Here is a 57,671-nt window from a genome sequence, read left to right on the forward strand (position 1 = left end):
ATAAAGTATCGAAACATCCGTTGAGCGAAGATGAAGAGGAACATTTTCTACAAAGTCTGAATTCGTATTTGGGACTGATGAGACATCACAGTAGTTTGAACTTGCGGAAGAAGGTCAGGGAATGGCTTTCGCCGGCACTCGACAGATTATACTATGTCAGTCCCGAGAAAATAATCCGGAAAGAGAAGGTGCGTCTGTTGCGCCACCAGACCGTAAGGAATATTTGCTCGACTATAATAAGAGGTCAGAAAAAGGCCGGGCTGGTTCCCGGAAACTACGACGATTTGTATCAGGTAGTGTATGCATCCAGATACAATTGTTATGAAATATTGAATCATGGCTTTACATACTGAAACTCCGCTTTATCTGCGGACGGTTGAACTGATAAAAATGATCTATGCTGTCTCGCATCACGCTCCCCGCGAATATAAATACACCCTGATGCAGGATATCCGCAGGGACGCGATGAACCTGACCCGTTGTATCTACCGGGCGAATGTGTCGTTGGACAAGTCGCCCCACCTGATGCAACTGGTGGATGAGTTCGAATTCCTGAAACTGGAAATCCGCCTGTGTAACGATCTGCGTATCATCGACACGGGTAGTTATGCCAAGTTGGTCCTGTTGATGGAAGATATCGGACGGCAGATAACAGGGTGGCGGAAAAGTGTAATTAAATAAAAGGAATTATTTATGGACTTGAAACAGAAGCTGGCTTTGGAGACAGCCGAGAGTACTCATATATACTTATATCGCGAAGGTCTTTTCTGGAAGGCGTATGAGCGTTCGGCAATTAAATTTATACAGACCATAACTGCTTATCAGGTAAATACCCGTTTCTGTAAGGTGGTTAATATGGAAGTGATCTCGCTGGGTTTTCCGGATGCGGTTCTTCCGAAGATACTTGAAAACCGGGAGTATGATAAAATAGATGAAAAGCAATTGGCTATCCGGTCTGTATTACTTGGTGACGAGGAGTTTGCTACGGAGAAAGGTCGGTATATATCCAATATGATGCAGGCATTGAAAAAGGAAGTTTTGCCGGAAACCGCTCCTGTCCGGAAAGAACCGGATGCCGGCGCACAGGTACTGGAACGGCTGCGATTATATGATATAGCGGGGGTGACTCCAATAGAGTGTATGATCTTCCTGTCGTCGTTGAAGAAACAATTGGAGAATAACATAACATTAAAAAACAACTGATTATGAACAAAACAGATTTAGTGAACGCATTAGCGGATAAGATGGGTATCCCGCAGTGTAAATCCCGGCAGTTCCTCAATGCTTTTCAGGATGTGCTGACGGAAAGACTGGGACAAGATGAAATAGTACTTCAGGGATTCGGTTCCTTTAAGGCCTGGGAGCAGACGAAACGTTCGGGACGTAACCCGCGTACTGGTGTTCCTTGTGTGATAGAGGCCCGTACCAGTGTGAAATTTAAACCGGGAAAGTTTTTGCTGGAGGCGCTGAATCCTCAAAACAAATAGTGTATGAAGAAAATAATAACGGAAGGACTGGCCGGTTTATGTTTGCTGGCTGTCCTGCCTTCGTGTAAGACAAGCCGGCAGGATATGCAGCCGGCGGGACGTATGGAAAGAGCTCAGTCGACTGTGATCGGGAAGGATTCGTCTGCAACAGCATTCGTGCGTCGTGCCGAAATACCCTTGTTGCAGGTAGAAGCTCTGACTGTTTTCGGAGGAATGATCAGCTATCTGACCCCGGAACCGGAAGTTGGGCCGGTAGAGAAACTGGATACTGAAAAGCTGACGGCTTATATCGGTTTTCCGGCGGGCAGTGTCAGACTCGAACTGAAATATGGTAACAACCGGGCCGAACTGGAAAAGCTGAAAGAGCGGTTGTCGCAGTTGCAGGGAGCGGAAAACAGGGTACGGGCCGTACGGCTGACCGGCTTCGCTTCGCCCGACGGCAGTACGGGAGAGAATGAACGTTTGGCCGGGAACCGTGCTGTCGGTTTTAAGAACTACCTGCAGAAATTGCCGGAACTGTCCGGTGGCGTGCCGGTCACGATCGACTGGGTAGGCGAGGACTGGGAAGGTCTGCGGGAGCTGGTTGTGAAGTCGGGACGTAGCTATGGTGCGCAGGTGCTGGCCGTACTGGATAAATATGCGGATGCCGACAGTCGGAGGAAGCAGTTGAAGGCGCTCGACAAAGGGGCTGTATATAAGGATATGGAGAAGAGTTTCTTTTCGCGTTTGCGGCGGATGGAACTGGATGTTACGTATGAGACGACTGTAACGACAGATGTCCGGCTACCTGACTTGCAGGTGTTGGCGGAAAAAGTGGCCGCCGATCCGGATAAGCTGACGCTTGGCGAACTCCTGCGGGTAGCCGCATTGTATCGTCCGGGTACGGAGCAATACCGGGAAGTATATGAACTGGCAGCCTATCGTTATCCTGAGAGCCGGGAAGCGATGTTGAATGCGGGTGCTGCTTCGCTGGCTCTGGGTGACCGTGAGCAGGCTGCCTACTTTTTACGGCAGGCCGCCGACGATCCTCGTTCGTGGAACAATCTGGGAGTGCTGTCCCTGATGGAGAACGATCCGTCGGAAGCTATCTCGTGGTTTCGTAAAGCGATGCCGCAAAACCCGCGCCTGGCACGCCGTAATATCCGGATCGCTCAGGGGTATTAATGGTTTTCCGGGCTTTTGTGCCGGACAACGAGGGCTAATCATTCCCCGTTGTTCGGCACTTTTTATGTATAAAATAATAAAAGAACTGCTGGGTGAGAAACCTTCTGGCAGAAAGTTCCGGAAAAAAACGGAACAGATGTCTCCCGAAGAGAGAGCCTTTTATGTAAAAGCGGTCTATGATGCCGCTTTTTGTGATTGGATGGAAATGACTGACGAGTACAGGGATTTTGTCCTGATCTTTGTGTGTAGCGATTGGGGCGGATCTGTCAGGTATCTTCAAACCCATACCGTATTGGGGAAATTGGCTTTCCCCTTGCGCGAACCTCTTATGCTACGCAGGCTTCTCACGCTGACGGAGACGTATGAAGAGGACTTCAGTTTTAACTCCATGCATCTGGCCTTTATCTGGTTTCTGGCTTTTGGCGCGGAAGGGAATTTGCAGTATTTCTCCTGTAAGCTTCGGAAAGACAGGGCCGACAAGGATGATATCGAGGATCTGGAAAACATGCGTAAGTGGGCGGAAAGGCGTAAGTGATGATTAATTGATGTTAAATGGGAGAGGAACCGGTCTATCGCTCTTCTGATATCGCCGGATGGTTTGTGGGGCTAGCAGGACTGTTTTCTCCTCTTTCCGATCGTTTGTTCCCCCGTATTTGGATAGAAGCGGGTTTCCCGGATTTATATCTTTGACATGTGTTCGATATCGTACCTGTTATTATTCATTAAACACATTAGTTTTATGGCAATCAAGTTCAAAATGGTTCCGCGCAAGAATCTGGGAGACGACCAGAAGGAACATCCGGAAAAACAGTATGCGCAAATGGTTTGTGGCGATCTGGTGACTTTTGAGGAATTGATCGAAGAGGTAACCGACAGTTCGGGTGTGAGTAGCGCCAGTGTGAAAGCGGTGCTGGATCGTGTGAATGTGGTATCGATACGCCACTTGCGCAACGGGCGGCGTGTCAATCTGGGCGAATTGGGTAATCTTCGTTTTTCTTTCGGCTCGGAGGGAGTGACCGATGCGAAGGATTTCGATGTAAGTATGATCCGCGAACCGCGTGTTTGTTTCTTCCCCGGTAAGGCGTTGCGTATCGCCAAGAGTCGTACCAACTTCGAGAAGGTGACAGCTTCCGAAGATAAGAATGAAGGTGAAGGCGGTGGTGAGGATGACAGACCGGTGATCGAGTAATCCGATGAAACGGTTGACTATCCAATTGATTATGGCAATCCTGCTCACATTGAGCGGGATTGTCCTTCTCTTCAGTGGATTCTGGATCGATCCGCAGGGACTGATCGATAACAGCGTACTAGTGGCTTTTGGCGAGATCAGCACGTTTGCAGGAGCTCTTTTCGGAGTGGATTATACGTATAAACTAAAAATCAATGAGAATGGAAAGTAGAAGTAAAAAGACCTGGTTGAGTGAGCATTTCAGTCTGGAAGAACTTACGTATAGCCTTACTGCGGTAGAGCATGCGATCGACAATGAACCGTCTCCCGAAGCAAAGAGTTCGTTGCAGCATTTGACAAATTGTTTACTGGAACCCTTGCGGCAGTTGTATGAGAAGCCGATCGCCATCCTGAGCGGTTATCGGAATAAAGAGGTGAACCGTCTGGTGGGTGGCGTGGCTACGAGTCAGCATGTGAAGGGGGAGGCGGCCGATTGTTATACTCCTGAAGGCCCGGCGAAGCTACTGGAGCTTTTGCTACGGTCGGGACTGCCTTTCGATCAGGCGATTCTATATAAGCGCAGGAAGTTCCTGCATATTTCGTTGAAGGCTTCGGGGAAGAATCGTATGCAGGTTATTCTTTGTATGTTATGTGTTATCTTTTTGCTGACAGGATGCGGGGCGCGCCGCACGGTGGCAGGTACGTGTCTGGAAGAACGCAGGGATTCGGTACGGGTAAGCCGCCGGGATAGCTTGATCTGTGTCGCGAATCTGGAAATCACCGACAGTCTTTCGTGGGAGTTGGAGCAGGTCGTATATTTGCCGCCGGACAGTTCCGGCGTGCAATACCTGCAAAGCGTCACTACCGCCAAAGCTGTCCGTATCTGCTCCTGGACGGATTCGTTGCTTTCCTCCACGGGTAGCCATACGGAATATGAGCGTCTTGCCACAGAAAACCTTACCACTCAGCATACCGCCCGGTCCTCCCCCCGGAGCCCTTGCCTGCCGCTTGCCGGATTAGTCTTGTTATTGCTGTTTTGCCTGTGGATTGTGTGTAAACTAAGGAGGGATAAATGAAGGTTGTTTTAAAGAAATTAGTATCTTTGTCTATTACTGTATAAACTGGAATAGAATGAACACAGGACTTCAAAAACTGCCGATCGGAATACAGAGCTTCGAAGATTTACGGAGTAAGGGGTATGCTTATGTCGACAAGACGGATTTGATCTATCGTATGGTGACAACCGGTAAACCTTATTTTCTGAGCCGTCCCCGCCGTTTCGGAAAGAGTTTGCTGATATCGACACTGGAAGCTTATTTCCAGGGGAAAAAAGAGTTGTTTAAAGGATTGGCTATCGAACAGCTGGAGAAGGATTGGATCGAGTATCCGGTGCTTCACCTGGATTTGAATGCGGAGAAGTATGTAACTCCTGAAGCTTTATCTTTTATATTGATCAGACATCTGAATACTTGGGAGGATAAATGGGGGAAAGACGAGAGAGAAAATACGTTGGCGGACCGGTTTCAAGGTTTGATCCGTCGGGCCTATGAAAAGACCGGAAAGCAAGTCGTTGTTCTTATCGACGAATACGATAAACCTTTGTTACAGGCTTTGGGAGACGAAGTGCTGTTAGAGTCTTTCCAGAGTACATTAAAAGGATTTTACGGCGTATTGAAGAGTGCCGATCCTTACCTGCAATTCGTTCTGCTTACCGGGGTGACCAAATTTGCTCATGTGAGTGTGTTCAGCGATTTGAATCAGTTGAACGATATCAGTATGACGCGTTGGTATGCAACTCTTTGCGGCATGACAAAAGATGAGTTGACGGACAATTTCATGAATGAGATAACAGAGCTGGGGGATGCAAATGATCTTACTGTAGAAGAAACAGTAGCTATATTGACTAAGAAATATGACGGATATCATTTTCATCCGGTGGCAGAAGGGGTGTTTAATCTGTTCAGTGTACTGAATGTATTGGATAAACAGGATTTCAGTAATTATTGGTTTCAGACAGGAACTCCCACTTTCCTTATTCAACTATTGAAGAAAAGTAATTATGATCTGCGCAGTATTATCGAAGGGGTGGAGTTGCGTGCTTCAGCCTTTTCGGAGTATAGGGTGGAGGCTAATAACCCGATACCGGTAATTTATCAGAGCGGCTATCTGACGATAAAAGGATATGACAAAGAGTTTCAGAATTATACGCTGGGCTTCCCGAATGAAGAAGTGGAATATGGCTTTTTGAATTTTATAGTGCCTTTCTATACGCCGGTGTCGGATGACAAAAGTGGCTTTTATATCGAACAGTTTATACGTGAGCTTCGTGCCGGAGAAACGGATGCGTTTCTGACCCGGCTTAAGGCTTTCTTTGCAGATTTCCCCTATGAGCTGAATGATCGTACGGAACGACATTATCAGGTTGTTTTCTATCTGGTATTTAAGCTGATGGGACAATTCTGTGAAGCGGAAGTTCGTAGTGCCAGAGGCCGGGCCGATGCGGTGGTAAAGACGAAGGATTATATTTACGTATTTGAATTTAAACTGGATGGAAACGCAGAGGCTGCCATCCGGCAGATCGATGAAAAAGGATATCTGATCCCTTATATCGCAGATGGTCGTACCCTTGTAAAAGTAGGTGCTTCTTTCAGTGCGGAGGAGCGGAATATTTCGGAATGGATAACGAAAGATTAATCATATAAATTAAATATAGTATGGAAACTCCTAAATACAAAGTAATTATAAGTGTGTTGAACTCTTCCAGTGAAGGTTTTGATGAATATTTGAAAATGAGCGAGCGGATCAGCTTGTTTGTGGCAACGGACGGGGCTAGTGAACCGGAAGGGATGATGGAAGAGTATTATATTGCACAGTTTGCAGTGTTGCAGGATAGGCTTTATAAGGAAGCGCTGGAAAAGAAGAAGAACCTTTCGTGCTGACACGGAGGGTGACAGTATCAATTTAGTGGCAATTGTATTATTATGAAAAACAAATGGTTGTGTGTCTCTTTTAGTTTAGTCCTGTTTGTTCAGGGGGCATTGTCCCAGAGCGAACCTTTGAAGATGTGGTATGATGAACCTGCTGATGAGTGGATGAAATCCCTGCCGATCGGAAACGGGCGTCTGAGTGGTATGGTGTTCGGTGGTGTTTCGAAAGAAACCGTTGCCCTGAATGAAATAACGCTCTGGTCCGGTCAGAAGAATGAAGCACAGGAAAAGCCTTTCGGAAAGGAGGAACTCAGGAAACTTCAGCAAATGTTCCTCGACGGAAAGTTGGAAGAGGGGAACGCGATCGCTTCGGAGAAGCTGGTCGGATCTCCTGCATCGTTCGGTACGCATGTGCCTTTCGGTGATATAGAGTTGCTTTTCGGGCAGGGAAATACTGAAGTAAATAATTATAGTCGATCTCTCGATCTGAACAGTGGGATCTCTTCTGTTTCTTATGAACAGGGCGGGGTAACCTATACCCGGGAATATTTCTGTTCGAATCCGGCTGATGTGATGGTAATAAGGCTGACGGCTTCGCAGAAGGGTTCTCAGAATTTCGAGATATGTCTCAATCCGTTGCGTGAGTCTGCTATAACAACAGAAAAGGATGCGATCTGTTTTACCGGACAAGTATCTTTCCCGACTTTCGGTCCCGGAGGTGTTAATTTTTACGGGCAGGTGAAGGTCTTGGCTAACGGGGGAAGTATCCGGCAGAATAAAGAAAGTTTGTCTGTCGAAAATGCTGATGAAGTGCTTCTAATAGCTGATTTGCGGACTGATTATGTTCCCGGAAATATGCAGGAGACGGTATTGTCGGCATTGAATAATGCGGAACGGAAAGGGTTCGATCGACTCAGGCAGGAGCATCGGGCTGACTTTAGCCGGTTGTTCGACCGTGTCAGTCTCACCCTGGGAGGAGAAAAGAAAGAATCGTTGCCTACCGACGAACGGCTGAAATTATTGAAAGAAGGAGGAAACGACCCGGAACTGGCTGCTTTGTTTTTCCAGTACGGACGATATCTGCTGATCTCCGCTTCACGAGCGAATTCTCCGTTACCGGCCAATTTGCAGGGAATATGGAATGATAACCTGGCATGTAATATGCAATGGTCGTGTGATTACCATCTGGATATCAATACGCAGCAGAATTACTGGGCGGCGAATGTAGGTAATCTGCAAGAATGTAATGTCCCGCTGTTCAATTATATAGAGTCGTTGGTTGAGGCCGGTGCTAAAACAGCGGCAACCGTCTATGGTTGTGAAGGTTGGGTGGCCCATACGATGGCGAATGTATGGGGCTTTACGGCTCCCGGTTGGGGAACAGGTTGGGGGCTTCATCCGACGGGAGGGGCGTGGCTGGCCTCTCATATGTGGGATTATTATCGTTTTACGAAAGATGAGGTCTTTTTACTACGGGCTTATCCGGTGTTGAAGCAAACGGCTTTATTCTTCCTCGATTATATGATAGAAGATCCGGATAGCGGGCGGCTGCTGACAGGGCCGTCCACCTCTCCGGAAAACTCTTTTAAGCGGAATGGAAAAGAAATGTCGCTTTCGATGATGCCGACCTGCGACAGGGTGATCGTCTACGAGATACTGAACGCCTGCCAGCATGCGGCGGAGTTGCTTCAGGTGGATGATGAGTTCAGGGGACGGATAATCGATGCCATCGACAGACTGCCTGCTTTTGAAACCGGTAAGTACGGACAGATACAGGAATGGTCGGAGGATTTTGAAGAAGCAGTGCCTAACCACCGGCATACCAGTCATTTGCTGGCTTTATATCCTTACAGTCAGATATCGGTGGAGCAGACTCCGGAGTTGGCAAAAGCGGCTGCTGTGTCGATAGACAGGCGTTTGAATGCACCTGGCTGGGAAGATGTAGAGTGGAGCCGGGCCAATATGATCAACTTCTATGCCCGGTTGAAAGAGGGACAGAAAGCATACGAAAGTGTGCTGGGGCTGATTAATGAGCTGAGTCGTGAGAATATGTTGACAATTTCTCCGAAAGGGATAGCCGGTGCGCCGACGGATATCTTTGTATTCGATGGTAATGAAGCTGGTGCTGCCGGTATTGCCGAGATGTTACTCCAGAGCCATGAAGAGTATGTAGAGCTATTGCCCGCTCTTCCGGATGCGTGGGGTTCGGGCAGCTATGTGGGACTTTGTGCACGCGGCGGTTTTGTGGTGGACCTGTCGTGGAACAACCGGGCCGTGAAACATGTGCAGGTAACAGCTACAACCGATAACACATTGAAATTGAGACTTCCGGATCGGAATGGCCGGGAGAAATACTATAAGAATAAAAAAGAGATCGATCCGGTAACCTTGCCTTTCGGTATTGTACGGATCGGTTTGCAGAAAGGTGATCTTTTTGAAGTAGTTTACGATTGACAAGATGCCTGGTGCCGGATTAATCCAGCATCAGGCTCATATAAGCTTCCCGGTGAGGGTATCCCATCACTATTCGTGTGAAAGTCCGGATATCCTGCTCTTTCAATAATTTTTCCGATACCGGTGCATCCTTATGGGTGGACAGCCAGTGATGCATCAGCCGTTCCGTATCGATCACGCGGGCCATTCCCATCGGGTGTGTTCCGGGAATTATGGGTGGTGTCTTATAGACAGCTTTCTTTACGTTGTTTTGTAGTGTCGCTTCCTGAAGCAGGAGGTTGGCAACCCGGTCGTCGTCGTAAAGAAACTCCTTTATATACAGTTGACGATCGGCTTCCGGTATGCCGTCGGTGTGATCGGGAGGCAGCACAAAGGCTATTCCGACAGGTTGTTCCTGCTCATCCAATGCTGTGAGCATTTGTCCGCCGTCCAGTTGCAGGTCGCGCAGGATAGTGATGAAATCATCCTGCGTATGCAGTACACAGCAAGGGCGTCGGCGCATGTGCTTGTCGAAGAATTTGTACAGGAGGTCTATCGAAGGCACTTCGGGCGGAACAACCGTCAGCTTCGGTGCCCATACCGGTTCTGCAGGGCGGACATATATCTCTTCAGAGTAGTCGAATGCCTCCGTATAACCTTGTTCCCGGTAATAATCGAATAACCAGGGATCGGCCGGGATCAGTGCTGTAACCGCTACCGACCGGTATTTCATTTCCTCGAATGCGTTTTGGATGAGTTGTTTCATCAAGCCTTTTCCGCGCATAGAGGGGAGGGTGCAGGCTCCCGAAATATAAGCTACGGATATTTCCGTTCCGTAGTATGTCATGGTGTAGGGCAGCATCTGCAGGGCAGACACCACCTGACCGTCCTTTTCTATCACCAGGGTGTTTTCTTCTTTATATACCCGGTCGAAATAAAGGCGTATAAATTCTTCCGTATCATTAAACGAGAGACGCCACAGATCGATTACTTGTTGCTTGTTCATCTTGTTTATTGTTTTGCGTTTTCTTTATTGCGGCGTTTTTCTCCAATAGTATGACCGGGTTATAGGAAAGTTTTGCTTTGCGTAGTCCGGGGATACCCAGGTCTTCCTCCCGGTTGACGTAGGTGAACTGTTCCGGCAGGCGGGATGCGAATTCCTGGTTGATAACCGTATAGGCCCCTTCGTAGTCGACATCGGCCTTTTCCACATGTACCCCGAAAGTATCGTGGTTGATCGGTGCTCCGAATGTAAAGGCTATTACTTTTCCATCGACGAGCAGGGCGCCGCCTAACAGTCCGAGTTCGTCGAAATGATTGAGGGCGTAGGTCATGGAAATACGTTCGTAATTCAGATCTTCCGCGTCGTCTTCCGTACGGTTGGCTTTATACCAGGTACATTCCAGCTTCAGGCACTGGGGGATCAGTTCCGGAGTGATAGGGGAATATTTGTACTCATATCTCTTCTTGAAATTGTTGATATGGTTGCGTTTGGACTGATACTTCTTACCTTTCAGCAGTGCCAGGTCTTCACGCAGGTAGATATAGTCGAAATAATCCCGTTCGGGGATGTAAAAGAATCCTCCGGGTAATGCTTTTTCAAGCATTTCTTTGGCGTCGGGAGTCACCCCCAGCATACATAGCGGATGGCCGTGTTCCTGTGAATCGGCCTCCAGCAATTCCAGCGCATACCGCAGGTCGCCTTCTCCTGCCGGGGTCATATAAACAACCCTGCTTTTGTTTTCTATCCGGAAACGGATCAGTAAGAATCCGTCGACCACGGCGAACTCCGTGTCGTACAGAAAACACCAACTGCAAATGTTGGCAAAAGAGTAATCGCAATTGCGATAATTATGAGGATAGGTAAAGGAGGTAATTGTCTCCTTATCCTCTATAGTAATTGGTTTAAAAGGAATCTTCATCGTTTTTCTTTTTGTCGTGCAAATATAAAACTAAAAAGGATGCACGAATGTTCAGAGTGAAAATAATAGTTGTTATCATAAAATGTTCTTAAGATGGTTTTAACTAAAGATAAAATCCTACTGTATAATAAACTAATAATGACGTTTGTATGTTTACCCGATACTTAATTTATACGCTAAAAATAGTAATTAAAAAATGAAAACAGAAAGAATATTACCCGTTGATCTTTACAATACGGTGTCGACACCCGAGCTAACGCTTGAAAGTTCGCTGAAGATTCTATATGTAAAAGATGGTGAAAACTGTAAGTTGCTTCCGTTGGACTCGGGTACATTGGCCGTGATCTGTACCGGGGGAACTTTCAGTTGCCAGGCTATGCATCAGGTTTATGATGTAACTGCAGGACAGCTTCTATTGGTTGGCAGTGATGATGTAACAGAGATAAAATCTTTCCAGTCTACCGGGTTTACCGGTATAATCGTTTATGTATCCGAAGAGTTACTTATTAACCGGCAACGTCTTGTTTACCGAGATATCCCTTCCGACGAAATCGAAGAGACGAGGACTTATCTGAGACTGATCGAATCACAAATCGAGCAGATGAAAGAGATGCGTGCGAAAGTAGTGGAGTCGTTGCTGCGCGCTTTGATCATAAATCTGCAACAGGGAAAATCGGTCTCGGAAGTGCCCAAAACAGAAAATTCACTCTTTTTTCAACAATTTGCGACCTTAATTAGCCGATATCACCATTCTCCTGCGTACTTTTACGCAGAAAAGTTAGGGATCACTTCGCAGGAACTGAATATCCGGTGTAAGCAAGGTGCGGGAATATCGGCTGCCGAATGGATCAGTGAGTTCGTATTGCTGGAAGCAAAAGACTTGTTGTCGAAAACCCGCCTGCGTCCTTCGCAGATTGCTACGATGCTGGGTTTTGCCAACCACGATACTTTTTCCCGTTGGTTCCGCAGGAATACGGGGGAGATCCCTACCGAATGGAGGTAATAATATATAATGTACAGGAATACCATGAATTTATTATTTGAAAACAGCAAGATCAAAGGAAAAGTAATTTTATCGGATTCGCTGGATACTAACCCGGCTTTATTGAAAGACAAAACATTGTATAAGTTTATTTGGGTTGTTTCCGGTCGGCTTGAACTGGATGTCGACCATCAGACTGTCGTGCTGAATGGCGGACAGTTGCTTACTTTGTCTCACCTGCATCATCTGGAATTTATCCGGGTGGACGGAACCTATCTGGCATTGATGTTCAATAGTAATTTCTATTGTATCTATGGTAATGATCACGAAGTTTCGTGCAACGGCCTGTTGTTTCACGGATCTTCGCATGTTGTGGTATTCGACCTGTCTGACGAAGAACGGCGTAGGATCGATACGCTGACAGGTATTATGCGCGAGGAATTCGAGAGTCGCGACCATCTGCAGGAAGAAATGCTTCGTGTTTTGCTGAAACGCTTTATTATATTATGTACGCGTGTGGCAGAAAACCGGCAGGGGGTGAGAAAGGAGAACGGGATGCAGTTTGAGACGATCCGCAAGTTCTATGTATTGGTCGACACCTGGTTCAAGGAAAAGAAGCAAGTTCAGGAATATGCCGATATGCTGAATAAATCTCCCAAAACATTGGCGAACCTGCTGGCGACTTACCAGCAACCTTCGGCTATCCGTATTATCCACAACCGGATACAGGCCGAAGCGGAACGTTTGTTGCTCTACACTACCAAAAGTTCCAAAGAGATTGCTTTGTCGTTAGGATTTGAAGACCAGGCGACCTTCAGCCGGTTTTTCAAAAATACGACGGGAATGAGTACAACTGAATACCGGAAGAAGAATAAGATCATCAAAGAATAGCCAAATCGCCAACTATTCAGGAAAAATAACCATTCCCTTAACCGCCTGCATTCTCTATTTTTGCATTGTCACCTTTGCTATCAAGGCGGGTGATAGATAATAAATATCAGAATATAGATAAAATATTACGAACAATTAGGTTAAAACAGCTGTTTTGTTTATAGCTTAGTCTAAAAAAAGAGGAGGATTGTAGGATGAAAAAGTACGATGCAATTATCATAGGGTTTGGTAAAGCCGGTAAAACACTTGCCGCAGAGTTGGGAAACAGAGGATGGAATGTTGCTATTATCGAGCGTTCGTCCGGAATGTACGGAGGAACCTGTATCAATATCGGTTGTATCCCGACGAAAAGGTTGGTGCATATGTCGAAAGTCATATCCTATCGTAAACCTTCTTCCTTCGAACAGTATGCCGAAGAGTTCCGCCAGGCAATTGCTGGGAAAAGGGAACTTACCGCAGCTCTGCGTAAAAAGAATTTCGACAATCTCGACTCGAAAGACACCGTGACTGTCTATACAGGCGTCGCCTCTTTCCATTCCCCTCATGAAATAGAAGTAAAAGCAGGTAATGAAACCCTCCTTCTGGAAGGCAAAAAGATATTTATCAATACGGGAGCATCTACTATCATCCCGCCCATCAAAGGTATAGAAGGAAATCCGTTTGTCTATACCAGTACCTCGATCATGGAATTAGATAAACTACCCCGTCGGTTGGTGATTGTCGGAGGCGGTTATATCGGTCTGGAATTTGCATCTATGTTTGCCGGTTTCGGTTCGGAAGTGATCGTATTGGAGGGGGGAGACAAGTTTATTGCCCGTGAGGACCGCGACATTGCCGATGCGGTAAAAACGGTACTCGAAAAGAAAGGAATCACTATCCATTTGAATGCTTTGGTACAGTCGATTGAACACAATGACACCGGAGCTGTTATAACATATAAAGAGAAAGAAGGAAACGAAGTACAACTTCCCGCCGACGCTGTGCTGCTGGCAACCGGACGCCGTCCGAACACCACAGACCTGCATCCGGAAGCTGCGGGGATAGAGATCTCCGACCGGGGAGCCGTTATTGTGGACGATCATCTGCGCACCAATGTTCCGAATATATGGGCAATGGGCGATGTAACCGGCGGTCTTCAATTTACCTATATTTCTCTGGACGATTATCGCGTGATAAAAGACCAGTTGTTCGGCAACGGACAGCGTACGAAGGATGACCGTGTGGCGGTTGCCTACTCGGTATTTATCGATCCCCCGCTGTCGCGCATCGGGATGGGCGAGGAAGAGGCGTTACGTTCCGGAAGGAAAATAAGCATTGCGCGGATTCCGGCTGCTGCATTCCCGCGGACACGTACCTTCGAACAGACGGATGGCCTATTGAAAGCTATCGTCGATACGGAAACAGGCGAGATACTGGGATGTACACTTTTCTGCGCCGAGTCGACTGAGGTGATTAATACTGTATCGCTGGCGATACGTGCCGGAAAAGATTATACATTTCTGCGGGACAGTATTTATACACACCCGTCGATGAGCGAATCGCTGAACGATTTGTTCGCATTGATAAAATAGTAGAAACAAAATATAAAATAGAAAAGAACATGAAAAAAGCAGATATCGGACTGATCGGTCTTGCCGTAATGGGTGAGAACCTGGCTCTGAATATGGAAAGCAAAGGTTTTACCGTTGCTGTATATAATCGTAACTTTCCCGGTGAGGAAGGAGTAGTTGACCGTTTTGTGAATGGCCGTGGTAAAGGCAAGAATTTTATCGCTACCCATTCGATCGAAGAACTGACGGAAGCCGTAAAGCGTCCGCGTATCATCATGATGATGATCAAGGCCGGTGCGCCGGTCGACGAAATGATTGAACAATTATTGCCTCATATGTCGCCGGGCGATGTAATCATCGACGGAGGTAACTCAGACTTTCACGATACGGAACGCCGCGTGAAGGAAGTGGAAGCAAAAGGTCTGTACTTTATTGGTTCGGGTATCTCGGGCGGTGAGGAAGGAGCTTTGCACGGTCCTTCCGTTATGCCGGGCGGTTCTCCCGAAGCATGGCCGATCGTAAAGGATATCCTGCAGGGTATCGCTGCCAAGCTGGATGACGGTACGCCTTGTTGCCAGTGGATCGGGCGGGGAGGAGCCGGACATTTCGTGAAAATGGTCCATAACGGTATCGAATATGGGGATATGCAATTGATCTCTGAAGCGTACTCATTGCTGAAAAACCGCAAAGGACTCGACAATGATGAAATGTCGGTCGTATTCGAGGAATGGAATAAAGGGGAACTGGACAGCTTCCTGATCGAGATTACAAAGAATATCCTCCGTTTCCGTGATGAAGACGGCAAGCCGTTGCTGGATAGAATACTGGATGTGGCCGGACAAAAGGGAACAGGAAAGTGGAGTGCTATTGCTGCTATGGATGAGAGCGATCCGCTGACTTTGATCACTGAAGCCGTATATGCCCGTCTGCTGTCGGCTCTTTATACTGAACGCGAAAAAGCTTCCGGTTTGTATCCCGAACCTGTCGAGTTGGGAGAGAACCTGTTCGTCGAAGAAATACGTCAGGCCTTGTATGCCTCCAAACTGATCTCGTATGCCCAGGGATTTTCCCTGATACGCCGTGCCTCCGAGCATTATGGTTGGGATCTGGATTACGGAACTATTGCACAGATATGGCGTAAGGGATGTATCATCCGTTCTGTATTCCTGCAGAAGATAACGGAAGCATACCGTAAGAATCCTAAGTTGGAGAACTTGTTGTTTGACGACTTTTTCCGTACGAAGATACAGAAAGCGTTACCTTCCTGGCGTAAAGTCGTTGCCGAAGGTGCCTTAAGTGGAGTGCCCCTGCCGGCTATGAGTTCTGCCCTGAGCTATTTCGACGGATTGCGTACCATGCATTCGGCTGCTAACCTGATCCAGGCACAGCGTGATTACTTCGGAGCCCATACCTATGAAAGAACCGACCGCGAACGTGGCCTCTTCTTCCATACCAACTGGACGGGTGAAGGTGGAAATACCGTTTCAGGGACTTATAATGCTTAACAAGTGGAGGATGTGAAGATGAACAGACCAAATGATCAGTTACTTGTTATTTTCGGAGCATCGGGCGACCTGACAGGCCGCAAGTTGCTTCCGGCACTTTTTGAATTGCACGTCAGCAATATGTTACCTGAACATTTTGCGATACTGGGTGCTGCGCGCACCGCTTTTACGGATGAAGAGTTCCGTGCCGAACAACGTAAACATATCCTGGAAGCACGGGGAAATAAGGAAACAAACAGCGAAGATCTGGATAAATTTCTTCAGATACTTTTCTACCTGGCATTCGATTCAACCAATACCGCCGAATATGTGAAACTGAAAGACCGTATCCATCTTTTGCAGCAGGAGGAACACCTTCCCGACAAGGTGATCTATTACCTTGCCACGCCGCCGCTGATGTACGAACTGGTTCCGAAGTATCTTCAGGAGAACGGTATGAATGTTGCCGCTTCGGAAGACGGCTGGCGCCGCGTAATTGTGGAGAAGCCTTTCGGTACGAGTCTGGATACAGCACAGCAACTGAATCAGCATCTGTGTCGTATTTTCGATGAGAAGGAGATTTACCGGATCGACCATTATCTGGGAAAAGAGACGGTGCAGAACATACTGGTACTTCGTTTCTCGAACGGTATATTCGAGCCTCTGTGGAACAGGAACTATGTAGACTCGATCGAGATCAGTGCCTCTGAAACGCTGGGTGTGGAGAACCGCGGCAAATATTATGACGGTGCCGGTGCCATGCGCGACATGATACAAAATCACCTGATGCAGCTGATGGCCTTTGCGGCAATGGAGTCGCCTTCGGTATTCGATCCGGAGTCGATTCGCGACGAGATCGTGAAGGTCTTCCGTTCGATCCGTCCTTATACGATCCGTGAGATAAACGAATGGGTGGTACGAGGACAGTACGAAGGATATCGGGAAGAAAAGAATGTTGCTCCCGATTCGAATACGGAGACGTATGTCGGTATGAAGTTCTTTATCGATAACTGGCGGTGGAGCGGTGTGCCGTTCTATTTCTTTACCGGGAAGAAGTTACCGGAGAAGTCGTCGGAGATCGTTATCCATTTCAAATCGACTCCGCACCAATTGTTTGCCGGACAATGTTCGGGTAGTTCCTGTAATAAGCTGGTGATCCGTATCCAACCCGACGAAAGTATCACGTTACGTTTCGGACTGAAGATGCCTGGTGCCGGATTTACGGTAAAACAAGTCGGAATGGAGTTCCGTTACGATTCATTGTCAAAGACTCATTTGCCGGATGCCTACGAGCGTTTGTTATTGGATGCTATGCTGGGAGATTCTACCTTGTATGCACGTAGCGATGCTTTGGAGGCTAGTTGGCGTTTTATCGATCCGATCTTGCATCATTGGAAAGAAGAAGGGTCGAAGCGATTGTTTTTCTATGAACCGGGACAGAACGGACCGATAGAAAGAATGATGTTAGGCGCAGATTCCATGGGGGCTCCCTGCGATTCCTGCGGCTGATTAACAAAAAGGAATATTGCATATGAAAGTTGAAAATTATAAAGATAGTAAAGACGCTTTGAGGGCATTGACCAGTCAATTGATGGATTATATGGCCCGTAAAGAAGATCAGAAACCGTTTAACCTCGCTCTTTCGGGCGGGGAAACGGCAAAGAAGATGTTTGCCCTCTGGGCTGATGAATACAAGGATAAGATAGATTGGGACAATCTGCGTTTTTTCTGGGTGGACGAACGTTGTGTCGCCCCGACTGATCCGGATAGTAACTTCGGACATGCGAACAGGCTACTGTTTGAACCTTTGCAGATCCCCAGGGATCATATCCATCGCATTCATGGTGAGGTTGAACCCGGTACGGAGGCTATGCGTTATTCGCGTATCGTAAAGGAATATTTACCCCGTCACGGGCAGTTTCCTTATTTCGATTGTATCATTCTGGGAATAGGAGGAGATTCACACACTGCTTCTATTTTTCCTGATAACCTTCCGTTGCTGACAGATAGCCGAAACTATGCCGTCTCCCAGCATCCGGAAACCGGACAGTTTCGTATTACTATGACCGGTCCGATCATATTGAATGGTTCCCCGTTACTTGTTCCTGTTTTGGGGGCAGGTAAGGAAGCTGCAATAGAAGAGTTGAAACAGGGTTATTCGGCAACGAATGCAACTCCGGCTGCGTATATCTTATCGCATGCGGTAGATTCGATTCTGTATACAACGTTGTAGTTTTTGATGATTTCGGAAACAATTCCTTTTCCTGTTTTGTTTATTTATCGTATTAACTAATTAAAATCAATGGTTATGACAAAGATAATGAAAACTTTGTGGGATGAGAGTGCCGAACTGACAGACGAAGCAATGGTTACCGATAATTCAATATTGGGAGATAATTATACTTCCGGAGATGTTAAAGATATAACAGAAACTATCGAAGGAGGTAATCAGGAGGCTGACGACTTTAATGAAAAAGACGAAGTCGTATAAGATTTAATTCCGGGAAAGATCACGCACGTGGACGCAAACCCTTTACCAAACGCATGTACCCCTTTACATACGCATGTATCCCTTTTCAAAAAGTTCATTGCTCTGACCTTTTCCGGAATTTATTTTTCTTTCCGTTTTAAATGCTGATAGGTATATTTCACCTCCCTTTCTGTCAGCTTCACTATTTTCTTATATCTATTCATTTGGCGGCTCATTAACTTTGTAATATTATTTTAAATTACAAAGTGATGTTTAAAGCTATTGTACATTTCTCTATCCACAAAAAGCTGTTTGTCGGACTTACTACCTTATTTCTGTTGATTGGTGGTATTTATGCCATGTTGACGCTCCCTATCGACGCTGTGCCCGACATAACCAATAATCAGGTACAGATTGTTACGGTTTCGCCCACCCTGGCTCCACAGGAAGTAGAACAGCTGATTACTTTTCCGATAGAAATTGCTATGAGCAATATTATGAATGTAGAAGAGATACGTTCTGTCTCCCGTTTCGGATTGTCGCTCGTAACAGTGGTGTTTAAAGAGAGTGTTCCCACATTGGATGCCCGGCAATTGATCAATGAACAAATACAAACTGTATCCGGTGAGATCCCTTCTGAACTGGGAACGCCGGAACTGATGCCGATTACTACCGGGTTGGGTGAAATTTACCAGTATGTATTGAAAGTGGCTCCCGGCTATGAAGATAAATATGATGCCATGGAACTGCGTACCATCCAGGACTGGATCGTTAAACGGCAGCTTTCCGGAATTCCGGGAATTGTAGAGATCAATAGTTTCGGCGGTTATCTGAAACAGTATGAAGTGGCTGTCGATCCGGATGCTTTATACTCATTGAATATAACGATTGGCGATGTTTATTCCGCCCTCAGCAGTAACAACCAAAATACAGGCGGCAGTTATATTGAAAAGGTGAACCGGGCTTATTATATTCGTTCCGAGGGTATGATAAGTAGTACGAAAGATATCGAACGTATTGTTATAACCAATCGGGGAGGGATACCTATTCATATCAGCGATGTCGGTACAGTTCGCTTTGGGGCCCCGAAACGTTTTGGTGCTATGACAAAGGACGGGGAAGGTGAATGTGTCGGCGGTATTGCCATGATGCTTAAGGGTGCCAATGCGAATGTGGTTACGAAAGAACTGGAAGAGCGTGTCGATAAAGTACAGAAAATGCTTCCCGAAGGTATTAGTGTAGAACCTTACCTGAACCGTTCGGAATTGGTTAACCGGAATATATCGACGGTTGTGCGTAATCTGATTGAAGGCGCTTTGATCGTATTCTTTGTCTTGATCGTCTTTCTGGGGAATATCCGTGCCGGTTTAATTGTCGCTTCTGTTATTCCGTTAGCCATGTTGTTTGGTTTTATTATGATGCGGATATTCGGTGTGTCTGCCAACCTGATGAGTCTGGGGGCCATAGATTTCGGTATAGTTGTGGATGGTTCGATTGTCATTGTGGAAGGTATTCTGGCCCATATTTATACCAGGAGGCTTGCCGGCTGCACACTTTCCGGAGTCGAGATGGATAAGGAGGTTGAAGCCGGGGCAAGCGGTGTAGTACGAAGTGCGACTTTTGCCGTTTTGATTATCCTGATCGTCTTTTTCCCGATTCTTACACTGACGGGTATTGAAGGTAAATATTTTACTCCGATGGCAAAGACGCTCGTTTTTTGTATTATCGGAGCATTGATTCTTTCGCTCACTTATGTGCCGATGATGGCTTCTTTATTCTTAAAACGGACTATTTCATCCAAACCGACATTTGCCGATCGTTTTTTTGAGAAGTTGAATCGGGTGTATCAGCATTGCTTACAATTTTGTTTGCATCATATCCGGGCTACTGTTTGTTCGGCTTTTGCTTTACTGGCTGCCTCTTTATTCTTGTTTACGCGGTTGGGGGCAGAGTTTATCCCGACATTGGATGAAGGTGATTTTGCCATGCAGATGACTCTTCCGGCTGGAAGTTCTCTGACGCGGAGTGTCGAACTCTCCGGGCAGGCACAGAAAATATTGATGGATCGGTTTCCGGAGATCAAACATGTCGTGGCCAAGATTGGAACGGCAGAGGTTCCGACCGACCCGATGGCAGTGGAAGATGCCGATATAATGATTATCATGAAACCGTTTAAAGAATGGACCTCTGCATCCAGTCGCGCAGAGATGGTTGAAAAGATGAAAACAGCCCTCGATTCGGTCAAAGGTGCTGAATTTAATTTTAGCCAGCCGATCCAGTTGCGTTTCAATGAACTGATGACGGGGGCTAAGGCTGATATTGCCATCAAGCTGTATGGTGAAGATATGGCGGAATTGTATAATAAAGCAAAAGAAGCGGCTAAACATGTAGAAAAAGTACCTGGGGCTGCCGACGTGATCGTAGAACAGGCCATGGGCTTGCCGCAATTGGTCATAAAGTACGACCGTGCTAAAATAGCCCGTTACGGAATGAATATAGAAGAACTGAATACAATTATCCGCACGGCTTATGCAGGTGAAGCGGCCGGTGTGATTTTCGAAAATGAACGTCGTTTCGATCTGGTTCTACGACTGGACAATGATAAAGTATCGGATCTGAATTTGGATAAACTGTTTATCCGTACGGCGGAGGGTATTCAGATCCCGGTCAGTGAAGTGGCGAATATCGAATTGGTAAACGGTCCGCTTCAGATAAACCGTGATGCCACCAAACGTCGTATTGTGATCGGTGTCAATGTGCGTGATGCGGATATTCAGCAGGTTGTTTCCGATATTCAGCGTGCTTTGGATAAGAATATAAAACTGAAGCCCGGATATTACTTCGAGTACGGTGGGCAGTTTGAAAATTTACAGAATGCGATCAATACATTGCTGATCGTTATTCCGGTCGCTTTGGCCTTGATTCTCTTATTGTTGTTTTTTGCCTTTAAGAGCGTGACGTATACATTGGTGGTATTCTCTACCGTTCCTTTATCCCTTATCGGGGGGATCGTGGCACTTTGGTTACGTGGTTTGCCGTTCAGCATTTCGGCCGGTGTGGGATTTATAGCCTTGTTCGGTGTGGCAGTACTGAATGGAATCCTGATGATCAATCATTTTAATGAATTGCGTAAACAAAAGAAATATTATATGTGTACGAACCGTATTATAGTGAAAGGGTGTCCTCACCTGCTGCGTCCTGTCTTTTTGACCGGACTGGTTGCTTCGCTCGGATTTGTTCCGATGGCAATAGCCCGGTCGGCTGGAGCAGAAGTGCAACGTCCGTTGGCAACCGTCGTGATTGGCGGGTTGATTGTCTCTACAATCCTTACCTTATTAATAATACCGGTGTTTTACCGGATGGTGAATTTATTCCCGTACGTATGGAAAAAGGGATGGAGAAGGAGAGGTGGTAAGGTGCTTTCAATCGTTTTACTGTTTGTTTGCCTGGCATCTCCGGCCTGGGGCGAAGGGAATATAACTAACCGGGAGGCTCCGGTAACAGTTATCTCACTGGAGGAGGCTTTATCCATTGCCATGCAAAACCATCCGCGTCTGAAAACGGCATCTGCGGCAATCGATCGCTCGCGTGCTTCCCGTGGCGAATCATGGGAGTTGGCTCCCATGTCGGTTAGCTATTCATGGGGACAGATCAATGGCGAAACACGCAAAGATAACCAGATAGAGGTTACCCAATCGTTGGGTTCCTTGTTGACACCATTCTATAAAAATACGCTTGTCAGTAAGCAGATCGTAACGGGCGAATATTATCGTGACCTGGTGAAAAAAGAAATTATAGCGGAAGTAAAACGGGCCTGGGCTTATTATCAGTATGCAGCCAATCTCCATTCTCTTTACAGCGAACAGAATGAACTGGCTGTCCGTTTACAGCAGGCCGGGCAACTTCGTTATGAGCAGGGGGATATCACTTTATTGGAACGTAATATGGCAACGACTTTGGCAGCAGATTTGCGCACGCGTCTGATGCAGTCGGAAGAAGAGTTGCAACTGGCTGCCCGTCGTTTTTCCTGGGCCTGTTATGCCGATGAACCGATTATTCCCACTGATAGTACATTGGCTTTGTTCCCGGTAGAAACCGGATCTGCTTCCTTGTCGGATGTTCATTTGGGGTATTTCCAAAGTCTGGCGGATGAAAAGAAAGCCGTACTCAAAGTTGAACGTAGCCGTTTCTTTCCCGAGCTGTCGGTAGGTTATATCCGTCAGAAGATAGCACCGCTTAATGGGTTGAACTCATGGATGGTCGGTATATCCTTTCCTGTTCTGTTCTTTCCACAGCAAAGTCGTACTAAGCAAGCCAGGATAGATGCCGGTATAGCCCGGACGGAAGCGGAAGCTAACAGGCGGCAACTGAGTAATAAGGTGGAGGAATTACAGGCAATGCTTCGCCAGCAAGGAGAAAGCATTCGTTATTATACTACCGGAGCTTTACCGGAAGCCGATGCATTGTTGAGTAGTGCACAGATACAGTTCCGCGAAAGTGAAACGGATATTATGCAGTTCGTTCAGAGTCTGAACAGTGTCAGGGAGATTCGGAAAGGATATATTGAAGCAGTATATAATTACAATATCTCCGTATTGGAACTGGAGCTGTATACACAGTGATCGGAGTCTTGTCCGGATGTCATTTTATCATTATAAAGAATAATACAATAAGATATAAATATGAAAACAATATTAATACCCGTCGCCACTTTACTACTGGTTGCATGTAATACTCCTGTTCAGGAAAAGAATGATGTAGAAAATATTCCTGTGTTGGAAACTGCGGATGCGGTTGAAGATACGACTACTGTTGCCGGGGAGTCTACGGTAGATGGGATTACTTCTGCAACGGCTATGCCGAATCATTCATCTTTTAACGGAAAGATGATCGTTCCTCCCCAGCGTCGCGCTACTGTAACGCTTACTATGGGAGGAACCGTACACACGACCTCTTTGCTTCCGGGCGATTATGTGACAAAAGGAACTGTGTTGGCCACTTTGGAGAATCCGGATTTCATAACCCTTCAACAGACTTACCTGGATGCCCATGCACAAACGGAGTACCTGGAGGCTGAATATCATCGTCAGGAACGTTTGAGTGAGCAGGAAGCGGCCTCTCAAAAGCGTTTTCAACAGAGTAAAGCAGATTATCTGTCTATGAAAAGCCGTCTCGAAGCGGCTGCGGCTCAATTAACCATCCTGGGAGTTTCTCCTGCTGATTTATTGAAAAGTGGTATCCGGCCTTTTCTGGAAGTAAAATCACCCTTGAATGGTTATGTGGCCGGAATGACGATCAATCTGGGTAAATATGTAGAAGCAGGTGAAACCATGTGCGAGGTGATCGATAAGGCAGAAAACCTGTTGTGCCTTACCGCTTACGAAAAGGACCTGGATGATCTGGCTCCCGGAAGCCGCATACTATTTCGTGTGAACGGAATGGGAAAGCAAACTTTCGAAGCAACGCTGCTCTCTATCGGGCAGGAGGTGGATGATGTAAACCGTTCTCTGGAAATCTATGCACGGGTAAAAGGAAATAACGAACGTTTCCGTCCCGGCATGTATGTTACTGCGCGTGTAGAAAAGAAATAAGTATCTTTGCACAATGAAGATAAATATAGACAAATATGTATTGGCGGTCGTTGTCATCTCTGTGGTGATAGCGTTCCTGACTCATTTTCCCGAACTGATCTCCCTCTTCGATCATTCCGGACAGGATAATCTCTTTCCGGGAATGCGGATAGCTGATGTTGCCAACGAAATTTTTTTTACATTTGTCTCATTGCTTATACTATTCGCTCTTAATACTTTGTTATTCGGTTTTAACCGGCCGACGGCACGTATTACATGGGGGAAAATGATACTTTCCTTTATCCTGACCTGGACGATGAGCAACCTGTTGGGGCAGGGCTTTGTTTTTCTCCATCACCATTTTGATATTCCGGCCATCGATGCCATGGTGCACCATTATCTACATCCTTTGCGTGATTTTATCATTACCTGCATAGTGACAGGGAGTTGTTATATGATCCACCTGATCCGTAAGAGCCAGCAGGTTTCGATAGAGAACCAGCAACTGCGGACGGAGAACCTGATTAATCAATATGAGGCATTAAAGAATCAATTGAATCCTCATATGCTTTTCAATTCGTTGAATACATTGCGGTCGTTGATCCGTGAGATGCCGGATAAAGCACAGGACTATCTGCAGGAGCTTTCTCGCGTGCTTCGTTATACGTTGCAGGAGAATGAGTGCCAGAGTGTTACTTTGCAAGAGGAGATGGAGTTTGTCCATGCTTATATATTCCTGTTGAAAATGCGTTATGAAGAAAATCTGTCTTTTAATATCCGGATAGCCGAAGATGCCGGTCTTTATCAACTTCCGCCTATGTCTGTTCAGTTACTGATAGAGAACGCGGTTAAACATAATGAGATCAGTAATCGTCATCCGCTGATTATTCAGATTTATACGGAGGGAAAGCGCCTTACGGTCAGTAATCCGGTTCAACCCAAACTTACGGCCAGTGGTGGCATGCGTATCGGTTTGTCGAATCTGGCAAAACGTTATCACTTATTATTTAAGGAAGAGATCGAAGTGCGTAAAGATAATGATATCTTTCTTGTAACTATTCCATTGATATGAAAGCATTGATTATTGAAGACGAAAAAGCGGCGGTTCGTAACCTGAAGGCTTTGCTTGCAGAGGAAGCGCCTGATATAGAGGTTATAGCTGTGCTCGATAGTATAGCTGAGAGCCTGGATTGGTTCAATGAAAACCGAATGCCGGAATTGATATTTCTGGATATTCATCTGGCCGACGGTTCTTCTTTCGAAATATTTGAGCATGTAGATATAACATGTCCGGTTATTTTCACAACAGCTTATGATGAATATGCCTTGCGTGCTTTCAAAGTAAACAGTATCGATTATTTGTTGAAACCTATCGGGCAAAGTGATATCCGGAAGTCGATAGAGAAACTGAAACAATTAAAATCCGATTCTGTTGTAAATGAGCTGGATTATAGTAATCTTATCAATATATTGAAACGGCAGGACAAATATAAAACTCATTTTCTCGTTCCGGTGAAGGGAGATAAACTTCTTCCTTTGTCCGTTGATATGATCCTGTTCTTTTATATCCATGAAGGTAATGTAAAAGCTGTTGTAACAGACGGTAAGGAATATACTTTTACGCAGACATTGGATGAATTATCGGATTGCCTGAATCCGGATTTGTTTTTTCGCATAAACCGCCAGTATCTTATATCCCGGAAAGCCGTCTTGGATATCGATCTTTGGTTCAACGGGCGTCTATCGGTCAATCTGAAGGTTCCAATAGAAGAGAAGATACTGGTCAGTAAAGTGCGTGTTTCTGAGTTTAAGGAATGGTTTACAACTTCTTTTTAAGCGTGAAGAAGAAAGTGACTCCCTTTCCCGGGCTACTTTTCGCTGAAATCTGGCCTTTGTGGAAATTAACGCCGTTCTTTACGATCGACAATCCCAGACCGGTTCCACCTACTTTGCGGCTTCGTCCTTTGTCTACGCGGTAGAAGCGCTCGAAGATACGGTTGATATGCTCTTCCGGAATGCCAATGCCGTTGTCGGCAAAGCTGAAATAATAGAATTTAGGATCTTCTTTATAACAGTTTATCGTGATCTTGCATCCTTCTCCTGCATACGCAATCGCATTATCGTATAAGTTCCGGAAGATGGAATATAACAATGAGTAATTTCCATAAATGGTCGGATTGCCGGGTAAGATGATTTCGGAAGTGATATGTTTCTCTTCCATTTCTTTCGAACATTCCTTTTGTATTTCATTGATCAGCTTCGGAATATTCGTATCTGCCAGGTCGAACAGCTCGGAAGCCTCATCCAATCGGTTCAATACGGATATATCGCGTAATAATCCGGTCAGGCGGGTACTTTGTGAGTAACAGCGCTCAAGGAAGAACTGGCGTTTGTCGTCTGCCAATTCCGGATTGCTGATGATGGTTTCGAGATATCCCTGTATACTGCTGACAGGAGTTTTAAGCTCATGGGCTACATTTTGTGTAAGCTGGCGTTTCATCCTGCTTTCTTCTTCCTGACGAGATATATCGTTGATTGAGATCTCATAACTGTTATCCAGGAACAGGATGCATTCGATAAGGAATATCTTACCATTTTTATCGATTGTGGCAGATTCGCGTAATACTTTCCGCTTACGGTTTGTATTGGGGATATTTTTGTTCAGGAATGCTTTGATAGGCTCTATCTCCTGAATGTCTATCACTTCTTCTGCCTGACGGATCTGGCTGTCGGAAAGCACGTTTGAGAACTGGATGAAAAGAATGTTTGAGAGGATCTCTTTTCCTTCTGCCGTGAACATGGCAAATCCTTCTTTTGCGTACTGAAAATGTTTGATCAGTTTTTCCCGTTCCATGGAAAGCTCATCTTTTGCTTTTTGCTGACGGTGGTATAGCGTGATGATATTTCTGGATATATCGCCCAGTTCATCATTCGGGAACATGTAATCGGTTTCCGGTATTCTGTCTTTTTCTATATTCAGGGCAAAGTCCCGAAGTTTGGATATCGTGCGGCCGATGCTGAAAGTGAAGCGGGAGAGTACAAAGAAGAAGATCAGGGTCATCAGTATCATGAAATAGATGAAGTCTTTATCGGTCGACAGTGCATTTTGCACATACGGATCGTAAGGCAATGCAGAGCGGTAAATATAGCCACCTATATTGCTGGCAGAATAAAAGTATCTTCTTCCGTTTGATCCGGATGTACGGATGGCAAACCCTTCATTATAAAGACGGGCTTTGCGTACTTCGCTACGGTCGTTATGGTTGTTGAATTCTTCAGTCCCGCTATTGTCAAATAAGACTTTTCCTTCTGGGTTGATAATCGTTACACGCAGATCTTTCTGCGGAATATCTTCAATGAACTGTTTTACGTTTTTGTCTATGTCGGTACTTTGCTGCTGTGTACGCCGGAATAGCTGGTAATTATAGTTGCTTAATACATTATTCAACTTTTCCTGCGAGAATTCACGTTCCCGTTGATATTGAAATAGCAGGAAACAAACCGTGAATCCTAGAAACATCACGAAAATAGACCAGAACAACCGTTGGCTGAACGGTATTCTGCTCTTCATATTATCTACTTTTACCATAATTCAAATAATGGGTATTAGCATTCAAAACAATAGCCGAAGCCCAGGCGGGTCACGATATTCTTTCCGTAAGGGCCGATCTTTTTCCGTAGCCGGGTGATGTTAACATCGATGGTACGGTCCAGCACGTATACTTCATCTTTCCAGATGCGGGACAAAATTTCTTCGCGTGAAAAGACATTCCCTCTGTTTTCCAGTAATAGCTTTAATATCTCGAACTCTTTCTTGGTCAAAGGAACTTCTTTCCCGTCGACGGATGCTTTGATACGTTTGGTGTCGAGAGCCAATGTTTCGTATTCAAGGAGTTCGTTAGCCGTAGTTTTATCTTTTTCTGCCGTTCTGCGTAACACCGCTTTAACACGTGCGACAACCTGGCGGATAGAAAACGGTTTTGAAATATAGTCGTCTGCTCCCAGGTTAAAACCAGTCAGCATATCGTTTTCCGTATCTTTCGCTGTCAGGAAGATTATCGGAATATTTGCCGTGCTTTCATCTTTCCGTAAGATGCTTGCCATTTTAAATCCGGAAATTTCTCCCATCATCACATCGAGCAAAAGCAACTGATATACAGTCAGGTCTTTCTTTAGTGCTTCTTCCGCACTGAATGCTTTATCTACTTCATATCCTTCTATTTCGAGATTGAATTTGAGGATCTCGCATAAGTCCTCTTCGTCGTCTACAACAAGAATTCTGGGCATGTCCATAGTCTTTTTTATTTAATTGAAATGAAAAGCTCATTTCATTGTTTACAAAATTAATTATTTTCTTGCAAAGGAACGCCATTGTTATTTCGGATGGATGAAATAGATGTTACATTTTTGTTACATACCTGCATTTGGGGTACTTTATTTCTTGCCGGAATGCTATGTTTTCCTGTATAGGCAACTTATACATCCATTTATGTGTTTGTAAAAAGTCAAAATACTGACATTTAGTGAGTAAAAACATATGATTATGGAAGTAAATGAAAAAAGTGATCTGGTATATAGTATGCTGCCAGTCATTAAGGAGTTGAAAGAAGAAAAAAAACATTCGGCCGTGCATACATATACGGCTACGTTGAACTCTTTTACTGCGTTTTTCGATGGTAAAGGGGATGTTATGCCGACAGAGCAGGTCTTTACGCCCGGCATACTGAAAGAATACCAGGACTGGATGCGGCAAAAGGGGGCGAGCTGGAACACGGTGTCTACCTATATGCGGGTGCTGCGTGCCGTGTATAACCGCCTGTTTACGCCCGGAAGCGCAGAACACAATCCGAATCTCTTCGGAGGAGTGTATACCAAAGTGGAATCGAAGGTTAAGCGGGCTTTGACAGAGGAGCAGATGCAAACGCTTTCGAAAGCCAATTTCGACCTGTTGCCCGAAGATATAAAATGTGTACTGGCCTGGTTCCTGTTGATGTTCATGTTTCGTGGGATGCCGTTTATCGATCTGGCCCATCTGCGTAAAAGCGATGTGAAAGGAAAAATGATTGTCTATTGCCGTCATAAGACGGGTAAGCAGATCGAGGTAGGGATCCCCCGTGAAGCGATGAGGTTGTTTGAAGAGTTTCGTAATAAGAATCCGGCTTCCCCCTACCTCTTTCCGATCCTCAGCCGAGAGTTAAGAAACGAATGGCAACTCTATCGCTGTTATCTGGAAGCCTTGCGTAATTTTAACCGCAAACTGGTGAAAATCGGTAAGTTGCTGCTGCCCGGCGTGAAGATCAGTTCGTATACGGCACGGCATACCTGGGCTACCTTGTCTTTTTACATGGGGACACCTTTGGGTATTATCAGTCAGGCATTGGGCCATTCCTCCGTTCGGGTAACGGAAACGTACCTTAAACCGTTCGGGAATAAGAAGATGGATGATGCTAACAATCAACTGCTTCAGAGAATTATATCCCCGGAAGCCGGATATGCAATGTATAATGCTATAGGGTAATACTGAAAAGGAATTACTTACCAAGTAACGGGATGTTTCAGGCGCAAAGTTGAAAATATTCCTTTACTTAACCAAATAAAAGTTCAAGTTTTTTACGTTAACCTGCAAATATCATACTAAATAGCACAAACAAAACAGGAGAAAATCATATAACCTCTGCTTCTATACAGAAAAAACACACGAAGCCCTTATCCCTCTTTGATACCTCAAAAACGGACAGCCATTTTATATGCTAAACCTTCTGATCAAGCATTTTTTTACCTCAAAATCGCTCGGAGAAAAACGCTTTTTCGCTCCGAAAGGATTGCTTACTTGCCGTTACTTGGTAAGTAACATCCCGAAAACACTAGTATAATATGTTAAAAACGCTGGAAAAACATATCAAACGCTTTCTCACTGCCAGCTTGCTGCTGACCGCTTCCTATCTTCCTTGCTTTTCACAGGAAGGGGGAGAGACGACCTCTATGCATCAACCGGTGAAAAAGCCTCTCCTGGTTCTGAAAACGAACCTGTTGTTCGATGCCGCGATGATGCCGAACGTAGAGATCGAACTGCCGCTGGGTAACCGCTGGTCGGTGAACGGCGAATATATGTTCCCCTGGTGGCTCTTCAAAGGCGACAAATACTGCCTGCAAATCCTTGCCGGTGGTCTCGAAGGCCGCTACTGGTTGGGGAACCGTACGAAACGCCCCGTTCTGACCGGCCATTTCCTGGGCTTCTACGCCGGCGGTGGTAAATACGACCTGCAATGGGAACGCGAAGGCTATCAGGGTGAGTTCTTTATCGCATCAGGTATCAGCTACGGGTATACCCATAACATCGCCCGCAACCTGCGGCTGGAATACACGCTCGGTGTCGGCGTACTGCGCACCGGCTACCGCCATTACCATGCCCGCGACAATTACCAGGTGCTGCATTGGCAGAACGATGGCAATTATACCTGGCTCGGCCCTACGAAGATCAAAATTTCTCTTGTCTGGCTACTCAACCGCAAAGTAAAGAAAGGAGGAGCGCGATGAGGTATGTTCTTTTGTTCTTATGTCTATGTCTTTCTTCCTGCGAACGTCGTGAACTGACCTATTTCGAGGAAGCGGAAATAAACGTGGAGGTCGATTGGAGCCGTTCGGGTCTCAGCGAAAGCGGTTATGGAGCTACCACCATGTTTTATCCTGTCGATGGCAATACTCCGATGAAAGTACTGATGGGAAACCGCGAACAGACAACCGTCCGCCTGCATGAAGGCAGCTACCGGGTGCTGGTCTTCAACCGTTCGCAAGACGATTTCGGCAGTATCAGCTTCTACGGCAACAACTTCTACAATTTCCGGGCAGAGGCAAAGCAGGTGGATACCCGCATGGATATGGAAACGAAAGTGGAAACACGTGTTATCATAGATGCTCCCGAAGAATTGGCATCCGATGCGCTGGAATACTTCGAGGTGACCGAGGATATGCTTGGAAATTACAAGAATAAGAATGAAACCCCTGGTTGTAAATCATCTGCCGATCCCTACGTGATTCGCCTGATGCCGGGCAAGTTGACAAAGAAAGTGCTTATAGAAATCTACGTGCCGGGCATGAATAATCTCCGCTCGGCAGTAGGATTGATCGGGAACGTCTGTGAAGGCGTTTATCCCGGAACCGGACAACTTTCGGAAGAAAAAGTGACACAACAGTTCACTTTCGACAAGATTGAATTCGCTCCGGGTTCGCCTTTCGACGGAACGATCTTCGGCAGTTGCAACGTATTCGGTTTCGACCGGAACCTGCCGCATCTGCTGACTCTCGAAACACTGCTTGCCGACGGAAAGACGCGGACGAAAGAGACCTTCGAGACCGAACCCGAATACATCTTGCAGGAAAACGGAGAGATACTGATCCGCATCCGTCTGACGGCGAAGAAGCTGCCCGACGTGAAGCCGGAAGGGGTGCCCGACTCCGGTTTCGACGTGATCGTCGACGAATGGGGCGACCCCGAAGAAAGCGAAATACCATTATAATAAACAATAACGAATTACTAATATTAAAATTTCACAGATATGAAAACTTATCATCTACTGGCAACCGCCGCCCTGATAGTGATGGCCGGCTGTTCACAAAACGAGATCACAGAAATCAGTCCCGACGCTAATCCGGCTGTCAGCTTCGACATTTATACCGGAGCACAGACGAAAGGGACAGTGACGAACAACGAGTCAACCGGAACGGGTATCAAAAACACGACCGGCTTCGGTATTCTGGCCTACTACACAGGTCAGACAGCATGGAGTGCTTCCGGTAGTTTCACGCCGAACTTTATGTGGAACCAGCAGGTGAAATATGAAAGCTCAGCCTGGAAATACACCCCTGTTAAATACTGGCCGAATAAAGAAAACGATAAAATCTCGTTCTTTGCTTATGCGCCATACAGTACGACACAAACAAATGGCAGTGAAAGCTATGGCATCAAGCTTCCTGCAAATTCAGCGACGGCGAAACCGACTATCACGTTTACGCTGAATACAAACCCGACAAACATGGTCGACCTGGTAGCCGGTTATCAGAAAGATAAGCAAAAGCAGACAACAACAGTTGACTTTACGTTGGCGCATCTGTTGTCGCGTGTGGAATTTAAAGCGAAACTGGATGCGAGTATCTCATCTACCGGCGAGACCCATGTTTTTATAACGGGAATGCGTATTCTGGGCACAGCTGATAACGGTTCCGACAAAAACGCTGCGGGTGCAAACAACGACTCTAAATTCTACAGTACGGCGGTTTACGACTGGAGTGCAGGCACATGGGATTACACCACAACTACTCCAACCAAACAAAATGAACCTTATTCCATAAACGGTGTAATGAAGCTTACAGCAGCAAGTGCAGGGGGATATACGAAGTCGAGTATTGAGGTGGCTCAGGCTGGAAGCCTGACCAAATTGTTTACAGACAACCAGTATTTATTCCTGATTCCCCCGAAAGACGATCTGAGCCTTACCGACACAGGCAGTGGCATTGCTTCTGAAAAAGATGTGCGTGTACAAGTAGACTACGATATCGTAACAGTGGATAGCAAACTAAGTGCAGGACATTCGGTAACATCTACCAGCGCAACAATTTCATTACCCAATAAAACATTGAAACGTTCAAAGGCTTACGAATATATCCTGACTATCGGCTTGGAAGAAGTAAAAGTAACAGCAATGGTAACTGACTGGGCTAACGCGGATCTGGTTTATATTCCGTCTGTCGATGTAGCGACTGCAGATGCATCCAATGTAGGAACAGCCATAACAACTCTGAATACCGCAAAGGCAAACAATCCAAATTGTAACTACTTTGTAGTGAATATAACAGGTAGCGGAAGCGGAACATGGAGTCTGACTGCGACAACCGGTAATTTTAAGTCCGGTGACCAGATCGACCTGAAATTTTCAACTTCCTCTCTTCCGTCGACTGTTACATTGAGCGGTTGGAAAGCCGGTTCTGCAATCAACAACAGCATCATCCTGACTAAAGACTAACGCCACCATGCCGAAATACCTTCTCATATTATCCCTCCTGCTTCCCCTCGCCACCGGTTGCGAGCGTGAAGCAGGCGACGATACGGCAGGGCAGCAACCCGTCGTCTTCACCGCCCATACGGGTGGTGAGGATGCAACGCGGGCGGGCGTGATTGATGATAACAACCTGTCCTCGATGGGCGTCTTTGCCTGCTATACAGGTCAAAGTGGCTGGTCGGAATCGACCTCGAAATCCAATTTCATGTACAACCAGCCAGTCAATAAAACGGGTGATACCTGGACGTACACCCCGGTGAAATACTGGCCCAATACAGAGGGCGACAAACTGAGTTTCTTTGCTTATGCGCCGCATGCGGAAAAGGTCGGATCGCAGTTGAGAACCTATGGCTACAACAGTAGCGATGCAACCGGCTATCCCTCATTCCGGTATGAGCCGCCTGTCGATGCAACCAAACAGACCGACCTGCTTTTCGCTACCCCTTTGATGAACCGGATGAAAGGAAGCGAACTCTCCTTTACGATGGGACACGTACTGACGCATGTTCTTTTCAAAGTCAAGAGCACGAGTGCAATTTCCGTCACTAAAGTACAAGTGAATTCCGGAACTCATTATGGAGATATAAAATTCAACACAAGCGGTTATTCCTGGACTTCATTAACCGGAAATCAGAGTTTTTACAAAACAGCAACGGTCGCTGTCCCGGCCAATACTTTGACCGATCTCGGTGAATTCTTCCTGTTACCTTCAAACGCTAAAAGCGTCAGCCTGACCTTCTCCGAAGGCGGCATAGAACAGCCGGTTACAACCGTCGCTTTACCCGCTTCCCCTGTCTGGGAAATGAACAAAACGATAGCCTACACGCTGAATATCGAGAATAAAACGAAGGTAACGCTGAGTGTGAAAAGTTGGGATACTGGGTCGGTAAGCGCGAATTTAGGGGAAGAAGTGTCGACGTCGGGGTATCCGTTTAGAATGAACGGATTTGTTTATAGAAGTGCTACCGAATTCTTCTATGTAGGAGCTGTACGTACTGATTTTAGCGGCGGTAATGATGGTTGGTATAACTGGTATGAAGCTGTGGATATATGTAAAAAGCAATACTCTGGAACCCTTTATCCATCTACTGAATGGAGACTGCCTACCGTTAGTGAATTAGAGAATATAATCCGATTAGGTTTTCCCAGTTCAACGTTTTGGGCTATTACAGAAACCAGTAGTACCAATGCATATAGATGCACAAACTATCAAGGTTTTACAGCGTATGATATACCGAAAGATAACATGGTTCCAGGCGGGCGTATCCTCTGTATTCGTGATATGGGTACTATTACACCACCAACTCTCCGGCGTAAGAATGGATATACTGTTGTCTATCAAGATAATTCCACCACCTATGCACTAGCTTCCGGTTATTCAGGCTGGGTAACCTATAACGATGCAGTTAGCTATTGCACTAGCGGTGAATGGGGTGGTTACAAAGATTGGAGATTACCAACATTGAATGAAGCTGTATATTGTATGCGTACTTGGGGACTTCTTTTTTCGCAAGCATGGACAAGTACATCTGCCGGATCAGGGCAACATTATACGGTGAACGAAAACGGAGGAAATCCGATTAGAAGTGATAGTGGTGACAATGGACATACCTGGTGTGTCCGTGATTATTAATATCAAGGCTGTCCGGGGTTGAATGTTCCCTTGGCAGCCGCAAATAAACAACTAAACCAACGCTCTTTGACATGCTGGAAACGGAAATAATTAGGGATACTTGATAAAAACAAATTGATTCGTATTGTATATCATTTGAAAATTATATCTTTGTCGTCATAGTTTAATAATCAAAACATTTTAATTATGAAAGACAAAGAAGAATTGCAGATAATACAAAGTCGGATATACGAGATAAGAGGACAAAAGGTAATGTTGGATCGTGATTTGGCTGAGCTGTATGGAGTACAGACAAAAGTTCTAAATCAAGCAGTTAAACGTAATCCCGATCGTTTTCCCGAAGACTTCATGTTTCAATTAACAAACGAGGAAACTCAAAATTGGAGGTCACAATTTGTGACTTCCAATTCCATCAAGATGGGTGTTAGACGAAATCCGTATGCTTTACAGAGGAACTCCAACGCGAAATGAAAGAGTTGAAAGAATACATCGAAGATGTTTTCACCGACTATAACGATATCAACGAAGATACCCGAATACAACTAGAACTAATAAACAAAACATTGGCCGAGCTGCAGGTACAAAAGCAACTGCCAGATAAACCCCGTAATCCGGTAGGTTTTATCAAACCCAAATGACGAGACACACATTATTCCGTTTCCAGCATGCCGAAGAGCTATAAAAGTAATAAACCAACGCTCTTTGACATGCTGGAAACGGAAACTATTATACATTCTAATATAATAGATGTCATTAATATGGAAATAATGATTATCTTTGTCCGCATACAACCAAAAGAAAGGAGAAAATTTATGGCAAGACCGATTAGAGAGACTCCGATATTATTCGGAGAAGATGCACGAATGTTCGAGGAACGGATGAAATGTCCCCGTAAAGTATCGAAAGAAGAACTCGACCGCGTGAAAAAAAACTATGAGTTTGTAATAAAAGCAGCAACAAACTTCAAGTAATATGGGGACAAATGAACAAATCGATATTTCTCAATTACATATTAGTAGATTGGAGGAAGGAGAGTCAATAGAATCGTTCGATTGCGGAGACGTAGACTTGAACGATTTTATTTTGCGAGAGGCTCCTCTTTATCAGGAAGCCTTACTTACTACTACTTATGTAGCAAGGGTAAACAATGATGTATTAGCCTACTTCAGTTTAGCTAACGATCGTGTTTCTTTAGGTGATTTTGAAAGTAAAACAGAATTTAACCGCTTTCGTAAACATCGTTTTGTGAACGAAAAACGATTGAAAAGTTATCCTGCTGTTAAAATTTGCCGATTTGCGGTAAATCATTGTTATGCCGGGAGTGGCATAGGTACTATATTAATGGATTTCATAAAAATGTATTTTCTGCAAAATAATAAAACCGGTTGTCGTTTTGTAACGGTAGATGCTTATTTGGCGGCTATTACTTTTTATGAAAAGAATCATTTCTATCCATTACAGCCTAATGATGATGACACCCATACACGTCTGCTCTATTTCGATTTAAAAGAATATAAAGCAGCTTTTCAAAAATAAGAAAATGATCATCACAGATTAACTGATAAATAGTTTCCGTCCTGCCACTTCCGAATCAAAGGAGCCGGCGGGACGTTTCGTTTCCGGCATGCCGAAGAAGTTGAAAGTAATAAACAAACGCTCTTTGACATGCTGGAAACGGAATAAATAACAATGCATCCGGAGTCTCCGGATGTTTCTTTTAATCATTAAAATCATAGTAACATGGCAGACATAAAAACAAATTATGTATGGTCGTTCGATCTCGTAGAGAATGTGATGACCAAAGATGTCAAAGAAGATTACGTTGCTTCGGTGCGCACGAAAAAGTCGATGACGATTGATGATATCGCCAATTCGATAGCCGCCGAACGAACGGAATACCGTATCGACACCATAAAAAATATCAGCAATCTGATTGACGAGAAGATCCGCCAACTGGTTTGCGACGGAAATACGGTGGTGACCGGTACGGCGCAATACGCCCCCTCTATCCCCGGTGTTTTCATTGGCGATAGCGGGCTGATCGACCCCAACGTAAATAAATGTGCGGTCAACATCACCCCGGCGCAGCTTATGCGTGCGGAGGTAGCGAAGGTTGAACCGAAGTTCTCCGGTACCGTCCGCCGTATGGGTGGTGCCCGAATCTCTCTGGTGCTCGACGTGGCCACCGGCAAAACCGACGGCACGATCACACCGGGCGGCATGCTCGACGTGACAGGCACAAAAATCCGCTCTATCGGTGCCGGCGGTACGGGACTGGGCACCGTGAAACTTTTGAAGACAGACGACCCGACAAAAGAATTTGTCTTCACCCAATTGGGTATCAACGACCCTAGCCGCCTGATGTTCACCCTGCCGGCCGACTTGGCCGATGGCGAATATCAGTTGATCGTCGAAACCTGGTTCAGCTCGGCCAGCACCGTGCTGAAAGAGAAACGCACACTGGTGTACCCGTTGCCTCTGGTAGTGGGTGAAAGCGGCGGTGAAGACGACCGTCCGGTCATCGAGTAACTTTTAGTAGCATTTGTGCAGGTATCCTGCGCCGTCTGCTGCATGGTATCTGCGCGCCTCGGCGCATGCGATCAGCTTCGAGGCGCACATGTCATATGCGTCGAAGCACGCAGGTCGTCTGCGCAAAAACAAGTCTTATTCCGTTTCCGGCATGCCGCGAGGGCATAAAATAAAAAAGGAACGAAATATGAAACGAAACTTTCAATATCTGGTTACTGCGTTACTGATTTACCTGATGACTTGCCTGACGGCAAGTTGTACGGATATGGATAATGTAGTAGTCGATTCCGATGAAGAAGCTGTCTGCAATTTTAAACTGTCACTTAATGCTCCTATATCGGTAGAGACACGGGCTGTAAATGAAGATAAAATAAATGAAATCTGGGTTGTACAATTGGTAAGTGATGGTACGGCAGCCCTGGTTCCACCGGTACATATTTCTCCGGGAACGGATAATAATATCGCAATAAATCTAAAGCTCCAGGAGTGTAAAATCTATTTCTTTATCAATACCGGCGATGATGCTTTGTTTGATACGTCTGCTGCATTGAGCTCTTTTACTCAAAGTTCAGTAGAAGCTACATCCCTCTCTTATTCTTCGAATTGGGAAACAAAATTGAATAGCAGCGGCATTCCCATGAGTGGTTATTGGGAAGGGACACCCAATCCGGCTACGGCTATTCCGGTGGAACTAACCCGTGCAATAGCGATAGTGACCGTCGACGTACCAACTAGCACTATTCCTTCGGGCGATGTTTTCAGCCTCAGCAGCATACAGCTGAAAAATATTCCCGGTACGGTGCAACTGTACAGGGCTAATCCTACAGGAAGTACATCGCCTGCTGCCAGCACCAGTTTTAGCGATTACGCAGTTACAACTGCAACCAGTAATACATGGTATATGCCTGAAAATTCCCGGGGTACAGGTTCCGGACGTTATGAGACAGAAAAAACGGCTGCGGCAGTTACCGATGGCAGCAAAGCTACCTTTGTCGAAATAAAAGGTACATATAACGGCTTTGCCGTAACTTATAGTATCTATCTGGGTGAGAACACGATAAATAATTATAATGTACTCCGCAACAAAAAATACAATGTAACGATTAATTTGAAAGGTAAAAATTCAGCAGATGCGCGTATCGATGTCGAAGAAAATCGTTTGGCCTGGGGCGATATACTTTGTATTGACGGTAGTCAGAATTTGTATACGGTGAAACCGGATAAATATAATAGTGCGGTAAATAAAAATGCGGTAGGCGTTGTTTTCTATGTGGGGCAAGGTCCGGATGACAGTCCCGGTTATTATCCAGGGAAAGGTATTTCGTCAATTCGTGGGTATGCAGTAGCTCTGAATAATGTATCTGAAGATGATACACAATGGGGGATATACGGTCAATTTGACGGTCTTACATCAGGCAGTGAAACAGATTTTCAAGGGTACAATAATACAATTAAGATGAAAAGTAAGAATTACGATGTTTTCAATAAGGCCATTAATTATAGTGTGTCTTTACCTTCGTCAGGTAACAGTGGATGGTATTTACCATCTTGTGGACAGTTAAGATATATGAATGATAGTCACTCTGAAGATAGTTCCAGTAGATCAATGCTAAACACTTACATAAATAAGGCTGGAGGAAACAACTTCTATGGTGAGTATTGGTCAAGTACAGAACAGCTAGCTCAAAATGCTTATGAAATAATAACTTATTATGGTAGTCATGGTGGGCTTAGTAAATCGTACAGATGTAGCGTGCGCTCAGTTCTAACCTTTTAATCGTCAATTATTACCTGACGAAATAATAAATAGAAAACAAACTATATGAACAAAAACGACCTAATCAACGAGTTGGCAGCCAAGCTGGACATCACCCGCACTGCCTCAAAGAAATATCTGGAAGCCTTTGAAGAAACCCTCGGCGAAGCATTAGAGGAAGGAGAACCTGTCATGTTGCAGGGCTTCGGCACTTTCACCCTCTGGAAACAGACAGGAAGGCCTGCCCGCAACCCGAAAACCGGAGCTCCTTGCATGATAGCCCCGCGTAACAGCGTTAAGTTCAAGCCGGGGAAAGGGTTACTGAAACGGTTGAACCGGGAGGAGGCCATTGTTGTGGATATTGGAAAATAGGATAATAAAATAGATATGAATAACAAATACAAAAAAAGTCTACTTTCACAAGTAGACTTTTCTAATTCTTATAATGACCAATACCTTAACCTTAAACGAGAGGCCTTAGCCTCAAATATTACTTTGTGACAAATATATATATACTTTTTGATAAATGCAAGCGCGATAGCTTTTTTTTCAAGACGTATGTAAAAAATGATAATGACTGGTTTCTACTGGAACAGGTGAATATGAAGTTGAAATGTAATTGAATAGTAAAAGAAATGTCATTTTGATCCTGCTCTGTTATAAATTAGAATGTTTTTGAAATAAATATTCGTTGCTTTTCAATGAAAAATGCTATATTTGTGGACAAGTGTAAAAGTCTAAGCTTCTTCATCTGTTGTTTGTGATTCGGGAATGAACTATCCTTGTGTAATGTAATCCGTCTGTCTGAATAAGCGATCTGAGACTTTATTTATTCCAATCTATTAAAAAGCAGTGATGTTTATGATTAAAAGAAAAGAACTAACGTACGACAATTCTTATTTACTAAAAGTATTTAACAGAGACTTTCCTCATTTGGTAGTAATGGCGGAAGAGAGCCGGAGCATAAAATTGTTCAGGGAGGCTTTACGATCGTTCGTGTCTTCCAAAATAAAAATAAATGAAGGAGGTGGTAATATGGGAAATGCCGTCGCGAAGCGTATTTTACTTTTAATAGAATATGATGGTTCTCCGATCGATGAATTATCGACAGGACAGGAACTGTCTATACAAACGATTACCTATTTGTGGCAATTACTGGGAGGTAAGCTTACGGATGAGGTGTCTCCCGATCTGTTTATCGATCTTTACCATCAGTTCAAACTTCTGGAGCATCCGGAAACAGTTGAAACAGACCGTTCACTCGTAAAACGGCAAATGAATCGCTGGCCGACAGGGCTGGATGAAGAGGTTATTACTATTCGTGAGGAAAATAAAGATCGTATTATAAAACGATTGATCCGTAAGATAGAACGCCGTACGGCTCCTTCATCCCGCTATCAGTTTGCTCCGGAAATGAGTTATGAAGATAAATATAAGCAGGTACAGGAATGGTGGAACATAAGCCGTTTCCATTTATCGATGGCAATCAAAAGTCCGACGGAACTGAATTATTTTTTGGGAGAATCTCTCTCCGTAGAATTGATGGATTTGTTACTGCGTGCCAAAAAGAAGGGGATGCCATTCTTTGTGACTCCTTATTATCTTTCTTTGTTGAATCCGGGAACAGATGGGTATGATGATAAGACGATCCGTTCGTATGTTCTCTATTCGAATGAACTCGTAGATACTTATGGTAATATAAAAGCCTGGGAGAAAGAGGATATCGTAGAAGCAGGCAAACCGAATGCCGCCGGTTGGCTTTTGCCGGAAGGACATAATATTCATCGTCGTTATCCAGAGGTGGCCATTCTGATCCCCGACTCGATGGGACGGGCTTGTGGCGGTCTGTGCGCATCTTGTCAGCGTATGTATGATTTCCAGAGCGAACGGCTGAACTTCGATTTTGAAGCTTTAAAGCCGAAAGAGACCTGGGATAAGAAGCTTCGCCGGTTGATGCATTATTTTGAGGAAGATGCCCAGTTACGGGATATTCTGATCACCGGTGGCGATGCTTTGATGAGTCAGAATGCGACTTTACGTAAAATATTGGAAGCTGTATATAAGATGGCTGTTCGTAAGCGGAAAGCAAACGAGGACCGGCCGGAAGGTGAAAAACTGGCCGAGTTGCAACGGGTTCGTTTAGGATCGCGTCTGCTGGCTTATCTGCCGTTGCGTATTACCGACGAACTGGTGGCAATATTGAAAGAGTTTAAGGAAAAGGCTTCGGCTGTCGGCGTTTCGCAATTTATTATCCAGACACACTTCCAGTCTCCACTGGAAGTTACGCCGGAGGCTAAGCGGGCTATCAAGGCCATACTGGATGCCGGATGGGTCATTACAAATCAACTGGTATATACGGTTGCTGCTTCCCGTCGCGGGCATACGGCTAAACTGCGGCAGACACTTAACTCTGTCGGGGTGATTTGCTATTATACATTCTCTGTCAAGGGATTTAATGAAAATTACGCCGTGTTCACTCCCAATAGCCGTTCACTTCAGGAGCAATATGAAGAGAAGATCTTTGGCAGAGTACCGGAAGATAAGCTGGCGGAACTGGATGATATCGTAACCAATAAACGTCCTTTGGGAAAGAAACTTATCAATTTCCTAAAAGAAAACCACCTGCTGTTTGCTGCAACCGACCGTAGTGTGCTGAATCTGCCGGCCATAGGCAAGAGCATGACCTTTAAAACTGTCGGACTTACTTCGGAAGGAAAGCGTATCCTTAAGTTCGACCATGATACCGGACGACGCCACAGTCCGATCATTAATAAAATGGGAGAGGTTTATATTGTCGAGAATAAATCGGTTGCAGCCTATCTTCGTCAGTTGGAAGAGATGGGAGAGGATGTAAAAGAATATCGTAGCATCTGGAATTATTGCGAAGGAGTAACCGAACCGCGTTTCAGTTTGTACGAATATCCCGATTACCCGTTTTCCATCACAGAAAAGATGACAAATCTTGAACTCGAAAACGAGTAAAAGTGTATCTTTGTTCCTGCTAAACCAATAAAGAAATGATACAAAACGAAAGAGAAATACGACACGAACATGTGTTAAATGCTGTCCGTCAGATGATGACTGCTGCCCGGACAGCTCCGAAAGGGAAAGGAATCGACATTATAGAAATGGCTATGGTGACCGGCGAAGATATCCGATTGCTGTCTGAAGAGATGCTGAAAGTAGCTTCCGAAACCGGATTAAAGTTTTTCCTGCGTGATGCGGATAATATTCTGAGTGCCGAAGCAGTTGTGATACTCGGCACACGTCAGCAGACGCAGGGCTTGAATTGTGCACATTGCGGATATGATACTTGTGTTGAGAAGCCGGCTGAAGTTCCGTGTGCCATTAATTCGGTGGATTTGGGAATTGCTATCGGTTCCGCTTGCGCTACTGCTTCCGATCTGCGTCTGGATACCCGTGTGATGTTCAGTGCCGGTTTGGCTGCTCAACGTCTGGGATGGTTGGGAGAAGAAAGTAAATGCGTGATGGCTATCCCTGTCAGCGCCTCTTCTAAAAATCCGTTCTTTGATCGTAAACCGAAAGAACAACCTGTAAAGTAATTAGCTGGATTTTGGATAAATAACATGATGACTCTATGATAAAGTTTGCAAACAAACTTGAACTTCGTTATTCTTTTAACGATAAGTCCGGCTATATGGACGCTATGATCAAACACCGGTGTGAAAAGGAAATACTTTCCATGATCCGTGTACTGGCTGATATGTTGGATGTGAAGATGACAGCCCACTGCGAACCTGTTCTACAGGAAGGTGGATACAAGGTTGTATGGCCAATAGCCGGCGAAAGTTCCCGCGCTATCTCCATTGTATTGAATATATTGATGCAGGTTCTGTCGCGTCCGACTCTGTCGGTAGGAGGACAGCCCATTGCTGACCGGACGAATGCCGATGAGGAGAATATGCAAAAGGAAATAGCACTTTTGAAACGCTCTCTCAAACTGAAAGATCCGGGTGCCCGGATTCCTCATGAACTGATAGAATTGCTGTCTTCATGGCCTAAGTTCAGTAAGTGTAAATCCAATTTTTATGAAGCGTTGAGAGGATATCCTAAAGTGACAAAAATAAATGTACGCGAACTGAACGGAAATAACGGCAGTCGTTCCGGTTCTCTGGAAGTAAAACGCGAGCAGTTCGATTACTTCATCCTGCGTTCGGACGATCTGCCTACCGTCAAGGATAATAAAGCGACGATAGAAATTATTTCGCCGGTACTGAAAGACAGCCGTTACCGTTGGAAAGGTATCTATAATAAAGGAGGCGAGACGATCGACTTTTATATGTGCGACGAAGATTTCAAGAAACAGATGTTCGACGAAAAAATCTCTTTCACCAGCGGCATGTGTATCGACTGTGTACTGGAGATTGCGCGTAAGTTAAGTGAACTGGGCGAAACGATCAATGTCAGCTATACGGTGACTACTGTGGTTCGTACCCGTTTCGATAAACTTGAAATCGTTACCCCGCAAGGCAAGCGCCACCTGCGCAAGCTGGAAGCGGAGAAGAAACAACTTACACTCGACTTATTTGGCTAACTTTTCCTATCTTTACGCCAAATCTTAAAGATATATGGCTAAGACAAAAACAGTATATGTCTGCTCCAATTGCGGAGCAGACTCTCCTAAATGGGTGGGTAAATGTCCTAATTGCGGCGAATGGAACACGTATGTAGAAGAAATCGTCGCCACCAAAGAGCCCTCGGCAAAACGTATTATCCCCGGCATAACTGACAATGAAAAAGTTCGTCCGGTCTTGTTGCGCGACATCACCTCCGAAGAAGAATCCCGTATCGATCTGAAAGATGAGGAGCTGAACCGTGTCCTCGGCGGCGGTCTGGTGAAAGGCTCGCTGGTGCTGATCGGGGGCGAACCGGGTATCGGTAAGTCTACTTTGGTACTTCAAACCGTTTTGGGTTTGAACGGGCTGAAGACGTTATACGTGTCCGGTGAAGAAAGCAGCCGCCAGCTTAAACTGCGTGCCGACCGTTTGGCCCACGAAAATCCCGACTGTTTTATCCTGTGTGAAACAAATCTCGAACAGATATTTGTGCAGGCCCGAAACGTGCAGCCGGATTTGATGATTATCGACTCTATCCAGACTATTTATACCGAGATGGTGGAGTCGTCTCCGGGCAGCGTCTCCCAGGTGCGCGAATGTAGTGCGGCTATCCTGAAATATGCCAAAGAAAGCGGCGTGCCTGTTTTGTTGATCGGCCATATTAATAAGGAAGGAAGCATTGCCGGCCCTAAGGTGTTGGAGCATATTGTCGACACGGTGCTTCAGTTTGAAGGCGATCAGCATTATATGTACCGTATTCTGCGCAGTATCAAGAACCGCTTTGGTAGCACGGCGGAACTGGGTATCTATGAAATGCGCCAGAATGGTTTACGTGAAGTAAGTAATCCCTCTGAATTATTATTGACCCAGAATCATGAAGGATTGAGTGGGGTGACTATTGCCGCAGCGATTGAAGGAGTCCGTCCTTTCCTTATCGAAACCCAGGCTTTGGTAAGCTCGGCCGTTTATGGTACGCCGCAACGTAGCGCAACGGGGTTCGATTTACGACGGATGAATATGTTGCTGGCCGTTCTTGAGAAACGTGCCGGATTCAAGCTGGTACAGAAGGATGTGTTCCTGAATATAGCCGGAGGGTTAAAAGTAAACGACCCGGCTATCGACCTGGCGGTTATCAGTGCCGTACTCTCATCGAGTCTCGATATCAGCATCGAGCAAGGTGTATGTATGTGTGGCGAAGTCGGTCTGTCGGGAGAAATCCGTCCGGTCAACCGTATCGAACAGCGTATCCTTGAAGCCGAGAAGTTGGGCTTTTCACGCATAATCATTCCTCATAATAACCTGAAAGGTTTCGATACGGCTAAATGTAAAATACAGATTATACAGGTGAAGAAAGTGGAAGAGGCTTTCCGGCATTTGTTCGGATAATCGTTTTCTCTTTATAACAAGCAAATAAATAATGATACAAGAATTACAACTCCGTATTCTGCCGGAAGAAGCAGTCAATGAGCAATCCCTGAAACAAGTCGTTGCACGGGAAACCGGTTCCCTTCTCAAAGATATACAAGCTGTACGGTTATTGAAACGTTCGATCGATGCCCGTCAGCGTACGATTTTTGTGAATGTTAAACTGCGCATATTTATCAATGAGCAGCCGGAAGAGGCAGAATACCAGTCGGTGGAATATAAAGATGTGTCGGGCGGTAAGCAGGTGGTTGTGGTAGGTGCCGGTCCCGGAGGATTGTTTGCTGCTTTGCGTCTGATTGAACTAGGTTTGCGCCCTGTTATCATAGAACGTGGTAAGAATGTACGCGATCGTAAGAAGGATATTGCGTTGATCAGTCGTGAGCATGTCGTGAACAGTGAATCGAATTACAGTTTCGGTGAAGGTGGTGCCGGAGCTTATTCAGATGGTAAATTATATACCCGCAGTAAGAAACGCGGTTCAGTGGATAAGATTCTGAATGTTTTTTGTCAGCATGGTGCCAGCACCTCGATCCTGGCAGATGCCCATCCGCATATCGGAACAGATAAACTGCCCCGTGTGATAGAAAATATCCGTGAGCAGATCATCCGTTGTGGCGGTGAAGTTCATTTCGAAACCCGTATGGATACTCTGATCCTGAAAGACAATGAAGTTGTCGGTATTGAAACCAATACAGGAAAGACCTTTCTTGGCCCGGTTATCCTGGCTACTGGTCATTCGGCCCGTGATGTCTATCGATATCTTTATGAGCAAAAGATTCCAATCGAAGCTAAAGGAATTGCCGTAGGTGTTCGTTTGGAGCATCCGCAGGAGTTGATCGATCAGATTCAGTATCACCGTAGAGAGGGGAGAGGAAAGTATCTTCCGGCTGCCGAATATAGCTTTGTTACGCAGGCTAGCGGAAGAGGTGTGTATTCTTTCTGTATGTGTCCTGGTGGGTTTGTCGTACCGGCGGCAAGCGGTCCGAAGCAAGTGGTTGTAAACGGTATGTCTCCGTCTAACCGAGGTTCACGCTGGTCGAATTCCGGAATGGTGGTCGAGATCCGACCTGAAGATTATCCGGAGTTGATGAAGCATGAAGAAATGAAAGTCCCGGCCGATTCTCCTTTAGCTTTGATGGCTTTTCAGGAGCGGTTGGAAGAAGTCTGCTGGCTGAACGGGGGCATGAAACAGACAGCACCCGCTCAACGCATGAATGACTTTGTAACGAAGAAAAACTCGTTCGACCTGCCTGAGTCTTCTTATACACCGGGGCTGCTGGCTTCCCCGCTTCATTTTTGGATGCCTGAGTTTGTTACCGGCCGCCTGCGTGACGGCTTCCGTCACTTCGGAAAAACTTCCCAAGGCTTTCTGACTAACGAAGCCCTGATGATAGGCGTAGAAACCCGCACGTCTTCTCCGGTCCGCATTCTTCGGGATCGCGATACCTATCAGCATATCACCCTGAAAGGACTTTTTCCTTGCGGTGAAGGAGCCGGTTATGCCGGAGGGATTGTTTCTGCGGCTATTGATGGTGAACGCTGTGCAGAAGGTGTTGCTGAATATCATTCAGTAAGTTGATCCTTTCCAGTGAGAAAGTTGTATCGTGAGCTTGCAGATATTCTAATAACTCCTTTGCACGAAGAAGCATTTCACGTTGATCTTTAGGTTGTTGTTGAAGGCCGTCTTCGATCAAGGTTTTGATCGCTATTTCAAGACGCAGTATGCCGCTTTTCTCTTCATTGTCGAGGAAACGAAGTATATCGTCGGGGGCCGTTGTCATCAGGAAATCCGAAGTCAGTTTCAGATTCTCGTAAACGGTTTGTATCAGCTCCGGGTTCTTACCGGCTGCATTGTTATTACGGTTGAAGATTACCTGGGCGATCATTTTGCCCAGTTCTTCTATCTGTACCATGATCAAATCTCTTTTTAGCATAATGGATGGGGTTTATTCTACAGTTACACTTATAATTCTTATATCTTTTTTAGGACGGTCATACTGATCTTTTGGCTGGTTGGCAATCGTATCCAATACATCGAAACCTTCCGTCACTTCACCGAAAATCGTATAAATACCATCTAAATGGTGACAGCCACCGGTTGTCGTATAGGCTTTCCGCTGTTCGTCGCTAAAAATCAAATGTCCGGGAGTGGCCAGTATTATGGAATCGATCTTTGCGTTGATCGTGATGATACGTTTGTTGTATTCCCGTTTGTTGCTTTGTTTCAGCATTTTCAGCTCTACGGCTTCCGGACGGTAAAATTCGTCGAGTGCCTTTTTGCGGATATTCTGATTTGCGATCAACTCCAGTGTATCCAACTCTCCGTTGCGGTATACTTTTCCCTGCACGATAAAGAACTGCGACATATCCGACTTCTTTTGTGGATTGACGTCATCGTTTTGGCGGGGAGCAGCCAAAGCTCCTTTTTTATGGAAATATTTACTGTTCAGTTCCGGTAGTATCTCGGCAGACGAGTCGCCGAAACCACAACGAGCACCCGGAGGAGCTGTTTTCGAGTCGGGAGCACCTCCCTGTATCATAAATTCTTTGATGACACGGGTAAAAAGCGTACCATTGAATTCACCCTGTCGTGCCCGATTGATGAAAGTACGGACATGATTGGGGACATCATCATATAGCTGGGCCTTCATCGTCCCCACATTCGTTTGGATTGTTACTGTTTTTCCTTCACTTTGCGCATGGAGGGTACCCAATGCAGTGAACAATACTAAAATCAGGTTATATATCTTATTCATGCATGCTATTTTTATTTCTCGGGTAAAGATACAGTTTATGTTGTTAAACACAAACTAAATGGTTACCTTTGCCAACTTTATTAAAGAGTGACAAGGTTTTTTAATATTAGAATATGAATTGGATCAATGATTTATTATGGGGAGAAGGCATTGGCCACTCCATCCTGTTGTTGTCGTTTGTGATAGCGGCCGGAATTCAATTGGGTAAAATTAAGGTGTTTGGCGTGTCGTTAGGCATCACACTGGTTTTGTTTGTGGGGATCGTTCTCGGACATTTCGGTTTTACGATCAACCACAATGTAATTCACTTTTTTAAAGAGTTCGGTCTCATCCTGTTTGTTTACTCTGTGGGTATGCAGGTGGGACCCGGTTTCTTCTCGTCATTCAGGAAAGGAGGAATAACGCTGAACTTGCTGGCTTGCGGAATTGTGTTCCTGGGAGTAGTAACTGCTATTATCCTGCATTACACAACCGGTATTCCAATGCCCACAATGGTTGGTATTTTGTCGGGAGCGGTGACGAATACACCGGGTCTGGGTGCTGCTCAACAGGCATATTCTGATATGTATGGTACAGCTGATAATACAATTGCACTGGGATATGCGGTTGCTTATCCGTTGGGTGTGATCGGTATTATTCTTTCGATTATGTTTATCCGTTATGTATTCCGTGTGAACTTCGATAAGGAGAGTGAACAACTGAACAATGAGGATTCTTCCCATGCCAATGAGGCTAAACCTATTTCCCTGGTGGTTAAAAATCCGGCGATATTTGGAAAAACAGTAGGGGAGTTGTCCAGTTTGCTGGAACATCGTGATTTCGTTATATCCCGTATCTGGCATGACAGCAACAAACAGATTGAAATAGCTTCTGCTAATGCCATTTTGCATGAGAACGATAAAGTATTCGTAATTACAACCGAACAGGATGCCGATACCATCAAGACTTTTGTCGGTGAAGTCATCGATATGGAACGCAAACAGTGGATTCGTATGGAAAGCCAGTTCATCAACCGTCGTATCCTGGTTACAAAACCGGAGTTGAACGGAAAACGTCTCGGACAATTGAAGCTACGTCAGTTATATGGCATCAATATAACTCGTATCAACCGTGCCGGCGTCGATCTGGTCGCTACTCCGCACCTGACACTGCAAGTCGGCGACCGTGTAAATGTAGTAGGTACCGAGACTGCTGTCACAAATGTAGAAAAGGTATTAGGTAACTCAATGAAACGTTTGAACGAGCCGAACCTGATCACGATCTTTATCGGTATTGCGCTGGGTATTGTGTTGGGAAGTATACCTATTACATTCCCGGGTATTCCTCAACCGGTAAAATTGGGATTGGCCGGTGGACCTCTGATTGTGGCTATCCTGATCAGCCGATTCGGTTATAAATATAAGCTGATAACTTATACGACTCAGAGTGCAAACCTGATGTTACGTGAGATAGGTATTACGTTGTTCCTTGCCTGTGTCGGTATCAGTGCCGGTGATGGCTTTGTCGATACGATTGTCAACAACGGAGGTTTTGCCTGGATTGGTTACGGTTTCATCATAACGACGGTTCCTTTGTTGATTATCGGATGTATAGGTCGTTATTTCTGTAAGGTGAATTACTTTACATTAATGGGTCTGATTGCCGGTAGTACAACCGATCCGCCTGCACTGGCCTATTCGAATGCAACAGCCGGAAATGATGCTCCTTCCGTGGGGTATGCAACTGTCTATCCATTGACAATGTTCCTGCGTGTATTGACGGCACAGTTATTGATATTGTTCTTTGCCTGATTAAGGATAAATAATAAGATAATAAGGTGTTTGAATAGCTTTCAGACACCTTTTTTATTTAATAGATATTTGCCATACTAACTAATGGCTCATACAGTTTTTCGATATCCTGGGCATCTATTTCGAGGGTTAGCTGGTCGCCGGGTAAGATAGTTTGACCGGTAGGGGGAAAGTCTTTGCGGTCGCGATGGATATTTATAATGATGCAGTTGTTGGGCAGATGCAGGGTATCGATCTCTTTACCGTCGAAGTAAGAACCTGTCATGACTTCTACATCCAACTTGAGCCGTTTTTCTTCCTGAAAGAAAGGGTTTTTGATCATCTCTTCGTAAAACATCACATTAAACGGTTTTATCTCTAATAGCTCAGTGAAGTAGTAAGTCAGTCCCCCAACGACGATCGAAGGGTAGAATACTTCAAAATGCCCGGTGATTTCCGTTATCAGGATAATAGCAGTAATAGGGGTACGGACAACAGCCACCAGGAAAGCGGCCATCCCGACCAGCATCACATAACTGACGTTCTCGGGAGCGATAATTCCATGTTGAACCAATAAGAGCGCACATATCTTTCCAAGCAAACCACCGGTAACAAGTGTCGGGATAAAACTCCCTCCGGGTAACCCAGAAGAAAACGAATAAACAGTAAACACCATATGCAATAACATCATGCTGGTAATCCAAAGTATGTTTTGTGTTCCTCCGAGTACCTGTTCCATCAGGAATTGTTCTCCGCCACCTGTCAGATCCGTCAAAGTAAGGGAGATTGTGTATGCCATGATCAGCAAGCCAAGCAGTTTGATATATTCCGGTTGTTTTATGGCAGGATACAGTCTTTTGACATATAGCATCAACAGTGAATAAAATTTTCCGAAAATGGAAACAACCACGGCAAACAACAGGAACAGTTTTATTTGTAAAGAGAAGGTCAGGTCAGGAGCCACTGCCTGTATCTCATGATAAGGATTGATCGGGAATATCATATTGGCAATACCACCGGCAACTACTCCGGCCAGGATCGTGGTAATAGCTGTCTTGGGAGCATCGAAACGTTCGATCGACTCGATAACCAGTGTCGTTGCTGCCAGTGGAGCGGCAAAAGCGGCTGCCAGCCCCGCACCGGCGCCTGCTGCCAATAATTGTTTACGTTCACCACTCAGGATATGTCCCCATTTACCGACCAGGTCGCCTATGTAAGAACCCATTTGCACGGATGGCCCTTCGCGCCCCATTGAAAGGCCGCTGCTTAATGTCAGTACTCCGCCTACAAACTTCGCGAGTAATTGTCGTAATGAGTGTGTATACACTATTCTGCCATTGATAGCTCCCCGTGTTTGCGAGATACCTCCGCCGCTGATGAACGGCCAGCGTTTTACCAGTTTCGAAACGAATATAAGGACCGCCCAGAATACAAAAAATGAGATAATATACAGATACCAGGGAGGGGAGGACTCGAAAAACTCTTTCCGGTAGTTATAGAACAGCTGCAATAAATAATGATAAGGAACTGCTACCAGGCCGGTAAGCAATCCTACGATGAGGCTCACAAAATAGAGCCTGGCATCCACTAGTTTCAGCTTTAATATCCTCCAGTTTACCTTCATAAGCTCGATAAAAACAAGCCTGGTTCGGCTTTGGTTCTGACCTCCAACCAAATAATTGTCAATTGTCAATTGTCGACTGTCAATTTTTACTACATTTGCCCTTACAAATCTTTAAACCATATTAATACCATGAGACATTTATTTTTAGGAAAACTGTTTATTGTGTTGGTTTCCATGTTGTGTGTGTGCTCGGTGTCAGCCAGGAAACCTATCAAAACTTTATTAATAACAGGGCAGAATAACCATAACTGGCAGGTCAGCCATGTGGTGTTAAAACAGATACTGGAAAATTCCGGTCGTTTCTCAGTCGATTTCGCGATTTCTCCCTCACAGGGAAAAGACATGTCGAGTTTTGTACTCGATTTTACTCCTTATGAGTTAGTTGTACTCGATTATAATGGTGATTCCTGGCCGGAGGAAACAAACAAACGTTTCCTCGAGTATGTACAAGGTGGCGGCGGCGTAGTGATCTATCATGCCGCTGATAATGCTTTTTCTAAATGGCCGGAGTTCAATAAGATCTGTGCTTTGGGAGGTTGGGAAAACCGTAATGAAAATGCCGGTCCTTATGTATACTGGCAGGATGGCAAACTGGTCAAAGACAGTTCTGCCGGTCCCGGAGGCTCACATGGCAGCCAGCATGAATATGTTTTGAATGGACGTGATAAAGTGCATCCGATCGTCAAAGGCTTACCTCTGAAATGGCGTCATACAAAGGATGAATTATATGACCGTATGCGTGGTCCGGGTAATATCGACGCTCTCCTGTACACCTCTTATTCAGATAAGGAAACAGGCGGATCCGGTCGCGAAGAACCGCTGATCTTCACTGTCGATTATGGCAATGCCCGCATCTTCCATACGATGCTTGGACATGCCGGTGAGACAGTTGAAAATAGTACAGCTATGCAATGTACGGGTTTCCAGGTTTTACTGTTGCGTGGTGCTGAATGGGCGGCAACCGGAAAGGTGACTCAGAAAGTGCCGAAAGACTTCCCTACAGAAACCCAATGTTCGTATAGGAAAGATTATAAAGAACAGAAATAATAGTACTTTTTTATATTAATGGATAAGACGACTCGAAAGGTCGTCTTATTTTTTTGTGTTATTATTTCTCCTTGCCATATTATTCAAACTCTGCATTATTTATTGAGGTTATGTGACAGGGGAAAGGCTTTTATTTTCTTTGCTTTTCATAACTTTTGCTGTATTGACTTATTGGGGAAAAGTACGTATTCTTGGATCATTATAATAACTATATGACATAGATGGCAAAAAATCAAACAGCAAATCTGTTTTTAGCAGATGTATTTGAAGATCAGATCGATTATCTTGGTAAAAGTAAAAGTCAATTTACGGTCGATAACTATCGGAACGTTTATCGTTCCGTTTGTGATTTTGTGGGAAAAAAAGCAGATAAGCTCAAAGTAAGTGATATAACAGACTTATGGCTTAATGCTTATGTTATGCACATGCAGAAAAGCGGCAATTTATCGTTAGCTAGTGTCGATAACTATTGTCGTATACTACGTGCTGTTTACAATAAAGCGGTGAAGACGTATTCGATACCTGTCGGTCCCAATCATCCTTTTACGAATATTCGTATACCTGTTCCCGCCACTTTGAAACGCTCATTAGAGAAAAAGGCTGTTTTAGACATAATCAGTCTTGATCTTTCCGGGAAGAAAGAGCTTTGTAAAGCGCGCGACCTGTTTATGTTTCTGTTTTATGCGCGAGGTATGTGTTTTGTGGATGTGTTTAGTCTGCGTTATGACTCCATAAGCGGCGAGTATATTTGTTACAAAAGAAGTAAGACCTCGGCACCATTACAGGTGAAAATTGTACCTGAAATGAAAATGATCATGGATCGTTATCGTGAGTCAGATAATCCCTATATTTTCCCGTTTTTACGAAGGAACTCGTATGGAGGGAAAGATATTTCAGAAAAAAGTTCGCTGAGGCGTATCAACCGACAGTTGGGTAAAATAGGAGAAATGCTGGGGGTGAAGCTCACTACATATGTGGCACGGCATAGTTGGGCATCGTTGATCGAAGAATGTGGAATGAGTATCGCTATTATCAGTCAGGGAATGGGGCATGGCTCGGAACGAGTCACGAAAACTTACATGAGAGGAATGCCTTCACGTGTGATTGATAATGCTAATGAAGAGATGTTAAACAGATTGATAAGAAAAAAATCAACAGAAGATAAAAAAAAATGTCCCCTTCTTAGTAAGAATGAGACATCTGCTGGTTGATTTTTTTGAGCCTTTATTATTCAAAGGCTATCTGTCTGCAAATGTACATGTTATTATTTAATAAACAAATAAAAGATATGAAAAAGTAACCTTAAATTAAATCTTATCAGAAGAAAAACGCCTGTCTAAAAATACTATTCTATTTAATAACTCATCTTTAATCCGTTGTAATTCAACAAGTATCCGGTCTTCATTTAAAGATGTCTCATTCTTACTAAGAATGAGACATGTACATAGGGTAGAAGATATGAAAAGAACGGAATTAAAAACGAAAATCAGGGTAAATATCTTGCTGATCTCTTTGTTGCTGCAATTGTCGGCTGCCGTAGCGCATAGCCAACAAATTGGGGCCAAGACGAATACGCTCTGGTGGCTAACGACAACACCGAACCTGGGTGTAGAGGTGGCAATAAGTAAAAAGCTGACTCTTAGTGCAGATGGCAACTATAATGCCTGGACTTTCTTTTCTGACGGTATGAGCCTGCGCCATTGGTTGGTGCAACCCGAACTTCGTTACTGGCCTTGCAAGAGTTTTGAAGGACACTTCTTTGGTGTACATGCGCATTACGGACGCTATAACATCGGGCAAATCCCTTTCCTTCCTGATCTGGATACTTATACTTATCGTGGTGAACTTTATGGTGGCGGAATTTCTTATGGTTATCACTTCGCTATCGGTCGGCGTTGGGGATTGGAGCTTTCTGCCGGTGCGGGATATACTTATCTGGAATATAATAAATATGTATGTGCGGAATGTGCTGAACTGATGGGGCGTTACAAACGACATTTTTTTGGCCCGACACGTCTTTCCGTTTCTTTCATATATATAATACATTAAAGATCATGAGACGGAAAAATCACATATCCTTTCTGGTCATCTGCCTGCTGATACTCGTATCCATACATCCGGTATTTTCTCAGGAAGGGATCCGTTTCATTCCCCGGAGCCTGACGGTGAGCGAGGACAGTGTACGTATCGACCTGACGATCCGTGCCAAAGGAATCGCTATTCCTTCGGAACAGGCGTTGACATTAACACCTTCGCTTCATTTCGGGAAGAAACAGGTGGCGCTTCCTCCGGTGGTTTTTTCAGGTAGTCAGCGTGCCCGTTTCGATAAACGGGAAGAGGTGGTTAACCCGGACCGGAACAAGCCGATACCTTATCATGTATGGATTACCGGACGGAGGCGGAATGATTACACGCTGCGTTATCTGGTGAGTATTCCGTATGCTTCATGGATGGAACATGCTTCGTTGAGACTCCGGCAGGTGAGCCGGGATTGTTGTACGGAGTTGTTGCTTGCCGATGATGTGTTGACGAAGGATATCGATTTGCCTTCACCTTGTGTGGCAGCGGTGCGGGTGGATACAGTGGTGAAAGTGGTTCCTGCTTTGCAGGAGGTTGAAAAAGTTGCGACAGTGACACGCCCGTTGCCGCCAGTCGAGAGAGAAGAAGAAGAGTACCCCCGTCGCAAACCGGAGCAGGAAATGGAACGGCGTGTGGCGGTGACGCTTTATGTGGATTATGTGCGGGGTGGCTCACGTGTGGACCCGTCGTATGGGAATAACTCCATGGAGTTGAGGAAGGCAGAGAGGATGCTCGTCCCTCTGCTGGGTGATCCTAACATCTATATAAAAGAAATACGTATAACCGGTTATGCTTCTCCCGATGGGGCGTACTATGATAACGAAGCACTGGCCAAGGCGCGTTCGCTGGGCTTCCGTATCTATCTGACCAAATCGTACGGTTTGCAGGACTATCCGTTCCGTACGGCTTGGGTGGCTGAAGACTGGGAAGGATTACGCAAGCTGATCAAAGGGAAACCTTATGAAGCAGCGGTAAACTTTATTATCGACAATTACGGGATTTTTGAAGGTCGCGAACGCTACCTGATGGATTTACAGGGAAGGAGGCCATATCAGGATATGTTGCAGAATTTGTTCCCGAAACTTAGGCGCATCGAATTGAGCATCTTATATAATGAAAGGAGCGGGTATGAAAAATAAGTCGGTCATGATAATTATCACCCTGCTGCTATTGGCTGTCAGCCTTATGGTCCCTTCGTGCAATATCGACGGCGATCTGGAGGAATGTCCCTATAATGCCCGTTTGGAATACTGGTATACCGGAACTGGTCAGGCCAATGTCCTTCCTGATTACATATTTAAAATGAAAGAGTTCGTATTCGATTCATTACAGATACTCCGCCAGGTAAACGAGCTTGGCGGTAAAAAGAATATCGCAGCCGAACTGAATCTGCCTCCGGGTAGGTACACACTGGTAGCCTGGGGAAATCAGGACAGTTGCAGCAGCATGAACGAGGCGGAGATCGGACGGACTAAATTAACCGATATCCTGTTGTACGCCAATAATCCTGTTCCACCGGAAACCCGCGTTAATATACCCTTGCGGCAACAAAACGGTGAACCGCTTTATTACGGATATGCATCATTTACAATACAACCCCGGGGCGTTTCGCGCCAGCGTGTGGACATGGTACATGCCCATCTGAAACTGGATATAACCGTGAAGTGGAAAGGCAAAGCCCCGACCGATACGGGAGATATGTATATGATACTCAGTGATGTGCCTTCGGCCTACTGCTTTATGCCTGAATTTGAGGTGAAAGGTTCGCCTTATTCGACCTACGGGACGGCGGCCGACGGCAGCCCGACCCGTTCGGGAGTCTGGTATTATATCCCGAAACGTTCGGACGATCATCCGCTGATCAGCCATGAAGTACCGGTGAAGATGGATATCACACGTACGGTGAACGCCACCTTTATCACATACCGTATCGGTAGCGACGACCATCCCGTAGTCAGGCTTTATGGCGGCGGAAAACAACTGGTCAAAGATATCGACCTGTATAAATATTTCCATACGATGCAGATCGACCTGGATGAAAACCTTCGTCAGGAATTCAGCCTGGTGATGGAGGTAGATCCGGCCGGAGGGGTCATTGTATCGTCGGCAACGGTGAGCGACTGGATAGACGGCGGTTCGATAGGAGGAATGATATGAACAATAATAATAGGAATTATGAATAAACATCAGGCAATCATTTTATTGGCTGTATTTACAACGGGCTGTTCGGCTCCCCGTCTGTTTACTGTGGGGGGAGATACGGAGGAAATGCAGCAAATGCGCATTCCATTATCGCGTATGCAATCCGTTGCGCAACTGCAAATAGACGCTGCTTCGGTCTACGGGCAGATGATCGAGTATTATTTAGATAATGGAAAAGTAGCCGGTATCGTTCCGGCACCGGCGGCTGCAATGCAAACCGTGTCGCACCGGGTAGAAGCCGTCCTGTCTTTTAAACCGGGTAGTACGGAGTTGTTGCGGTCATATAGCAGTAACCGGGCTGAGCTGGAACGTCTCAATCGCGAACTGGCAGCTTTTACTGCTGATGCCGGAGTAGAATTACAGACTGTGCGTATCAAAGGGTATGCTTCGCCCGACGGTACAACGGCACGTAATGAAGAGCTGGCTGCTGCCCGTGCACTACGTTTCAGCAATTACCTGAGTCGCGAACAAGGCATTCCGCAGCAAAAGATCGCTGTCGATGCCTGTGTGGAAGACTGGGAAGGGTTGATGCAGCTCGTATCGGATGCCTCAAAACCTTATGCCTCCCAGGTAGTTGCCATACTGGCTCAAACCCTTGATGCCGATGCCCGGCGTAAAGCCCTGAAAGCACTCGATAAAGGACGTGTCTGGAAAGATATGGAACAAACGTTGTTTGCCCGGCTGCGCCGGATGGAACTGGAAGTAATATGCCAGTCACAGGAAGATATACCGGTTGTCGAAGATAAGGCGATCCCAGAGAATACCACCGATCTGAACCGTCTGGCGATATTGTTCAACAGCCATCCGGATCAATTGACACTGGATGAATTACTGGCGGTCGCTCCGGTGTTCCGTCCCGGCACAGAACAGTTCCGCGAGGTGTATGAACTGGCTGCCTATCGTTTTCCCGATTGCATCCCGGCCCAACTTAATGCAGGTGCCGCCGCTCTTGCAGCGGAAGATGCGGAAGCTGCCCGCTTTTTCCTGAGCCGGGTGCAGGATGATCCGCGTGCCTGGATCAATCTGGGTGTCCTTTCCCTGATGGAAAATAAGGAGGAAGATGCCATCGGTTGGTTCCGCAAAGCCTTGCCCCACAAACCGGTAATGGCCCGCAGGAATTTGAATATGATATGGCAATTCAGGAAACAATGAACCAACATATAGAACAGA

The 57,671-nt window shown here is 45.4% G+C and carries 52 protein-coding genes and 3 pseudogenes; 47 read left to right on the forward strand and 8 right to left on the reverse strand.

The annotated features are described in order from the left end of the window. The 13 genes and pseudogenes from QZ076_RS11025 to QZ076_RS11085 form a co-directional block, all read left to right on the forward strand. Positions 1-353 (forward strand): annotated as a pseudogene (locus tag QZ076_RS11025) (hypothetical protein); the annotation flags it as partial. Further along, a complete protein-coding gene (locus QZ076_RS11030; protein WP_046149214.1) occupies positions 337-681 on the forward strand; it encodes a four helix bundle protein in 345 nt (114 codons plus the stop codon). The pseudogene QZ076_RS11025 and the gene QZ076_RS11030, both read left to right, overlap by 17 nt. Positions 682-693: 12 nt before the next feature. Continuing rightward, complete coding sequence (locus QZ076_RS11035) at positions 694-1,203, forward strand: hypothetical protein (protein ID WP_293713360.1); 510 nt, start codon at positions 694-696, stop codon at positions 1,201-1,203. Between the two features lie 2 nt (positions 1,204-1,205). Next, on the forward strand, positions 1,206-1,487 hold the full coding sequence (locus QZ076_RS11040) for an HU family DNA-binding protein (RefSeq protein WP_293713362.1): 282 nt from the start codon (positions 1,206-1,208) through the stop codon (positions 1,485-1,487). Positions 1,488-1,490: 3 nt separating this feature from the next. Beyond that, positions 1,491-2,651: a hypothetical protein gene (locus QZ076_RS11045; RefSeq protein WP_293713364.1), complete on the forward strand. Its 1,161-nt coding sequence runs from the start codon at positions 1,491-1,493 to the stop codon at positions 2,649-2,651. 64 nt (positions 2,652-2,715) lie between these two features. Next, a complete protein-coding gene (locus QZ076_RS11050) occupies positions 2,716-3,186 on the forward strand; it encodes a hypothetical protein (protein WP_293713366.1) in 471 nt (156 codons plus the stop codon). A 17-nt stretch (positions 3,187-3,203) separates the two neighbouring features. Beyond that, the gene (locus QZ076_RS11055) at positions 3,204-3,341 is read left to right on the forward strand and encodes a hypothetical protein (RefSeq protein ID WP_293713367.1); all 138 of its coding nucleotides are present in this window, start codon (positions 3,204-3,206) and stop codon (positions 3,339-3,341) included. A 49-nt stretch (positions 3,342-3,390) separates the two neighbouring features. Further along, positions 3,391-3,840, forward strand: a complete 450-nt coding sequence (locus QZ076_RS11060) for an HU family DNA-binding protein (RefSeq protein ID WP_293713369.1) — start codon at positions 3,391-3,393, stop codon at positions 3,838-3,840. Positions 3,841-3,844: 4 nt separating this feature from the next. Continuing rightward, positions 3,845-4,051 carry a hypothetical protein gene (locus QZ076_RS11065; protein ID WP_293713370.1) on the forward strand — a complete coding sequence of 69 codons (207 nt, stop codon included), beginning with the start codon at positions 3,845-3,847 and terminating at the stop codon, positions 4,049-4,051. Then, positions 4,041-4,895 (forward strand): D-Ala-D-Ala carboxypeptidase family metallohydrolase, encoded by an 855-nt coding sequence (locus tag QZ076_RS11070; RefSeq protein ID WP_293713371.1) that lies wholly within the window; start codon positions 4,041-4,043, stop codon positions 4,893-4,895. The genes QZ076_RS11065 and QZ076_RS11070 overlap by 11 nt, the downstream gene beginning before the upstream one ends. Positions 4,896-4,950: 55 nt before the next feature. Beyond that, positions 4,951-6,513, forward strand: a complete 1,563-nt coding sequence (locus QZ076_RS11075; protein ID WP_293713373.1) for an ATP-binding protein — start codon at positions 4,951-4,953, stop codon at positions 6,511-6,513. A 20-nt stretch (positions 6,514-6,533) separates the two neighbouring features. Next, the gene (locus QZ076_RS11080; RefSeq protein ID WP_293713375.1) at positions 6,534-6,758 is read left to right on the forward strand and encodes a hypothetical protein; all 225 of its coding nucleotides are present in this window, start codon (positions 6,534-6,536) and stop codon (positions 6,756-6,758) included. Between the two features lie 42 nt (positions 6,759-6,800). Continuing rightward, a complete protein-coding gene (locus tag QZ076_RS11085; protein WP_293713377.1) occupies positions 6,801-9,200 on the forward strand; it encodes a glycoside hydrolase family 95 protein in 2,400 nt (799 codons plus the stop codon). 19 nt (positions 9,201-9,219) lie between these two features. On the opposite strand, the gene QZ076_RS11090 is transcribed toward QZ076_RS11085, so the two are convergent. Both QZ076_RS11090 and QZ076_RS11095 read right to left on the reverse strand, forming a co-directional pair. Then, the gene (locus QZ076_RS11090) at positions 9,220-10,185 is read right to left on the reverse strand and encodes a GNAT family N-acetyltransferase (protein ID WP_293713379.1); all 966 of its coding nucleotides are present in this window, start codon (positions 10,183-10,185) and stop codon (positions 9,220-9,222) included. Then, entirely contained in the window at positions 10,142-11,101 is a 960-nt protein-coding gene (locus QZ076_RS11095; protein ID WP_293713380.1) for a phosphatidylglycerol lysyltransferase domain-containing protein, read from the reverse strand. The genes QZ076_RS11090 and QZ076_RS11095 overlap by 44 nt, the downstream gene beginning before the upstream one ends. Positions 11,102-11,297: 196 nt before the next feature. On the opposite strand from QZ076_RS11095, the gene QZ076_RS11100 reads away from it, so the two are divergent. The 11 genes from QZ076_RS11100 (at position 11,298) to QZ076_RS11150 (ending at position 25,884) form a co-directional block, all read left to right on the forward strand. After that, positions 11,298-12,104 (forward strand): helix-turn-helix domain-containing protein, encoded by an 807-nt coding sequence (locus tag QZ076_RS11100; RefSeq protein ID WP_293713382.1) that lies wholly within the window; start codon positions 11,298-11,300, stop codon positions 12,102-12,104. Between the two features lie 24 nt (positions 12,105-12,128). Then, positions 12,129-12,974 carry a helix-turn-helix domain-containing protein gene (locus tag QZ076_RS11105; RefSeq protein WP_293713383.1) on the forward strand — a complete coding sequence of 282 codons (846 nt, stop codon included), beginning with the start codon at positions 12,129-12,131 and terminating at the stop codon, positions 12,972-12,974. A 194-nt stretch (positions 12,975-13,168) separates the two neighbouring features. Beyond that, on the forward strand, positions 13,169-14,545 hold the full coding sequence (locus QZ076_RS11110; RefSeq protein ID WP_293713384.1) for an FAD-dependent oxidoreductase: 1,377 nt from the start codon (positions 13,169-13,171) through the stop codon (positions 14,543-14,545). Between the two features lie 29 nt (positions 14,546-14,574). Next, on the forward strand, positions 14,575-16,029 hold the full coding sequence (gene gnd / locus QZ076_RS11115; RefSeq protein WP_293713385.1) for a decarboxylating NADP(+)-dependent phosphogluconate dehydrogenase: 1,455 nt from the start codon (positions 14,575-14,577) through the stop codon (positions 16,027-16,029). A gap of 18 nt (positions 16,030-16,047) precedes the next feature. Next, entirely contained in the window at positions 16,048-17,517 is a 1,470-nt protein-coding gene (gene zwf / locus QZ076_RS11120) for a glucose-6-phosphate dehydrogenase (RefSeq protein ID WP_293713424.1), read from the forward strand. A 22-nt stretch (positions 17,518-17,539) separates the two neighbouring features. Continuing rightward, positions 17,540-18,241, forward strand: coding sequence for a 6-phosphogluconolactonase (gene pgl, locus QZ076_RS11125; RefSeq protein ID WP_293713386.1), 702 nt, complete (start codon positions 17,540-17,542; stop codon positions 18,239-18,241). 75 nt (positions 18,242-18,316) lie between these two features. Further along, the gene (locus QZ076_RS11130; RefSeq protein WP_293713387.1) at positions 18,317-18,499 is read left to right on the forward strand and encodes a hypothetical protein; all 183 of its coding nucleotides are present in this window, start codon (positions 18,317-18,319) and stop codon (positions 18,497-18,499) included. Positions 18,500-18,747: 248 nt separating this feature from the next. Beyond that, the gene (locus QZ076_RS11135; RefSeq protein WP_293713388.1) at positions 18,748-23,100 is read left to right on the forward strand and encodes a CusA/CzcA family heavy metal efflux RND transporter; all 4,353 of its coding nucleotides are present in this window, start codon (positions 18,748-18,750) and stop codon (positions 23,098-23,100) included. Between the two features lie 60 nt (positions 23,101-23,160). After that, the gene (locus QZ076_RS11140) at positions 23,161-24,069 is read left to right on the forward strand and encodes an efflux RND transporter periplasmic adaptor subunit (RefSeq protein WP_293713389.1); all 909 of its coding nucleotides are present in this window, start codon (positions 23,161-23,163) and stop codon (positions 24,067-24,069) included. 13 nt (positions 24,070-24,082) lie between these two features. Further along, entirely contained in the window at positions 24,083-25,120 is a 1,038-nt protein-coding gene (locus QZ076_RS11145) for a sensor histidine kinase (RefSeq protein ID WP_293713390.1), read from the forward strand. After that, positions 25,117-25,884 carry a LytTR family DNA-binding domain-containing protein gene (locus QZ076_RS11150; protein WP_293713391.1) on the forward strand — a complete coding sequence of 256 codons (768 nt, stop codon included), beginning with the start codon at positions 25,117-25,119 and terminating at the stop codon, positions 25,882-25,884. Before QZ076_RS11145 ends, QZ076_RS11150 begins: the two co-directional genes overlap by 4 nt. Here the strand turns inward: QZ076_RS11150 and QZ076_RS11155 are convergent. Together QZ076_RS11155 and QZ076_RS11160 are read right to left on the reverse strand one after the other, a co-directional pair. Next, positions 25,868-27,637, reverse strand: a complete 1,770-nt coding sequence (locus QZ076_RS11155) for an ATP-binding protein (RefSeq protein WP_293713392.1) — start codon at positions 27,635-27,637, stop codon at positions 25,868-25,870. The genes QZ076_RS11150 and QZ076_RS11155 overlap by 17 nt on opposite strands. A 17-nt stretch (positions 27,638-27,654) precedes the next feature. Further along, on the reverse strand, positions 27,655-28,341 hold the full coding sequence (locus QZ076_RS11160) for a response regulator transcription factor (protein WP_293713393.1): 687 nt from the start codon (positions 28,339-28,341) through the stop codon (positions 27,655-27,657). 250 nt (positions 28,342-28,591) lie between these two features. Between QZ076_RS11160 and QZ076_RS11165 the strand changes: the two genes are divergently transcribed. The 8 genes and pseudogenes from QZ076_RS11165 (at position 28,592) to QZ076_RS11200 (ending at position 36,273) form a co-directional block, all read left to right on the forward strand. After that, complete coding sequence (locus QZ076_RS11165) at positions 28,592-29,566, forward strand: phage integrase SAM-like domain-containing protein (RefSeq protein ID WP_293713394.1); 975 nt, start codon at positions 28,592-28,594, stop codon at positions 29,564-29,566. Between the two features lie 479 nt (positions 29,567-30,045). After that, a pseudogene (locus tag QZ076_RS11170) lies at positions 30,046-30,585 on the forward strand (DUF3575 domain-containing protein); the annotation flags it as partial. Further along, the gene (locus tag QZ076_RS11175; protein ID WP_293713396.1) at positions 30,582-31,565 is read left to right on the forward strand and encodes a DUF5119 domain-containing protein; all 984 of its coding nucleotides are present in this window, start codon (positions 30,582-30,584) and stop codon (positions 31,563-31,565) included. The pseudogene QZ076_RS11170 and the gene QZ076_RS11175, both read left to right, overlap by 4 nt. A 39-nt stretch (positions 31,566-31,604) precedes the next feature. Next, positions 31,605-33,068: a fimbrillin family protein gene (locus QZ076_RS11180; protein WP_293713397.1), complete on the forward strand. Its 1,464-nt coding sequence runs from the start codon at positions 31,605-31,607 to the stop codon at positions 33,066-33,068. A 7-nt stretch (positions 33,069-33,075) separates the two neighbouring features. After that, positions 33,076-34,737: a fimbrillin family protein gene (locus QZ076_RS11185; RefSeq protein ID WP_293713398.1), complete on the forward strand. Its 1,662-nt coding sequence runs from the start codon at positions 33,076-33,078 to the stop codon at positions 34,735-34,737. Between the two features lie 186 nt (positions 34,738-34,923). Then, a pseudogene (locus QZ076_RS11190) lies at positions 34,924-35,375 on the forward strand (ORF6N domain-containing protein). Positions 35,376-35,549: 174 nt separating this feature from the next. Then, positions 35,550-35,708, forward strand: a complete 159-nt coding sequence (locus QZ076_RS11195; RefSeq protein ID WP_293713399.1) for a hypothetical protein — start codon at positions 35,550-35,552, stop codon at positions 35,706-35,708. Between the two features lies 1 nt (position 35,709). Then, positions 35,710-36,273 carry a GNAT family N-acetyltransferase gene (locus QZ076_RS11200; RefSeq protein ID WP_293713400.1) on the forward strand — a complete coding sequence of 188 codons (564 nt, stop codon included), beginning with the start codon at positions 35,710-35,712 and terminating at the stop codon, positions 36,271-36,273. An 18-nt stretch (positions 36,274-36,291) separates the two neighbouring features. Here the strand turns inward: QZ076_RS11200 and QZ076_RS11205 are convergent, their stop codons facing one another. Continuing rightward, a complete protein-coding gene (locus QZ076_RS11205; RefSeq protein ID WP_293713401.1) occupies positions 36,292-36,462 on the reverse strand; it encodes a hypothetical protein in 171 nt (56 codons plus the stop codon). Positions 36,463-36,477: 15 nt separating this feature from the next. On the opposite strand from QZ076_RS11205, the gene QZ076_RS11210 reads away from it, so the two are divergent. The 8 genes from QZ076_RS11210 (at position 36,478) to QZ076_RS11245 (ending at position 46,603) form a co-directional block, all read left to right on the forward strand. After that, positions 36,478-37,266: a DNA-binding domain-containing protein gene (locus QZ076_RS11210; RefSeq protein WP_293713402.1), complete on the forward strand. Its 789-nt coding sequence runs from the start codon at positions 36,478-36,480 to the stop codon at positions 37,264-37,266. Between the two features lie 187 nt (positions 37,267-37,453). Beyond that, the gene (locus QZ076_RS11215) at positions 37,454-39,043 is read left to right on the forward strand and encodes a DUF4906 domain-containing protein (RefSeq protein WP_293713403.1); all 1,590 of its coding nucleotides are present in this window, start codon (positions 37,454-37,456) and stop codon (positions 39,041-39,043) included. A 45-nt stretch (positions 39,044-39,088) separates the two neighbouring features. Further along, positions 39,089-39,394 (forward strand): HU family DNA-binding protein, encoded by a 306-nt coding sequence (locus QZ076_RS11220; RefSeq protein WP_293713404.1) that lies wholly within the window; start codon positions 39,089-39,091, stop codon positions 39,392-39,394. A gap of 489 nt (positions 39,395-39,883) precedes the next feature. Next, positions 39,884-42,004, forward strand: coding sequence for a KamA family protein (locus QZ076_RS11225; protein ID WP_293713405.1), 2,121 nt, complete (start codon positions 39,884-39,886; stop codon positions 42,002-42,004). A gap of 35 nt (positions 42,005-42,039) precedes the next feature. Then, positions 42,040-42,585: a DUF2148 domain-containing protein gene (locus QZ076_RS11230; RefSeq protein WP_293713406.1), complete on the forward strand. Its 546-nt coding sequence runs from the start codon at positions 42,040-42,042 to the stop codon at positions 42,583-42,585. A 35-nt stretch (positions 42,586-42,620) separates the two neighbouring features. Further along, positions 42,621-43,577 (forward strand): hypothetical protein, encoded by a 957-nt coding sequence (locus tag QZ076_RS11235; RefSeq protein WP_293713407.1) that lies wholly within the window; start codon positions 42,621-42,623, stop codon positions 43,575-43,577. Positions 43,578-43,611: 34 nt separating this feature from the next. Next, positions 43,612-44,985: a DNA repair protein RadA gene (radA, locus tag QZ076_RS11240; protein WP_293713408.1), complete on the forward strand. Its 1,374-nt coding sequence runs from the start codon at positions 43,612-43,614 to the stop codon at positions 44,983-44,985. A 31-nt stretch (positions 44,986-45,016) separates the two neighbouring features. Next, the gene (locus tag QZ076_RS11245; protein ID WP_293713409.1) at positions 45,017-46,603 is read left to right on the forward strand and encodes an FAD-dependent protein; all 1,587 of its coding nucleotides are present in this window, start codon (positions 45,017-45,019) and stop codon (positions 46,601-46,603) included. On the opposite strand, the gene QZ076_RS11250 is transcribed toward QZ076_RS11245, so the two are convergent. Beyond that, a complete protein-coding gene (locus QZ076_RS11250; RefSeq protein ID WP_293713410.1) occupies positions 46,548-46,958 on the reverse strand; it encodes a hypothetical protein in 411 nt (136 codons plus the stop codon). The two genes, QZ076_RS11245 and QZ076_RS11250, sit on opposite strands and share 56 nt — an antisense overlap. Positions 46,959-46,970: 12 nt before the next feature. Further along, on the reverse strand, positions 46,971-47,780 hold the full coding sequence (locus QZ076_RS11255; protein ID WP_293713411.1) for a peptidylprolyl isomerase: 810 nt from the start codon (positions 47,778-47,780) through the stop codon (positions 46,971-46,973). Positions 47,781-47,893: 113 nt separating this feature from the next. On the opposite strand from QZ076_RS11255, the gene QZ076_RS11260 reads away from it, so the two are divergent. Beyond that, positions 47,894-49,570, forward strand: coding sequence for a putative transporter (locus QZ076_RS11260; protein WP_293713412.1), 1,677 nt, complete (start codon positions 47,894-47,896; stop codon positions 49,568-49,570). Between the two features lie 58 nt (positions 49,571-49,628). On the opposite strand, the gene QZ076_RS11265 is transcribed toward QZ076_RS11260, so the two are convergent. Beyond that, positions 49,629-51,173, reverse strand: coding sequence for a ClC family H(+)/Cl(-) exchange transporter (locus QZ076_RS11265; RefSeq protein ID WP_293713413.1), 1,545 nt, complete (start codon positions 51,171-51,173; stop codon positions 49,629-49,631). Positions 51,174-51,302: 129 nt separating this feature from the next. Here QZ076_RS11265 and QZ076_RS11270 point away from each other — a divergent pair, with 129 nt between their 5' ends. From QZ076_RS11270 to QZ076_RS11295, 6 genes are all read left to right on the forward strand, one after another. After that, the gene (locus QZ076_RS11270) at positions 51,303-52,220 is read left to right on the forward strand and encodes a ThuA domain-containing protein (protein WP_293713414.1); all 918 of its coding nucleotides are present in this window, start codon (positions 51,303-51,305) and stop codon (positions 52,218-52,220) included. Positions 52,221-52,441: 221 nt separating this feature from the next. Continuing rightward, a complete protein-coding gene (locus QZ076_RS11275; protein WP_293713415.1) occupies positions 52,442-53,431 on the forward strand; it encodes a site-specific integrase in 990 nt (329 codons plus the stop codon). Positions 53,432-53,678: 247 nt separating this feature from the next. Further along, a complete protein-coding gene (locus QZ076_RS11280) occupies positions 53,679-54,269 on the forward strand; it encodes a DUF3575 domain-containing protein (RefSeq protein WP_293713416.1) in 591 nt (196 codons plus the stop codon). Between the two features lie 5 nt (positions 54,270-54,274). Further along, positions 54,275-55,438, forward strand: coding sequence for a DUF3868 domain-containing protein (locus QZ076_RS11285; RefSeq protein WP_293713417.1), 1,164 nt, complete (start codon positions 54,275-54,277; stop codon positions 55,436-55,438). Continuing rightward, positions 55,428-56,456 (forward strand): FimB/Mfa2 family fimbrial subunit, encoded by a 1,029-nt coding sequence (locus QZ076_RS11290; RefSeq protein WP_293713418.1) that lies wholly within the window; start codon positions 55,428-55,430, stop codon positions 56,454-56,456. Before QZ076_RS11285 ends, QZ076_RS11290 begins: the two co-directional genes overlap by 11 nt. Before the next feature lie 18 nt (positions 56,457-56,474). Then, complete coding sequence (locus QZ076_RS11295) at positions 56,475-57,653, forward strand: OmpA family protein (RefSeq protein ID WP_293713419.1); 1,179 nt, start codon at positions 56,475-56,477, stop codon at positions 57,651-57,653. The last annotated feature ends 18 nt before the right edge of the window (positions 57,654-57,671 follow it).

This window comes from uncultured Parabacteroides sp., from assembly GCF_905196875.1.
In the GTDB taxonomy this organism is placed as follows: Bacteria; Bacteroidota; Bacteroidia; order Bacteroidales; family Tannerellaceae; genus Parabacteroides.

Bases quoted from the DNA above. Each gene is read 5' to 3' on its own strand.
- QZ076_RS11030 (WP_046149214.1), top strand. From the start codon at position 337: ATGGCTTTACATACTGAAACTCCGCTTTATCTGCGGACGGTTGAACTG.
- QZ076_RS11035 (WP_293713360.1), top strand. From the start codon at position 694: ATGGACTTGAAACAGAAGCTGGCTTTGGAGACAGCCGAGAGTACTCAT.
- QZ076_RS11040 (WP_293713362.1), top strand. From the start codon at position 1,206: ATGAACAAAACAGATTTAGTGAACGCATTAGCGGATAAGATGGGTATC.
- QZ076_RS11045 (WP_293713364.1), top strand. From the start codon at position 1,491: ATGAAGAAAATAATAACGGAAGGACTGGCCGGTTTATGTTTGCTGGCT.
- QZ076_RS11050 (WP_293713366.1), top strand. From the start codon at position 2,716: ATGTATAAAATAATAAAAGAACTGCTGGGTGAGAAACCTTCTGGCAGA.
- QZ076_RS11055 (WP_293713367.1), top strand. From the start codon at position 3,204: ATGGGAGAGGAACCGGTCTATCGCTCTTCTGATATCGCCGGATGGTTT.
- QZ076_RS11060 (WP_293713369.1), top strand. From the start codon at position 3,391: ATGGCAATCAAGTTCAAAATGGTTCCGCGCAAGAATCTGGGAGACGAC.
- QZ076_RS11065 (WP_293713370.1), top strand. From the start codon at position 3,845: ATGAAACGGTTGACTATCCAATTGATTATGGCAATCCTGCTCACATTG.
- QZ076_RS11070 (WP_293713371.1), top strand. From the start codon at position 4,041: ATGGAAAGTAGAAGTAAAAAGACCTGGTTGAGTGAGCATTTCAGTCTG.
- QZ076_RS11075 (WP_293713373.1), top strand. From the start codon at position 4,951: ATGAACACAGGACTTCAAAAACTGCCGATCGGAATACAGAGCTTCGAA.
- QZ076_RS11080 (WP_293713375.1), top strand. From the start codon at position 6,534: ATGGAAACTCCTAAATACAAAGTAATTATAAGTGTGTTGAACTCTTCC.
- QZ076_RS11085 (WP_293713377.1), top strand. From the start codon at position 6,801: ATGAAAAACAAATGGTTGTGTGTCTCTTTTAGTTTAGTCCTGTTTGTT.
- QZ076_RS11090 (WP_293713379.1), bottom strand. From the start codon at position 10,185: ATGAACAAGCAACAAGTAATCGATCTGTGGCGTCTCTCGTTTAATGAT.
- QZ076_RS11095 (WP_293713380.1), bottom strand. From the start codon at position 11,101: ATGAAGATTCCTTTTAAACCAATTACTATAGAGGATAAGGAGACAATT.
- QZ076_RS11100 (WP_293713382.1), top strand. From the start codon at position 11,298: ATGAAAACAGAAAGAATATTACCCGTTGATCTTTACAATACGGTGTCG.
- QZ076_RS11105 (WP_293713383.1), top strand. From the start codon at position 12,129: ATGAATTTATTATTTGAAAACAGCAAGATCAAAGGAAAAGTAATTTTA.
- QZ076_RS11110 (WP_293713384.1), top strand. From the start codon at position 13,169: ATGAAAAAGTACGATGCAATTATCATAGGGTTTGGTAAAGCCGGTAAA.
- gnd (WP_293713385.1), top strand. From the start codon at position 14,575: ATGAAAAAAGCAGATATCGGACTGATCGGTCTTGCCGTAATGGGTGAG.
- zwf (WP_293713424.1), top strand. From the start codon at position 16,048: ATGAACAGACCAAATGATCAGTTACTTGTTATTTTCGGAGCATCGGGC.
- pgl (WP_293713386.1), top strand. From the start codon at position 17,540: ATGAAAGTTGAAAATTATAAAGATAGTAAAGACGCTTTGAGGGCATTG.
- QZ076_RS11130 (WP_293713387.1), top strand. From the start codon at position 18,317: ATGACAAAGATAATGAAAACTTTGTGGGATGAGAGTGCCGAACTGACA.
- QZ076_RS11135 (WP_293713388.1), top strand. From the start codon at position 18,748: ATGTTTAAAGCTATTGTACATTTCTCTATCCACAAAAAGCTGTTTGTC.
- QZ076_RS11140 (WP_293713389.1), top strand. From the start codon at position 23,161: ATGAAAACAATATTAATACCCGTCGCCACTTTACTACTGGTTGCATGT.
- QZ076_RS11145 (WP_293713390.1), top strand. From the start codon at position 24,083: ATGAAGATAAATATAGACAAATATGTATTGGCGGTCGTTGTCATCTCT.
- QZ076_RS11150 (WP_293713391.1), top strand. From the start codon at position 25,117: ATGAAAGCATTGATTATTGAAGACGAAAAAGCGGCGGTTCGTAACCTG.
- QZ076_RS11155 (WP_293713392.1), bottom strand. From the start codon at position 27,637: ATGGTAAAAGTAGATAATATGAAGAGCAGAATACCGTTCAGCCAACGG.
- QZ076_RS11160 (WP_293713393.1), bottom strand. From the start codon at position 28,341: ATGGACATGCCCAGAATTCTTGTTGTAGACGACGAAGAGGACTTATGC.
- QZ076_RS11165 (WP_293713394.1), top strand. From the start codon at position 28,592: ATGGAAGTAAATGAAAAAAGTGATCTGGTATATAGTATGCTGCCAGTC.
- QZ076_RS11175 (WP_293713396.1), top strand. From the start codon at position 30,582: ATGAGGTATGTTCTTTTGTTCTTATGTCTATGTCTTTCTTCCTGCGAA.
- QZ076_RS11180 (WP_293713397.1), top strand. From the start codon at position 31,605: ATGAAAACTTATCATCTACTGGCAACCGCCGCCCTGATAGTGATGGCC.
- QZ076_RS11185 (WP_293713398.1), top strand. From the start codon at position 33,076: ATGCCGAAATACCTTCTCATATTATCCCTCCTGCTTCCCCTCGCCACC.
- QZ076_RS11195 (WP_293713399.1), top strand. From the start codon at position 35,550: ATGGCAAGACCGATTAGAGAGACTCCGATATTATTCGGAGAAGATGCA.
- QZ076_RS11200 (WP_293713400.1), top strand. From the start codon at position 35,710: ATGGGGACAAATGAACAAATCGATATTTCTCAATTACATATTAGTAGA.
- QZ076_RS11205 (WP_293713401.1), bottom strand. From the start codon at position 36,462: ATGATTAAAAGAAACATCCGGAGACTCCGGATGCATTGTTATTTATTC.
- QZ076_RS11210 (WP_293713402.1), top strand. From the start codon at position 36,478: ATGGCAGACATAAAAACAAATTATGTATGGTCGTTCGATCTCGTAGAG.
- QZ076_RS11215 (WP_293713403.1), top strand. From the start codon at position 37,454: ATGAAACGAAACTTTCAATATCTGGTTACTGCGTTACTGATTTACCTG.
- QZ076_RS11220 (WP_293713404.1), top strand. From the start codon at position 39,089: ATGAACAAAAACGACCTAATCAACGAGTTGGCAGCCAAGCTGGACATC.
- QZ076_RS11225 (WP_293713405.1), top strand. From the start codon at position 39,884: ATGATTAAAAGAAAAGAACTAACGTACGACAATTCTTATTTACTAAAA.
- QZ076_RS11230 (WP_293713406.1), top strand. From the start codon at position 42,040: ATGATACAAAACGAAAGAGAAATACGACACGAACATGTGTTAAATGCT.
- QZ076_RS11235 (WP_293713407.1), top strand. From the start codon at position 42,621: ATGATAAAGTTTGCAAACAAACTTGAACTTCGTTATTCTTTTAACGAT.
- radA (WP_293713408.1), top strand. From the start codon at position 43,612: ATGGCTAAGACAAAAACAGTATATGTCTGCTCCAATTGCGGAGCAGAC.
- QZ076_RS11245 (WP_293713409.1), top strand. From the start codon at position 45,017: ATGATACAAGAATTACAACTCCGTATTCTGCCGGAAGAAGCAGTCAAT.
- QZ076_RS11250 (WP_293713410.1), bottom strand. From the start codon at position 46,958: ATGCTAAAAAGAGATTTGATCATGGTACAGATAGAAGAACTGGGCAAA.
- QZ076_RS11255 (WP_293713411.1), bottom strand. From the start codon at position 47,780: ATGAATAAGATATATAACCTGATTTTAGTATTGTTCACTGCATTGGGT.
- QZ076_RS11260 (WP_293713412.1), top strand. From the start codon at position 47,894: ATGAATTGGATCAATGATTTATTATGGGGAGAAGGCATTGGCCACTCC.
- QZ076_RS11265 (WP_293713413.1), bottom strand. From the start codon at position 51,173: ATGAAGGTAAACTGGAGGATATTAAAGCTGAAACTAGTGGATGCCAGG.
- QZ076_RS11270 (WP_293713414.1), top strand. From the start codon at position 51,303: ATGAGACATTTATTTTTAGGAAAACTGTTTATTGTGTTGGTTTCCATG.
- QZ076_RS11275 (WP_293713415.1), top strand. From the start codon at position 52,442: ATGGCAAAAAATCAAACAGCAAATCTGTTTTTAGCAGATGTATTTGAA.
- QZ076_RS11280 (WP_293713416.1), top strand. From the start codon at position 53,679: ATGAAAAGAACGGAATTAAAAACGAAAATCAGGGTAAATATCTTGCTG.
- QZ076_RS11285 (WP_293713417.1), top strand. From the start codon at position 54,275: ATGAGACGGAAAAATCACATATCCTTTCTGGTCATCTGCCTGCTGATA.
- QZ076_RS11290 (WP_293713418.1), top strand. From the start codon at position 55,428: ATGAAAAATAAGTCGGTCATGATAATTATCACCCTGCTGCTATTGGCT.
- QZ076_RS11295 (WP_293713419.1), top strand. From the start codon at position 56,475: ATGAATAAACATCAGGCAATCATTTTATTGGCTGTATTTACAACGGGC.